Source organism: Mycobacterium sp. 852002-50816_SCH5313054-b (assembly GCF_001667185.1).
Taxonomy (GTDB): Bacteria; Actinomycetota; Actinomycetes; order Mycobacteriales; family Mycobacteriaceae; genus Mycobacterium.
The window spans coordinates 1-56,948 of record NZ_LZIC01000045.1 but is presented as its reverse complement, the minus strand read 5'-3'; the positions used below and the strand labels follow the sequence as shown (position 1 = coordinate 56,948).

Here is a 56,948-nt window from a genome sequence, read left to right as displayed (position 1 = left end):
CCCCCGGCGTCGGGGCGCGGGGGCCCGGACCGGCGCATCCCCCCCCGCGCCCGGCCCCAGTGGGGCCGGTGGGGCATGACCCAGATCCGCGGAACTCGATTGGGGATCGATCGGGAGTCAGACGGGACTCGACGCCCGCGCGCTCAGCGGGCGAACACCCCGAGCGTGCAACCATGGCGCCGAAACTGCGCCCAGATCGCGGAAACGACGCGACTACGCGCGCTCGCCGCAGTCTCGGGCATGAAAAACGGGGCAGCCGCGGCGGCTACCCCGGGCGGTTGCGGTTCCTACTCGTCGAAGCGCCGGCGGAACCGGTCCTCCATGCGGCTGGTGAACGAGCCACCGCCCTTGTTGCGGCGCTGACGGGCCGACCCGGACACCGGCCCGGAACGGTCCGCCCTGCCGGCCAGCCGCGGCCCGGTGATCGCATAGACCACGCCGGCGAACATCACGATGAACCCAAAAACGCTGAGGATCGGGAAAGTTCCGATCATCGTGGCTTTGAACGCCACCCCGGAAACCAGCATTGCCAGGCCGATGACGAACAACGCCGCGCCCTGCAGGCGCCGCCGCGCGGTCGGCGCGCGGAACCCTCCGCCACGGACGCTCGACGCGAATTTGGGGTCTTCCGCGTACAGTGCGCTCTCGATCTGATCGAGCATCCGCTGTTCATGATCGGAGAGTGGCATTCGTCCCTCCTTGCCGACAGTTTGGCACGTAACTATCGATAGCACGCGGATGCCCGTGGTAAAGGCAACTAACACAAATGATACGAGGTCAATCTGCGCTGTACCACAGGTTCGGCAGCGATTCTATCCCGGCCGCACCCCGGCACCGGCGCGCCCCACAACCCCGGTGGGCGGCGACCCGCATGCCACGGCGGCGAGTCCGCGGGCCCCTGCAGGCCCCTGTCGCGACCGCTCGGCGCGGCGAGTGCGACCGCGTCGGATAATGGCGACAGCGGCACGGGGCCGGACCAATACCTGAAGCCACCGGATGAGGAGGGCACCGCGAGTTGGCGATATTCCTCATCGATCTGCCGCCGAACGATATGGAGCGCCGCCTCAGTGACGCCCTCCGGGTCTATGTCGAAGCGATGCGATACCCGCGGGGCACCGAGAACCAGCGCGCCGCCATGTGGCTCGAGCACATCCGGCGCCGCGGGTGGCAGGGCGTCGCCGCCGTAGAAGCCGAGGCAGCCGGGGCGCCCGGCGGGCCACCACCGCCGGCCGCCGACCTGAGCAACGCCCCGCTGCTCGGCGTGGCTTACGGCTATCCCGGGGCGCCCGGGCAGTGGTGGCAGCAGCAGGTGGTGCTGGGGCTGCAACGCGGCGGCTCGCCGCCCGCGGAGATCGCCCGGTTGATGAACAGCTACTTCGAGCTGACGGAGTTGCACATTCACCCGCGCGCGCAGGGCCGCGGGCTCGGCGAGGCGCTGGCCCGCCGCTTGCTCGCCGCGCGCGAGGAGAAGAACGTGCTGCTCTCCACGCCGGAGACCAACGGCGAACCCAACCGCGCCTGGCGGCTGTACCGCCGACTGGGCTTCACCGACGTCATCCGCGGCTACCACTTCGCGGGGGACCCGCGCGCGTTCGCGATCCTGGGCCGCGCGTTGCCGCTTCAGTGACGCGGATCTGGCACGATGACCTCGTGCACGCCAGCCCTCCCCCGCTTCGAGCCCGCGGGTTCACGCCGCGCCGGCGCCGCCTGCTGGCCATCGCGATGCTGCTGCTCATCGTGCCCCTGGCCAGCGGCTGCCTGCGGGTCCGGGCGTCGCTGACGATCTCGCCCGACGATCTGGTCTCCGGTGAGGTCATCGCGGCGGCCAAGCCGAAGACCCCCAAGGACTCGGGTCCCCAGCTCGACACCAACAACCTGCCGTTCAGCCAGAAGGTGGCGGTGTCGAACTACGACAGCGACGGCTACGTGGGGTCGCAGGCGGTGTTCTCCGACCTGACCTTCGCCGAATTGCCGCAGCTGGCGAACATGAACTCCGACGCCCAGGGCGTGAACCTGTCGCTGCGCCGCAACGGCAACCTGGTGATCCTGGAGGGCCGCGCCGACCTGACGTCGGTGACCGACAACGAGGCCGACGTCGAGCTGACCGTCGCCTTTCCCGGCGTCGTGACCTCCACCAACGGCGACCGCGTCGAGCCCGACGTGGTGTCCTGGAAGCTCAAGCCGGGCGTGGTGACCGCCATGACGGCCAACGCCCGCTACACCGACCCCAACACCCGCAACTTCACCGGGGCGGGCGTGTGGCTGGGCATCGCGTCCTTCGCCGCGGCCGGCGTCGTGGCGCTGCTCGCCTGGATGAGCCGCGACCGCTCGCCGCGGTTCACCGCGCCGCGCGACCAGACGCCCAGCTAAGGCGACCAGTAGGAAAGCATCTCCGCGAAGGTGTGGAAGGCGGGCCCGGAAACCCCGTAGGTCGCCTCGAAATGGATGCTCAACGGGAAGCCGAGCTCGGCCACGCCGTCGATCACCCGTTTGTACAGGTCGACCATGAGCTGGCGCTTCTTGTCCGGTTCGCTGGCGGCCAGCCGTTTGACGAACTCCTGCTCGCCGGCCACCGCGGCGTTGCCGGGGTCCTGGATCAGCCAGTTGATCAGGCCGACGCGGCTCTCCACCTTCGGCACGAAGCCGAAGGACAACAGGATTTCGGGGCGGTGATCGGTGTTGCTGGCGAAGTCGGTCAAAAAGCCCACGATCGCGTCGGAATACAGCAGCTGCGTCATGCCGTACGTCGCGCCCTGGTTGCATTTGAAGTTCAGCCGGCCCTGTTCGCCCTCGCGGGTGGGGATCACGATCACGCCGCGGTTGCTCACCAGCTCGCGATAGATCGACAAGGCGTCGGTCGGCGCGACGCCCGAGCCTTCGCCGTCGTTCATCGTGCGCGGAACACCGACGAAGACGACGCCTTCCATCCCGGCGTCGCACAGGTCGCTGAGCCGCTGGCGCAGCGACGCCTCATCCATGAATGCGGTGACCTGCGTGCACAGCCCCTGGAACCCGGGCAGCTCCGGCTTGATGATCGACCAGAAGTCCAGCACATCCAGCTTCTGCTTCATCGGGACGGGCCGATCGTCGTCCTCGGCGATCATGCCCGGGATCATCACGTGCCGGATCCGGCCCTCGAGGCCGAATTCGGCCGAGTACCGCACCACTTTCGTCGCGTCCTCGAGCGCGCGCTCCTTGCCGTCTTCGACGTTGGGGGGCACCAACTCGAGCGCGATGGTGTTGAGGCTCACGCGGCTCCTCTCCTTGCCAGCCGGGCCGCGCTGCGTCACGCAGCGCCCGGGCACCCTCGCCAGCATAGGGGCGGGATAGTGAGGCAGTCGAAGCAACTGGGGGCGCGGAAGCCACCTAAACTGTCGGCCCTAGAGACATACCGAGCAGAAAGGGGCGCCGCGCTGAGCCCAAAAGCCGCACCCGCAGCGGCAACCGTCGAGTTGACCGGCGCCGTCACCGAGGAACTTCGGCGGTACCTGCACGACCGGCGCGCCCAGAGCGCCCACATCAGCTCTGAAGGCGCCGAATTCGACGTCCTGATCGCGGCGCTGGAAGATTTCGTGCTGGGCGGGGGCAAGCGGCTGCGTCCCGCGTTTGCCTACTGGGGCTGGCGGGCCGTGGCGACCGGGGAGCCCGATCCCGAAGCGTTGCTGCTGTTTTCCGCGCTGGAGCTGCTGCACGCCTGCGCGCTGCTGCACGACGACGTGATCGACGACTCGTCCACCCGGCGCGGCAGGCCGACGACCCACGTCCGCTTCGCGGCGCTGCACCGCGACCGGGGCTGGCGCGGCTCGTCCGAGCGGTTCGGGACCTCGGCGGCCATCCTGCTCGGCGACCTCGCGCTGGCCTGGGCCGACGACATCGTCTCGGGCCTCGAGTTGGCGCCCGACGCCCGGCGGCGCGTCCGCCGGGTGTGGGCCGACATCCGCACCGAGGTGCTCGGTGGGCAATACCTCGACATCGTCGCCGAGGCCAGCGCCGCGGAGTCGATCGCCTCGGCGATGAACGTCGACACCTACAAGACCGCCTGCTATACCGTGGCGCGGCCGCTGCAGCTCGGGGCGGCCGCCGCCGCGGACCGACCCGAGGTGCAGGCCGCCTTCGCCGAGTTCGGGACGGACCTCGGCGTGGCGTTCCAGCTGCGCGACGACGTGCTCGGCGTCTTCGGGGACCCGGAGGTCACCGGCAAGCCGTCCGGCGACGACCTGAGGTCCGGCAAGCGAACCGTGCTGCTGGCCGAGGCGCTGGAGCTGGCGGACAAGTCGGATCCCTTGGCGGCCAACCTGTTACGCACCGCCATCGGCGCAGTGTTGACCGACGCCCAGGTGGGCGAACTGCGCGGGGTCATCGAGTCGGTGGGCGCGCTGGCCGCCGCCGAGCGGCGCATCGCCGCGTTGACCGACCGGGCGCTGGCGACGCTCGCGGCCGCGCCCATCAACGCGGCCGCCAAGGCGGGGCTGGCCGAGCTGGCCACGCTGGCCACGAATCGGTCCGCCTGAGCCGATGAGCACCCCGTCGACCCCGACACCCACCCCGACCGACGATTCGTCGACCAAAAGATCTCTGGCTCAACATGTTTCACGGCTGACCGCGTTCTCAGCGACCCCGGAGGGGCGCCCGGCGAAGCTGGGCTTTTTGGGCTCGGTGCTGATCACGCTGGGGGGGCTGGGCGCAGGCAGCACCAAGCCGCACGACCCCCTGCTCGAGGCGCTGCACCTGTCCTGGCTGCGCTTCGGCCACGGGCTGGTGCTGTCGTCGATCGTGTTGTGGGCGGGCGTGGGCCTCATGCTGATCGCGTGGGTGCGCCTGGGCCGGCTCGCGCTGGCGGGCCACGCGACCGAGTTCACCATGCGGGCGACCACCGGCTTCTGGTTGGCGCCGCTGCTGTTGTCGGTGCCCGTCTTCAGCCGCGACACCTACTCGTACCTGGCGCAGGGGGCGCTGCTGCGCGACGGCTTCGACCCCTACGCGGTGGGTCCGGTAGCCAACCCAAACGCGTTGCTGGACAACGTGAGTCCCATCTGGACCATCACCACCGCCCCGTATGGGCCGGCGTTCATCCTGATCGCGAAGCTGGTCACGCTGGTGGTCGGCAACCACGTGATTGTCGGGACGATGCTGCTGCGCCTGTGCATGTTGCCCGGGTTGGCACTGCTGATCTGGGCCACCCCGCGACTGGCGCACCACCTGGGCACCAACGGCGCACTGGCGCTGTGGATCTGCGTGCTGAACCCGCTGGTGCTCATCCACCTGATGGGCGGGGTGCACAACGAGATGCTGATGGTGGGCCTGATGGCCGCCGGGATCGCGCTGACCTTCCAGGGGCGTCACGTCCTCGGCGTCGTGCTGATCACCGTGGCGATCGCGGTCAAGGCCACCGCCGGGATTTCGTTGCCGTTCCTGGTGTGGGTGTGGATGCGGCATCTGCGGGACCGCCGGGGATACCGCACCGCCCCCGCGTTCCTGGCGGCCACGGCGATATCGGTGCTGACCTTCGCCGTGGTGTTCGCCATCTTGTCGGCCGTGGCCGGCGTCGGGCTGGGGTGGCTGACCGCGCTGGCCGGGTCGGTGAAGATCATCAACTGGTTGACGGTGCCGACCGCGGTCGCCAACCTGATCCATGCCCTCGGCAGCGGGTTCTTCGCGGTCGACTTCTACGCCACGCTGCGAATCACCCGCCTCGTCGGCATCGCGGTCATCGCGGTGTCGTTGCCGTTGCTGTGGTGGCGGTTCCGGCGCGACGACCGCGCCGCACTGGCCGGCATCGCGTGGTCGATGCTGATCGTGGTGCTGTTCGTCCCGGCCGCGCTGCCCTGGTACTACTCCTGGCCGCTGGCGGTGGCCGCGCCGCTGGCCCAGTCCCGGCGGGCGGTCGCGGCCATCGCCGGCCTGTCCACCTGGGTCATGGTGATCTTCAAGCCCGACGGATCGCACGGCATGTATTCGTGGCTGCACTTTTCGCTCGCCACCGCGTGCGCGCTGGCCGCCTGGTACGCGCTGTACCGGACGCCCGAGACCGAATCGGTCAGTACGCCATAGCCTGCGCGCGCCGCACGACTTCCCGCGCCTGATGGGCGTGCAGCGCGTCGACGGGACGGGCGTTGCTGATGGCGTCCCGGGTGCCGTCGCGCGTGACCGTCAGCGAAGGGTCGGGGGTGAACAGCCAGCGCATGATCTCGGTCTCGTGGTAACCGCCGTCGTGCAGGATCGTCAGCAGCCCCGGCAGGCTCTTGACCACCTCGCCGGAATTCGTGAAAAACACCTGGGGTACCACCACACCGCCGCCGCGCTTCACCGCGGCCAGGTGCCCCTCCCGCAGCTGCTGCTGGACCTTGCTGACCGACACACCGAGCAACTCCGCGACCCGGGGCAGCTCGTAGATGGGTTCGTCGGGGTCTAGCACGTCGTCCCCGGCCGGAACACTGCTCATCGCGCCAGTGTAGGCCCAGCTTCGCGCGTCGGACGGGCGTTCTGAGCCCGATTCCCCGGCCGCACCTACTATGGCCCCGTGGCCGCAGCTGGGACGGGGGACCCGATGGAGGGCGCGTTGCTGGACGGCCGCTACCGCGTCGAGTCCAGAATCGCCAGCGGCGGCACCTCGACGGTGTATCGCGGCCTCGACGTGCGCCTCGACCGCCCGGTAGCGGTGAAGGTCATGGACGCCCGCTACGCCGGCGACGGCCAATTCCTCACCCGCTTCCAGATGGAGGCCCGCACCGTCGCCCGGCTGAAAAACCCTGGGCTGGTCGCGGTCTACGACCAGGGCCTGGACGGCCGGCACCCGTTTTTGGTGATGGAGCTCATCGAGGGCGGCACCCTGCGCGAGCTGCTGGCCGAGCGCGGCCCGATGCCGCCGCACGCCGTCGCCGCGGTGCTGCGCCCGGTGCTGGGTGGCCTGGCCGCCGCGCACCGAGCCGGTCTGGTGCACCGCGACGTCAAACCCGAGAACGTCCTCATCTCCGACGACGGCGACGTCAAGATCGCGGACTTCGGGTTGGTCCGCGCCGTCGCGGCCGCCGGAATCACCTCCACCAGCGTCATCCTGGGCACCGCCGCCTACCTGTCACCCGAGCAGGTGCGCGACGGCAACGCCGGCCCGCGCAGCGACGTCTACTCCGCCGGAATCCTCAGCTATGAGCTGCTGACCGGGCGCGCGCCGTTCACCGGCGACTCGGCGCTGTCGGTCGCCTACCGGCGGTTGGACGCCGACGTGCCGCCGCCCAGCGCCGCGATCGACGGCGTGCCACCGCAATTCGACGACTTCGTGCTCCGGGCGACGGCCCGCGAGCCCGGCGAGCGCTACGCCGACGCGGTCGAGATGGGCGCCGACCTGGAGGCCATCGCCGAAGAACTCGCCCTGCCCGCCTTCCGGGTGCCGGCGCCGCGCAACTCCGCCCAGCACCGGTCCGCCGCGCTGCACCACCTCCGGATGAGCGAGCGCCTGGCGGCCGCCCAACCCTCTCGCCCGCCCGCCGCCGCACCGGTTCGCCACCCGACCCGGCAGCTGACCCGCGGGCCCGAAGACTGGGCCGAGCCGGGGCACCCGGTCGACCGCCGGCCCGGACCCGACGACCAATACCAGCCGGTCTCAGGCGAATTCGCCGGCATCGCGATGAGCGAATTCGTGTGGGCGCGCCAGCGCGCCCGGCGGATGGTGCTGATCTGGGTGGCGATCGTGCTGGCGCTCACCGGGTTGGTCGCGACGGTGGCCTGGACGCTAGGAAGCAACCTCACCGGCCTGCTCTAGCCAATTCCTTTCCCCGCGAGGGCGCGCAAATGTACGCCCCATGCGGCGTGTCGCCGTACAAACACGCGCGCTCGCGGCAAAGGGGGCGTTAGTCGCGCAGCATCTCGGCGACCAGGAAGGCCAACTCCAGCGACTGCTGGGTGTTCAGCCGCGGGTCGCAGGCCGTCTCGTAGCGGCCGGCCAGGTCGGTGTCCGAAATGTCTTGCGCCCCACCCAAACACTCGGTGACGTTCTCACCGGTGATCTCGACATGGATGCCGCCGGGATGGGTCCCGAGCGCGCGATGCACCTCGAAGAATCCCTGCACCTCGTCGACGATGCGGTCGAAGTGGCGGGTCTTGTAGCCGTTCGACGACTCGTGGGTGTTGCCGTGCATCGGGTCGCACTGCCAGATCACCTGGTGCCCGGCGGCCTGCACCTTCTCGACGATCGGCGGCAGCAGGTCGCGCACCTTGTTGTTGCCCAGCCTGCTCACCAGCGTCAGCCGCCCGGGCTTGTTGTGCGGGTCGAGCCGCTCCACGTATTCAACGGCCAGCTCCGGGGTCATCGTCGGGCCGATCTTGACGCCGATCGGGTTGGCGATCACCTCCGCGAACGCGACGTGGGCACCGTCGAGCTGGCGGGTGCGCTCGCCGATCCACACGGTGTGCGCCGACAGGTCGTAGAGCTGCGGCTCCCCGCCCTCGACGTCGGACAGGCGCAGCATGGCCCGCTCGTAGTCGAGCACCAAAGCCTCGTGGCTGGCGTAGATTTCGGCGGTCTGCAGGTTGCGGTCGGCCACCCCGCAGGCGCTCATGAACCGCAAGCCCCGGTCGATCTCGCCGGCCAGCGCCTCGTACCGGGCGCCGGCCGGCGAGGTCCGGACGAATTCGCGGTTCCAGTCGTGCACCAGGTGCAGCGACGCCAGCCCCGAGGAGGTCAGCGCCCGCACCAGGTTCATCGCCGCGCTGGCGTTGGCGTAGGCGCGCACCAGCCGCGACGGGTCGTGCTCGCGCGCCGCAGCGTCCGGGGCGAAGCCGTTGATCATGTCGCCGCGGTAGGAGCGCAGGCCCAGCGCGTCGACGTCGGCCGAGCGGGGCTTGGCGTACTGGCCCGCGATGCGGGCCACCTTGACCACCGGCAGGCTCGAGCCGTAGGTCAGCACGACGGCCATCTGCAGCAGCGTGCGGATGTTGCCGCGGATGTGGGGTTCGGTGTTGTCGACGAACGTCTCCGCGCAGTCGCCCCCCTGCAGCAGGAACGCCTCGCCCCGGGCCACCTGGGCCAGCTGTTCCTGCAGCCGCACGATCTCCGACGGCACCGTCACCGGCGGCACGCTCTCGAGGACGGTGCGCATCGCGGCGGCCTGTTCGCCGTCCCAGCTGGGCTGCTGGGCGGCCGGCTTGGCCAGCGCGGCGTCCAGTCGCGCGCGCAGCTCGGTCGACAGCGGCGGCAGCGGCGGCAGCTGATCGATCGGGATGTCGACGGTCCAGTTCATCGGTCCATCGTAACCGGGGTTCTCCGAACGCTGATCAGGGCGAACACCCCCCGGCCGACGTGATCAGGCGGAACCGGCGCAGTTGATCGCGGGCGTCCACCAGGGCGTCGTGGGCGTCCCGCGGTCGCGGCGGCATCCGGGGGGACCCGCGCTCCTCCCACAGTTGCCGCAATTCCCTGGTGAAGCGCGGTATCGCCGGCGGCAGCGCCGGCATCGCCCCCCACAGCTGGCACAGGGCGACGTGGTCATAGGCGGCCACCCACGCCCACAGCTCGATCGGCTCGCCGCTGCCCACCGCGAAGAACTCCTCCAGGTCCAGCCGGATCTGCTTGCGCGAGCGCCACAACGGCGACGACGGCGGCGGCAGCTTGGGCAGCACGTTGGCGCGCACCCAGTTGCCGGCGCGCTCCGGATCGAATTCGGTGGACACGGCGTAGTACTCGCGGCCGTCCTCGGCGACGACCCCGATCGAGACCAGTTCGATGGTGCGGCCGTCCTCGATGAACTCGGTGTCGTAGAAATACCGCACTGGCGCAGCCTATCGGCTGATCAGGATGGGCCCCGTCGGCGCAGGTGCGGCGTGCACGTCGTGGTCGAGCTGCGCGTCGACCGTGCGCTCGTCGGGCAGGCGCGGGGTGCCGGCGATGGCGCACTGCACCCACAGCTTGGCGCGAACCACCGGGCGGCGCAGCCGCCGCTCCCGCTGCAGCGCGCGTCGCATCTTGTCGGGCTGGGCGCTATAGCGCCACCGGGCCCACGGGGCGTGCGGGCGCGACAAGCGGATCGCGCCGATGACCAGCAGCACGACGATGAACATGCCGAGCAAACCGGTCCACACCTTGCCCTTGAGCACCACCACCACGGCCAGCGGCAACGTGAACACCAGCTCGCCGGCCACCCCGGCGCGCAGCGCCATCGAGTCGGCGGCGTGCCAGAACGGCAGGAAGAACATCAGCGGATGCAGGCCCATGATCAGCAGCCCGGCCACCGCCGCCGCGGCGAACACCGCGTCCACCGACGTTCGGCCGTCTTCCTCCCAGTAGACGTCGGACAGGTGCAGGATCAACGCGTACTCGTCGAGCACCAGCGCGGCGCCCACCCCGAAAAGGGTTGCCGCCAGGGTAAATTCGGGTTCCTGCCCGCTGACCGAAAGCGTCACCAGCATCAGCCCGGAGAGCATCACCAGGACCACCCCGAACGCCACGTGGTGGATGTGCACCTCCCCGACGTGCACGTTGCGGGGGTGCCACCACCGGGTCGGGCGACCGGCGTCGGCGCGGTGCCGGATCAGCCGCACGAACGTCCGCGTCACGAAGAAGGTCAGGATGAAGGCGACCAGGCAGCACAGCAGCGGCAGCCGGCCGCGGTCGATGATGTCGTGCGCGAACCAGTGAGCCACCCCGAACACGAACCAGTGGAGCACGTTAGAAACCTACGCCTGCATTTCCCGACAGGGCGGGAGCCGCGCTGCGCACCGATTACGCTGTTCTGCGAGATGAGTAGATGGCGGGCCCCCGACGTGGGCAGTCGACCCGTGCGGGTGTTGCTGTGGGGTCTGCTTTGGCTGGTGGCGGCCGCGGCGATGTATTACGTGGCCGGGCGGCTGTTCGGGCACACGCCGTACCGCATCGACATTGACATCTATCAGCTGGGCGGTCAGGCCTGGCTGGACGGGCGTCCGCTGTACCGCGGGGATGTGTTGTTCCACACACCCATCGGGCTCAACCTGCCATTCACCTATCCCCCGCTGGCAGCCATTGTGTTCTGCCCGTTCTCCTGGCTGCACATGCCGGCGGCGAGCGTCGCGATCACGGTGTTGACGCTGGTGCTGCTGGTCGTCTCGACGACGATCCTGCTGACCGGCCTGGACGTGTGGCCCACCTCGGCCGTGGTGGGCGGCCCGGCGTGGCTGCGGCGGCTGTGGTTGGCCGTGCTGATCGCGGCCGGGGCGACGATCTGGCTGGAACCGATCACGTCGAACTTCGCCTTCGGCCAGATCAACGTCGTGCTGATGACCCTGGTGATCGCCGACTGCGTGCCGCGCCGCCTGCCGTGGCCGCGCGGGGTGCTGCTGGGCCTCGGCATGGCGCTCAAGCTCACCCCGGCGGTGTTCCTCCTGTACTTCCTGCTGCGTCGCGACAACCGCGCGGCGCTGACCTCGCTCGCGTCGTTCGCGGCGATGACCCTGCTGGGCTTCGCGCTGGCGTGGAGCGATTCGTGGGAGTACTGGACCCACACCGTCCACCACACCGACCGCATCGGTGAGGCCGCCCTGAACACCGACCAGAACATCGCGGGCACCCTGGCCCGGCTGGGTCTGGGCGAGCACGAACGCTTCCCGCTGTGGGTCATCGCCTGCCTGCTTGTGCTGGCGGCGACGATCTGGGCGATGCGGCGGGTGCTGCGCGCCGGTGAGCCCATCCTCGCGGTGATTTGCGTCGCGCTGTTCGGGCTGGTCGTCTCGCCGGTGTCGTGGTCCCACCACTGGGTCTGGGCGCTGCCGACGGTGCTGGTGACCGGGGTGCTGGCCTGGCAGCGCCGCAACGTCGCGCTGAGCGTGGTGAGCGTCGCCGGGGTGGCGCTGATGCGGTGGACGCCGATCGACCTGCTGCCCAAGCACCACGAGACCACCGCGAACTGGTGGCGCCAACTCGTCGGGGCGTCCTACGTGTGGTGGGCGCTGGCGGTCATCGTCGTGGCGGGATTGACAGTCACGGCCCGCGCGAGGCGCTCGGACCCGGCGACGACCGCGCCGACGCCGGTAGCGGTGAGAAGTTAACCGACGGCCGTTTCCGGAATCCGCGCAGCCTCGTCGGTCGAGTCCGCGCCCTCGGGTTCCCCGCCGCGTTCCTTGACGCTCGCGGCGTAGATGTCGACGTACTCCTGGCCGGAGAGGCGCATCAGCTCGTAGATCACCTCGTCGGTGACGGCCCGCTCGATGAAGCGGTTGCCGGCCATGCCCTCGAAGCGGGAGAAGTCCATCGGCTTGCCGAACCGGACGGAGACCCGCCCGAAGCGCAGCATCGTGGTGCCCGGCGGGTTGACCACGTTGGTGCCGATCATCGCCACCGGGATCACCGGAACCCCGGTTTCCAGCGCCAGGCGCGCCAGCCCGGTCTTGCCCTTGTACAGCCGGCCGTCGGGCGACCGGGTGCCCTCGGGATACATGCCCAGCAACTTGCCGCCGACCAGCACCTGCTCGGCGGTGTTGAGGGCGGCCTGGGCGGCGTCGGCGTCGGTGCGGTCGATCGGCACCTGCCCTACGGCGGTGAAAAACCACCGGCTGAGCCAACCCTTGAACCCGGTGCCGGTGAAATATTCGGACTTCGCGAGGAAGGTGATCCGGCGCCGAACGACCAGCGGCAGAAAAAAGCTGTCCATGACGGCCAGGTGGTTACTGGCCAGGATCGCCGGCCCGGAACTCGGAACGTATTGGAGCCCTTCGACTTTCGGCCGGCCAAGCAAGGAGAGCAACGGGCCGAGCAGGACGTACTTCAATAGCCAGTACCACATGGCCCTCCCTCTCGCCCGCACCCTCGGTGTTCTGCGCCAACTGTACCGACCCGCGGCGGCAGGGACCACCTTCGCCGCGGCCGGGTTACTCCTCGACGGTGACCGCGATGGGCTGGTACCGCGTCTTCACGGTCGCATCGTCCGCGGGCGCGCCGGAGCCGGGCTCGGCGCCGCCGCCCCCTGGCGGTCCATCGGGCGGCGGTTTGGCCGACCCGCTGATGTCACTGACGTCATTGACGATGCCGCGGACGACCTCCAGCAGCGCGACGCTGTGGTCGGCGACGATGGTGAGCAACGGATGCTGGTCGCCGGTCGCCAGGGCGGCCAGCGCGCACACCGGGCACCACACCTGTTGGCACTTGCCGGTCCCGACGCCCGCGCCCGCCGTCAGCGCGGCCGCCGCCCGCACCGCGGGGTCGATGCCGTCGAGGATCGCCTGCGCAAGCCGGCGCAGCTCGGGACCGAGATCGGGGTGAGCCCCACTCACTTTGGCCACACCTCCGGGTCCGGTTGAAAGCGAACTGTCAGCTCGCTGCCCCGCAGGTGCGCGTCGAGCACCGTGCAGCGCCGCAGCACGGACGCCAACCGCACCCGGCGCCGCAACCCTCCGGCGCTGATGATCAGGTCGTCGTCGACTCGGCCCAACGACAGTCCCGGGGGATCGAGCTGGGGCAACGTTAGCCGCATACGGTATATCGACCCAAGCCCCGACCCGGATTCGAGGTCCACCACGGGGCGCAGCGGGCCGGGCGGCGCCCCGCCGCCCCGCCGGCGGGCCCCGTCGAGCAGCGCGCCCAGCGCCTTGGGACCGATCGGCTCGCCGGACAGGTGCGGGGTCAGCACCAGCGCCACGTCGCCGATGGTGGCGTCGAGTTCTTCGAGCACGACGCGTTGCTCGGCGATGCGCTCGGCGTACCAGTAGAACGCCGGATGCTCGGGCAGGTTGTGGTACTCGTAGGACTCGTCCTCGGCCAGCACCTGGTTGACGATCAGCTCCTCGACCCGCACGCCCATCAGCGACAGGGAACCCAGCGTGCGCACCGCCTCGGCCGCCACCACCCGCTCGGGGGTCAGCACCAGGTGCGCGGTGACCAGCTCGCCGTCGGCTAGCAACGTGCTCAGCTTCTCGACGCTGCCGCTGATGCGCTCCAGCAGCTCCACCATCGCGGCCGAGCGCGCGTCGTCGCCGGCGACGGACAGCCGACGATGGCGCGGCCACGCGCGCTCCACGTAGAGCCCAAAGGTGGCCGGCAGGGTCAACATTCGCAACGCGTCCGCGGTCGAGGCGCAATCGACGACGATGCGATCCCAGCGCCCGGAGGCGGCGAGTTCGCCGACGGCGTGCAGCCCCAGCACCTCCTGAACACCAGGCAACGCCGAAAGTTCTTCGGGCGCAATGGTGCTCAGCTCGGAATCGGGAAACCGCCGATCCAGTGTGTCGACCACGCCGTGCCACCGGGCCTCGAGCAGGGCGAGGGTGTCCAGCGCCAGCGCGTCGAGGAAGCCGCCGCCGGCCTCCGCCCCCCCGGTTTCGAGGTCGGCGAGCACCCGCACCGGTTCTGCGTGGCCGCCCGGCGGGACCGGGACACCCAGCACGTCACCCAGCGAGTGCGCCTGGTCGGTGGACACGACCAGAACCCGCCGACCCGAGCCTGCGTCGCAGACCGCGGTGGCGCAGGCGAGGGTGGACTTTCCTACCCCGCCCTTCCCGACGAAAAGACTGATCCGGGCCGGGGTGGGTGCCCGGAATTCGCTGGACTCACTCAGCCTCGACTCGTTTCTTCAGATCCTTCAAAGCGGTGTCGGTCAACCTGCGCTCGGCCTTGCGCTTGAGCATTCCGATCATCGGGATGGCGAGATCGACCGAGAGTTCATAGGTGACATCGGTGCCAGATCCCTTGGGCGCCAAGCGATATGACCCTTCGAGCGAGCGCAGCAGTGAGCTGGAGACCAGGGTCCAGCTCAGCGACTGGCGGTCCTTGGGCCACTGGTAGGACATCACCATGGTGTCTTTGATGACGCCGGCGTCCATCACGAATCGCACGACCTTCGGGTACCCGTCGGCGCCCCTCTCCTGCACCTCGGCTTCCTTATATTCCGAGATCCATTCCGGGTAGGAATCGATATCGGCGATCACCTCCAGCACCGTGCCCGGATCGGCCTCGATGTGGATGGTCTGCGTCGTCTTTTCCGCCACCTGGCTGCTGCCCTCTCTCCCGCGAGCGGATAGGCCCCGCGATGCGCCGGCCTAGCCCGGTCTCCGGGCCGAAACGGTACTCCTACCGCCGCACCTTGATCCGGCTAAACTACCGGAGAAACGCCGACCGGACGTGACCGTTCCGCCGTCCTTTTGACCTCGAACGCCATTTTCTTACCCGCCACCCGACGGCGGTGCGTCATCTTCGCCAAGTTCAACTTTGCCAGCTGCCAGGCCGCCACGCCGGTGGGCTCGGCGTGCAGGAAGTAGTGCAGCACCACGCCGTCCAGCGACGGTTCCAGCCAGATCTCCATGGTGCCGGTCAGCGCGCCGGTGACCGTCCAGCGGATTCCCTTGTCGGCGCGGTCCTCGACGACCTGCAGCCGCAGGTCCGGCCACCACCGCCGCCAGGACGACGGATCGGCGACGGCGGCGCCGACCTGCGCGCCGTCGGCGGCGACGAACGTCTCGTCGGCGATCTGGATGCTGTTCACCACCCCAGCTTCACACACCGCGGCGGGGAGCCCGCAAGCGCGGTGGCGGCCAAGCCGACCTCGGCCGGGCTGCGCGAATACGCGGATTAGGCTGGGCGGCAGCAAGCCGACACCCCGGCAACATGACGAGCCAATCGAGGTCATCACAGTGCGTGAGTACAGTGTCCCCGCCCGCTTCACCGTCGGCGAGCACGAAAACGTTGCGGCCATGGTCTTCGAGCACGAGCGAGACGACCCCAGCTTCGTCATCTTCCAACGCCAGGTCGACGGCGTGTGGACCGACGTCACGTGCGCCGAGGCCGCCGACCACGTCCGCTCCGCGGCGCTGGGCCTGATCGCACTCGGGGTGCAGGCCGGCGACCGGGTGTCCATCTTCTCGGCCACCCGCTACGAGTGGGCGATCCTGGACCTGGCCATCCTGGCGGTGGGCGCGGTCACGGTGCCGATCTACGAGACGTCGTCGGCCGAGCAGGTGCGCTGGGTACTGCAGGACTCGGAGGCGGTGGTGGCCTTCGCCGAGACCGACGCTCACGCCGCGATGGTCACCGAACTCACCGCCGAGCTGCCCGCGCTGCGCCGGGTGCTGCACATCGACGGTTCGGGACCCAAGGCGCTCGACCAGCTCGCCGAGGAGGGCGTCTCGGTCGAGCCGGCCGAACTGACCGCCCGCATCGAGGCGCTGCGCGCCGACGACCCGGCGACGCTGATCTACACCTCGGGCACCACCGGCCGCCCCAAGGGCTGCCAACTCACCCATTCCAACCTGCTCTACGAGTGCCGGGGCGCCAAGGAGTGCCTGCCGACGCTGCTGAACGAGAGCCAGCGGCTGCTGGTCTTCCTGCCGCTGGCCCACGTGCTGGCCCGCTCGCTGACCCTGTCGGCGTGCGCGAACAAGGTGACGGTCGGGTTCACCAGCGACATCGCGAACCTGCTGCCGATGCTGGCGGTGTTCAAGCCGACGGTCGTGGTGTCGGTGCCGCGGGTGTTCGAGAAGGTCTACAACACCGCCGAGCAGAAGGCGGTCAACGAGGGCAACGGGCGCATCTTCGCGATGGCCGTGCAAACCGCCGTCGACTGGAGCCAGGCCCAGGACAACGGCGGGCCCGGGCTGCTGCTGCGCGCCAAGCACGCGCTGTTCGACCGGCTGGTCTACCACAAGCTGCGCACCGCGCTCGGTGGCGCCTGCCACGCGTCCCTCTCGGGCGGCGCGCCGCTGGGCGCGCGACTGGGCCACTTCTACCGCGGTGTGGGCCTGACCATCCACGAGGGCTACGGCCTGACCGAGACCAGCTCGGCCATCACGGTCAACCAGGTCGGGCGGGTCAAGATCGGGACGGTCGGGACGTTGCTGCCCGGCAACAGCATGCGCATCGCCGACGACGGCGAGCTGTTGGTGCGCGGCGGCGTCGTCTTCGGCGGCTACTGGCGCAACGAGCAGGCCACCAGCGACGCGTTCACCGACGGCTGGTTCAAGACCGGCGACCTGGGCGCGCTGGACGAGGACGGCTTCCTGAAGATCACCGGCCGCAAGAAGGAGATCATCGTCACCGCCGGCGGCAAGAACGTCGCCCCCGCGGTGCTCGAGGACCAGCTGCGGGCGCACCCGCTGATCAGCCAGGCCATGGTGGTCGGCGACGCCAAACCGTTCATCGGCGCGCTGATCACCATCGACCCCGAGGCGTTCGTCGGCTGGAAGGAGCGCAACCACAAGCCCGCCGACGCGTCGGTCGCGGACCTGGCCACCGACCCGGACCTGTTCGCCGAGGTGGACGCGGCCGTCAAGCACGCCAACCTGGCGGTGTCGCACGCCGAGTCGATCCGCAAGTTCCGCATCCTGCCGGTCGACTTCACCGAGGACACCGGTGAGCTGACGCCGACGATGAAGGTCAAGCGCAACGTGGTGGCCGAGAAGTTCGCCTCCGACATCGAATCGATCTACGAGAAGGACTAACCCAGCAGTTCGTCCAGCCGGGCGGCCAGCGTGTCCCAGCGCCACTGGGACGTCACCCACTCGCGCCCGGCCGCGCCCATTGCCGCGCCCCGTTCGCGATCTGCCAGCAGCCCGGTGACGGCCTCGGCGACCTCGTCCACCGACCGGCCGTCGACCACCAGCCCGGTCTTGTTGTGCTGCACCGTTTCCGGGGCCCCACCCGACAGGCCGGCGACGACCGGCACACCCGTCGCCGAGGCCTCCAGGAAGACGATGCCCAAGCCCTCGACGTCCATGCCGGCGCCGCGGGTGCGACACGGCATCGCGAACACGTCGGCCAGCGCGTGGTGGGCCGGCAATTCGGCGGCGCGCACGCCACCGGTGAAGGTGACGTGTTCGGCCACGCCGCAGTCGTGGGCGAGCTTGCGCAACGCGTCCAGGTAGGGACCGCCGCCGACGACGACCAGCGCCGCCCCGTCGACTTGGCGCCGGATCGACGGGAGCGCCTTGATCAGCATGTCCTGGCCCTTGCGCGGTACCAGCCGCGACACGCACACGACGACGGGCCGCTCACCCAGCCCGTAGCGCCCGCGCAGCTCGGCCCGGGCCGCCGGGTCGGGCCGGAACCGCTCGGTGTCCACCCCGGGTGGCAGGTGCTCGAGCCTCGCCGCGGGCCCGAAGGCCGAGGCGAAGCGCGAGCGCGTGTAGCGGCTCACGAAGGTCACGACGTCGGTGCCGTCGCCGACGCGGCGCAGCACCGACCGCGCGACCGGCAGCATCGACCAGCCCACCTCGTGGCCGTGCGTGCTGGCCAGCACCCTGGTCGCACCGGCCTGCCGGGCGCGCGGCGCCAGCAGCGCTAGCGGTGCGGCCGCACCGAACCAGACGGTGTCGATGCCCTGCTCACCGATCAGCCGGCGCATCCGCGCGTCCACCGCGGGGCCGGGCAGCATCAGCGTGCCCGGATGGCGTTCCACCCGATAGCCGGCCGCGGCGTCGTACGCGTCGGCCCCCTTCCATTGCGGCGCGTACACCGTCACCGAATGCGACCCGGCATCGACCAGCCGGCCGACGAACTCGCCGAGGTAGGACTGGATGCCGCCCGGGCGGGGCGGAAAGTCGTTGGTTACCAGCAGGACCCGGCTCACCTGCGTCAGGCTAGCGGGGCAGCCATTGGTGCCAATGCACCAGCAGCCCGGCCGTGTCGGTGCCCAGGACGTCGTGGACGGCCGTGGGCACGTCGGTGTGCCCGACACCGCAGGTCGCCACGTACAAGTCGTGCAACTTCGGCGTCCCGTAGGTGTCGGCGACGAAGCGGGCGAACCACCACGCGCGGTCGTAGGCCAGCGAGCGCTGCGGCCCGGGCGCGTCCAGATCGCTGTCGGCCGGCAGCGTCAGCGGCACCGGCAGCGCGTCGGCGGGCACCGGGGCCCGCGGCCGGGCGACGAAATCGGCGACCCCCTCGGTGAGCCAGTGCGGCGCGTCCGCGGCGGTGTTGGCGCGCGCGGCGTAGTGAAAAAGCTCGTGCGTCAACACAATTCGTAACGAACCGTCGTTCATGGTGGCGGCACCCGGCGCGAACACGATCCGTTGGCCGAACGCCGCCCGCTGCGCGGGATCGACGCGGTCGGCCACCGTCACGGCCGCGATGTCGGCCCACTGTGATGCCGGTCCCCCGCCGGCGGCGGCCCGAAACTGCTCGTCGGAGCCGGTGGCCAGGATCGAGATGTCGCGCGGCCAGTCGCCGCCCCAGAACGCCGTCACCGCGTTGATCGCGCCGCCGATGTCGGACGCCACCCGGGACAGCAAGCGGTCGCTGATGGCACCGCCCAGTCCCACCAGCCGGACGGTGCGGTCACCGACGACCAGCGTCCTCGTCACGACGGTGGCCTGGTTGCGGGCGGGCGTGACCACCTGGGCGTGCCGCGCCTTGGCGTCGGCGGCCTCGAAGGGCACCGCCGCCGCCACGATCAGCTCGAGGGCGAACACCCACGCCAGCAGGATCGGCAGGTGCCGAGGCCGCCGGCTGAGGTGGTCAGTAGCGACGGGCGTCGTGGATCGGGCCTGCGGCGCCCATGGGCACCACCCGCACCGGCACGCCGTAGGTGGAGGAATGGATCACCATGCCGTCGCCGACGTAGATGCCGCTGTGCGACGCGTCGTTGTAGAAAGTCACCACGTCACCGGGCTGCAGGTCCGACAGCGCCACCGGCTGACCGCCTTGCGCCTGCGCCTGGCTGGAGTGCGGCAGCGAGATGCCGGCCTGCTGGAACGCCCACATCACCAACCCGGAGCAGTCGAACGCGCCGGGTGAGGCGCCGCCCCACACATAGGACGAACCGACCTGGGTCAGCGCCGCCTGCACGACGGTCGCGCGGTCACCGCCGCCCACGCCGGGGGGTTGCATTCCGGGCATCCCGGGCATTCCCGGGATCATTCCGGCGGGCTGTGGAGCGTCGGCGGGCGCCGGTGCGCCCGGCGGCAAAGCGTCCGGGGCCGGTGCACCGGGTGCCGGGGCGGCCGCCGGGAGCTGCCCGGGGTCGGCGAGCGCGGTGCGCTGCTGCGGCGTGAGGGACACGTACTGGGATTTGACGACCGCGATCTGCACCTGCAGCTGGCTCTGCTTGGACTGCAGGCTGGCCCGGACCGCCGCGGCCTGCTCGGCCGCGCTCTTTGCGTCGGCCGCGGACTTGGCGGATTCCTGCTCGGCCTTGGCGGCCTGCGCACCGGCGATGCGGTAGTTCGACATCTGCGTGCGCATCTGCGTCGCCATCAGCCGCTGCACGGCCAGCTTGTCGATCAGGCCCTGCGGCGATCCGGCGGTGAGCATTGCCTCCATGCCGTCGACGCGGCCACCCATGTACTCGGCCGCGGCGAGCTTGTTGACCGCACCCTGGAACGCGGCCAGGCGCGCCTTCGCCGAATCCACCGCGGCCTGGTCGTCGGCGTGCTTCTTTTCCGCCGCCTGCTGGACCGCCAGCTTCTGGTTGAGGTCCAGCTGCGCGCTGTGCATCGCCTCGGTGGTCTGCTCCGCCTGGCGGGACAGCTGGTTCAGCTTGGCCAGCGCGTCCTCGGCCGGATCGGCCACGGAATTCGCGGCAAAAACCCCCGTGAAGACGACCAAGCCCGCTAACGTACCTAGGGCAGAACGTGCAATGACACGCGCACAGGGGTACATAGAGTCGAGCCTCAAAATTTGCTTCCTTAAACGGCCTGGACTGGCACTGCCGGAGCGCCGTCGGACAAGTTTAGGTCTCAAACAGGTTACGGAACGATATCGACGTTTGTCCAAACCGGATCGTTAAGAAATCGGGAAGATTTCTGTCATTACTTTGTGAATGATGGCAATCCTCTAAGATGATCGAGCGGTTTTGGCGCACAAGGCAATTAGGCTACACCGGCCCCACGGTCCCGGCGAATCGGCACCAGCCGCAGCCTCGGCGCCAGCCCGACGTCGGCGAGGACTTCCAGCGCGGCCCGCTCGTCGTACAGCAGGGTCTCCGGGACCCCGAGCAGCACGCTGACCACGCAGTCGCGGCATCCCGGGCCGCGTACCGCGCATTCGTCGCAGTCGATCACCACCGGTGCCTCCGCACCGGGCGCTGGTTCGCCCTTGCCGCTGCCGTGTGCCATCTGGGGCCGTCCTCTCGGTCATTCGAACGCCGAAGTTCGCGCGCTTATCCGCACGCTAACCGGGGCCACCGACAACAATCCGGCCCCGATCCGCCCGGCGTGGGAACCCCGCAGCTGTCGGTGCGGGTGCCTAACGTCTCGGCCATGAGTGGTGCGACTCAGCTGAGTTTCGCCGACTTGGGACCGAGCTGGGACCCGGCCGCCTCCCCGATCGACGAAACCCCGTTGCGCGAGACCACTTTCGTCGTGGTGGACCTGGAAACCACCGGCGGACGCGCCAGGAGCGCCGACGGCGCGCCGTGCGACGCCGTCACCGAGATCGGGGCGGTCAAGGTCCGCGGCGGCGTCGTGCTCGGCGAGTTTGCCACCCTCGTGGACCCGCAGCGCAGCATCCCGCCCCAGATCGTGCAGCTCACCGGCATCACCACGGCGATGGTGTGCGACGCCCCGACCATCGACGCCGTGCTGCCGATGTTTCTCGAGTTCGCCGGCTTGGACCACGGGACGGTGCTGGTCGCCCACAACGCCGGGTTCGACGTGGGGTTCCTGCGGGCCGCCGCGCAGCGATGCGACATCCCCTGGCCACGGCCCCAGGTCCTGTGCACGGTCCGCCTGGCCCGCCGGGTGCTCAGCCGCGAGGAGGCCCCCAGCGTGCGCCTCGCCGCCCTGGCGCGGCTGTTCGCGGCGGCCGCCCAGCCGACCCACCGCGCCCTCGACGACGCCCGCGCCACCGTCGACGTGTTGCACGCCCTCATCGAGCGAGTCGGCAACCAGGGCGTGCATACCTACGCCGACCTGCGCTCGTACCTGCCCGACGTGACGCCGGCCCAGCGCCGCAAACGAGTTCTCGCAGCAGGCCTTCCGCACCGGCCGGGGGTCTACCTGTTCCGCGGCCCCGCGGGCGAAACGCTCTACATCGGGACCGCCGTCGACCTGCGCCGCCGGGTGGGCCAGTACTTCACCGGCGCGGACCCCCGCGGCCGGATGAAGGAGATGGTCGCGCTGGCCGGCGCCGTCGACCACGTCGAGTGCGCGCATGCGCTGGAGGCCGGGGTGCGGGAGCTGCGCCTGCTGGCCGCGCACGCCCCGCCCTACAACCGGCGCTCGCGGTTCCCGCAGCGGTGGTGGTGGCTGGCGCTCACCGACGAGGCGTTTCCGCGGCTCGCGGCGATCCGCGCGCCGCGGCACGACCGCGCCGTCGGCCCGTTCCGGTCCCGCGCCGACGCCACCGACACCGCGGCGTTGCTGGCGCGGTTCACCGGCCTGCGCACCTGCACCGCGCGGCTCGGCCGGTCGGCCCTGCACGGGCCGGCCTGCCCGGAGGCCGAGGTGTCACCCTGCCCCGCCGCCCGAGGCGTCACCGCGACCCAGTACGCCGCGGCCGTGGCGCGGGTCGCGGCCCTGATCGACGGACTGGACAACGGCGCCCTGGCCGCCGCCGTGCGGCAGGTCGCCGCGCTTGCCGAGCAACGTCACTTTGAGAGCGCCGCGCGACTGCGCGACCGCACCGCCACCGCCATCGAGACGCTGTGGCGTGGCCAGCGGCTGCGAGCGCTGGCCTCGCTGCCCGAGCTGATCGCCGCCGCGCCGGACGGCCCCGGCGGCCGGGGCGGCTACCACCTCGCGGTGATCCGTTACGGCCAGCTCGCCGCGGCCGGCACCGCGACGCGCGGGGTCCCCCCGATGCCGGTGATCGACGCCATTCACGCTGGCGCACAGGCGATCCTGCGAACGGCGGCCCCGCTCGGCGGCGCGCTCGTCGAGGAGACCGCGCTCATCGCGCGGTGGCTGGCCACCCCCGGGGTGCGCGTCGTGCGGGTCAGAGCCGAGACCGACGAGGGATGGGCCTCGCCGCTGCGGTCGGCCGGCGCCTGGTCGGGGTGGGCGGCCTCGGCGCGTTCGGCGCGGCTGGCCTGGCAACAGGATCCGGCACAGGGCTGGGACTCAGAGCTGCTGGCCGAACCGCACCCATCGCGCGAGCAGCTGTTCGGCCGCCCCCGAGTCGATGGCAGCGCCGGCGCGCCGCAACCCGTCCTCCCAGGCGGGCAGCCATTCAGCGCGGCTGGATAGGCCGGCCTGCGCCACGAGGGCCCCGGCGGCGTTGAGCACGACGGCATCGCGGACCGGGCCCTTGGCGCCGGCCAGCACCGCGCGCGCCTCCGCCGCGTTGGCCTGCGCGTCGCCGCCCAACAACTCGTCCAGCTCGGCCCGGGCGAACCCGAATCCGGCCGGGTCGAACGTCAGCCGATCCACGGTGCCGGCCTGCACGCGCCAGATCGTGCTGGTGGTCGTGGTGGTCAGCTCGTCGAGCCCGTCGTCGCCGTGCACGACGAGCACGCTGGACCGGCGCGCCGCGAACACCCCGGCCATCACCTCGGCGAGGTCCGCGAACGCGCAGCCGATCAAACCCGCCCGCGGGCGCGCCGGATTGGTAAGCGGCCCAAGCAGGTTGAACACCGTTGGCACTCCGATCTCGCGGCGCATCGCGGACGCGTGCCGGTACGACGGGTGGAACAGCGGGGCGAAGCAGAACCCGATCCCGACCTCGTCGAGGCTTCGCGCGACCTGATCGGGCTCCAGGTCGATGCGCACCCCGAGCGCCTCCAGCGTGTCGGCTCCCCCGGACAGCGACGAGGCCGCCCGGTTGCCGTGCTTGACCACCGGCACCCCCGCCGCGGCCACCACGATCGAGGCCATGGTGGACAGGTTGACCGTGTTGGCGCCGTCGCCGCCGGTGCCGACGATGTCGACGGCGTCCTCGGGGATCGCGCCGGCGGGCATCGGGCGGGCGTGGCTCAGCATGACGTCGGCCAGCTCGCTCACCTCGGCCGCGGTGGGCACCTTCATCGTCATCGCCACCGCGAAGGCGGCGATTTGGGCCGGGCTCGCGGCGCCGGCCATGACCTCGTCCATGGCCCAGGCGGCCTGGCCCCGCGCCAGTTCGTGACCGCCGGTCAGGCGGCCGAGGACCTGCGGCCACGACGGCACCGACCCGGGGGCGCCCCGGGGCGGGATGGCTTCAGGTGACGCGGGCACGCGCCGATGGTCCCACGAGGATCAGCCGCCCCCCAACCGTTGCCACAAGCGCGCCCCTGCGGGCCCGGTCGCGGCGGGCAAAACGCGGATCACCGAAATTTCGGACCCGGGTAGAGTTCGACAACTACAAAGCGTCATACTTGCGGATGTGACCAGCGCTGTGGGGACCTCGGGTACTGCGATCACGTCGCGGGTGCATTCGCTGAACCGGCCGAACATGGTCGCTGTCGGCACCATCGTGTGGCTGTCCAGCGAACTCATGTTCTTTGCTGGCCTGTTCGCGATGTATTTCACCGCGCGGGCTCAGGCGGGCGGGAAGTGGCCGCCGCCGCCGACCGAGCTGAACCTGTACCAGGCCGTTCCGGTGACGCTGGTGCTGATCGCGTCGTCGTTCACCTGCCAGATGGGCGTGTTCGCTGCCGAGCGCGGCGACGTGTTCGGGCTGCGCCGCTGGTACGTGATCACGTTCCTAATGGGCCTGTTCTTCGTCCTCGGCCAGGCGTACGAGTACTACCACCTGATGTCGCACGGGACCACGATCCCGGGCAGCGCCTACGGCACGGTCTTCTACCTCGCGACGGGTTTCCACGGCCTGCACGTCACCGGCGGCCTGATCGCGTTCATATTCCTGCTGGCCCGCACCGCGATGAGCAAGTTCACGCCGGCGCAGGCGACGGCCAGCATCGTCGTCTCCTACTACTGGCATTTCGTCGACATCGTGTGGATCGCGCTATTCACCGTGATCTATTTCATCCGATGACCCGGCGCTAGACGGACAGGAGTGCTCGGTTGAAGAAACTGGGGTCTACCCGAATCGGTGCGCGGCGGCCCAAGCCGCGAAAAGGGCTGAGCGATCGCTCGCGACGGCGGCTGCGGCGCCGCCTGTCGGGAGGGCTGCTGCTACTGATCGCACTGACCTTGTCAGGGGGAGTGGCGGCGGTCCTTACCCCCACCCCGCAGGTGGCCGTCGCCGACGAGTCGGGGTCGGCGCTGCTGCGCAACGGCAAGCAGCTGTTCGACACGTCCTGCGTGTCCTGCCACGGCGCCAACCTGCAGGGCGTCCCCGACCGCGGACCGAGCCTGATCGGCGTCGGCGAGGCAGCCGTCTACTTCCAGGTGTCCACCGGTCGCATGCCGGTCATGTCCGGCGCCGCCCAGGCTCCCCGCAAGGAGCCGATCTTCGACGAGGCGCAGATCGACGCGATCGGCGCCTACGTGCAGACCAACGGCGGCGGCCCGACGGTGGTCCGCAACCCCGATGGCAGCCTCGCCATGCGGTCGCTGCGCGGCGACGACCCCGGCCGCGGCGGCGACCTGTTCCGACTCAACTGCTCCTCGTGCCACAACTTCACCGGGAAGGGCGGCGCCCTGTCGTCGGGTAAGTACGCGCCCGACCTGGGCGGGGCCAACGAACAGCAGATCCTGACCGCGATGCTGACCGGCCCGGAGAGCATGCCGAAGTTCTCCGACCGCCAGCTGTCCTTCGACGCCAAGAAGGACATCATCGCCTACGTGAAAACCGTCTCCGAAGAGCGGCAGCCCGGCGGCTACGGCCTCGGTGGCTTCGGACCCGCACCCGAGGGCATGGCCGCGTGGATCATCGGGATGGTGGCCGCGATCGGGCTGGCACTGTGGATTGGGGCGCGAGCATCATGAGCGACACCGACAAGGGCGGGCTGCAGACACCGCCCGAGCCGAGCGAAGCGGCGCTGGCCGAGATGTCGCAGCAGGAGCTGGTGGCCCTGGGCGGCAAAATCGACGGCGTCGAGACCGTCTTCAAGGAGCCGCGCTGGCCGATCGAGGGCACCAAAGCCGAGAAGCGCGCCGAGCGCTCGGTGGCCCGGTGGCTTTTGCTGGGCGGCTTCTTCGGGGTCGCGCTGCTGCTGATCTTCTTGTTCTGGCCCTGGGAGTACAAACCGAAGGACGCCCCGGGCAGCCTGCTCTACACGCTCGCCACCCCGCTCTACGGCCTGACGTTCGGAATGTCGATCCTGTGCATCGCGATCGGCGCGATCCTGTACCAGAAAAGGTTTATCCCCGAAGAGCTTTCGATCCAGGAACGCCATGACGGCGCCTCGCGCGAGCTCGACCGCAAGACGGTGGTGGCGAACCTGGCCGACGCGTATCAGGGTTCGACCGTCGGGCGGCGCAAGCTGGTCGGCCTGTCGCTGGGCGTGGGGCTCGGCGCGTTCGGGCTGTCCACCCTGGTGGCGTTTGCCGGCGGGCTGATCAAAAACCCGTGGAAGCCCGTCGTGCCCACCGCCGACGGCAAGAAGGCCGTGCTGTGGACCTCCGGGTGGACCCCGCGGTACAAGGGCGAGACCATCTTCCTGGCGCGCGCCACCGGCTCGGCCAGCGCATCACCGTTCATCAAGATGCGCCCCGAGGACCTCGACGCCGGCGGCATGGAGACCGTCTTTCCGTGGCGGGAGTCCGACGGCGACGGCACCACCCCGGAATCGCAGGAAAAGCTGCGCGCGATCAACCAGGGCGTCCGCAACCCCGTGATGCTCATCCGGGTCCGGCCGTCCGACATGCCGCGCATGGTCAAGCGCCAGGGCCAGGAGAGCTTCAACTGGGGCGAGTTCTTCGCCTACACGAAGGTGTGCTCGCACCTGGGTTGCCCCGCGTCGCTGTACGAACAGCAGACCTACCGGATCCTGTGCCCCTGCCACCAGTCGCAGTTCGACGCCCTGCACTTCGCCAAGCCGATCTTCGGTCCGGCGGCGCGCGCGCTGGCGCAACTGCCCATCACGATCGACTCCAACGGGTACCTGGTCGCCAACGGCGACTTCATCGAGCCCGTCGGACCGGCATTTTGGGAGAGGACGACGACATGAGCCCCAAACTGAGTCCCCCGAAGATCGGTGACGTCCTGGCCCGCCAGGGCGAGGACATCGACACGCGCTACCACCCGTCGGCGGCCGTGCGCAGGCAGCTCAACAAGGTGTTCCCGACGCACTGGTCGTTCCTGCTGGGCGAGATCGCGATGTACAGCTTCATCGTGCTGCTGCTCACCGGCGTGTATCTGACGCTGTTCTTCGACCCGTCCATGGCCGAGGTCACCTACAACGGCGCCTACCAACCGCTGCGCGGCGTCGACATGTCCAAGGCTTTCGCGTCGACCCTAGACATCTCGTTCGAGGTGCGCGGCGGGCTGTTCGTCCGTCAGGTCCACCACTGGGCCGCTTTGCTTTTCGCCGCGTCGATCATGGTGCACATGGCGCGCATCTTTTTCACCGGCGCGTTCCGGCGGCCTCGCGAGGCGAACTGGGTGATCGGCTCGCTGCTGCTGATCCTCGCCATGTTCGAGGGTTACTTCGGCTACTCGCTGCCCGACGACCTGCTGTCCGGCATCGGGCTGCGCGCCGCCCTGTCCTCGATCACGTTGGGGATGCCCGTGATTGGCACGTGGCTGCACTGGGCGCTGTTCGGCGGCGACTTCCCCTGCGGTGGCATCGGCAACGAATGCGCGGCGGTGGGCGCCATCATCCCGCGCATGTACGCCCTGCACATCCTGCTGTTGCCGGGGATCATCCTGGCGCTGATCGGGCTGCACCTGGCCATGGTGTGGTTCCAGAAGCACACCCAGTTCCCCGGTCCCGGCCGCACCGAGCAGAACGTGGTCGGCGTGCGGGTGATGCCGATCTTCGCCGTCAAGTCCGGCGCGTTCTTCGCGGCGATCGTCGGGGTGCTCGGCCTGATGGGCGGGCTGCTGCAGATCAACCCGATCTGGAATCTGGGCCCCTACAAGCCATCTCACGTCTCTGCGGGGTCGCAGCCGGACTTCTACATGATGTGGACCGAGGGTTTGGCCCGTATCTGGCCGCCGTGGGAGTTCTACTTCTGGCACCACACCATCCCGGCCGCGGTCTGGGTCGCGCTGCTGATGGGCCTGATCTTCATCCTGCTGATCATCTACCCGTTCCTGGAGAAGCGGTTCTCCGGCGACTACGCGCACCACAATCTGCTGCAGCGGCCGCGCGACGCGCCGGTGCGCACGTCGATCGGCGCGATGGCGATCTCCTTCTACATGGTGCTGACCCTGGCGGCGATGAACGACATCATCGCCTTCAAGTTCCACATCTCGCTGAACGCGACGACGTGGATCGGGCGCATCGGGATGGTGATCCTGCCGCCGTTCGTCTACTTCATCACCTACCGGTGGTGCATCGGGCTGCAGCGCAGCGACCGCGAGGTGCTCGAGCACGGCGTCGAGACGGGCATCATCAAGCGGCTGCCGCACGGCGCGTACATCGAGCTGCACCAGCCGCTCGGTCCCGTCGACGACCATGGGCACCCGTTACCGCTCGAGTACCAGGGCGCGGCGTTGCCCAAGCGGATGAACAAGCTGGGCTTGGCCGGCTCGCCGGGTAGCGGCAGCTTCTTGCGTGCCGACCCGGCGTCCGAGGATGCCGCGCTGCGCGAGGCGGCGCACTCCGCCGAGCAGCAGGCGCTCACCGCGCTCCGCGAGCACCAGGACAGCGTCGTCGGCTCCCCGAACGGCGAGCACGGTTCCCCGAACGGCGAGCACGGCGAGCACTAAACCGCACTGAGCCGGGACTGCGCCGCGAGACATCAACCCCCGCGGCGCATTTCCGCGTGCATCGCAGGTTTGTGTGGCGCGGGCCCGCAGGGCTAGCTGTTCTGAACGCCGCGCAGCTGGCGGATGTGCAGCCACTCCACCACCGGCATCGCCGCGGTCACGACCCCGGCCACCGCGTAGACCACCCACGACGGGCCGTCGTCACCGACGGCCATCAGGTACGTCGCCGTCGCGGCCGCAACCAGCGCGGCGCCCATCGTGCAGGCGAGAATGACCGTGCCGCGCAACCAAACCCGATCCACGGCGGTGCCGGACCACTGCGCCGCCGCCTCCCCCGCCTGCACCCTCGGCTGGCGCGCCCGCTCGGCCGCGGTGCGCGGCGCGGGGGCCATGAGGCGCACCGGGGGGCGCTGCACGGCGCGCGCCGGAGCCCCCGGCCGGGTTGCGGGCTCGATCAGGCCCATCCGACGGGCCCGCAGCAGCACCGGGATCGCCCCCGCGATGATCAGCGCCGAGACGATGATGACGGCGTACAACACCCACGGGGTGTGCGAGCCGCCGGCCGTCTTGTGGTAGCCCCGGCCCAGGTCGGCCAGGGCGACGGCGGCAGCCACGCTGACGCCCAGCAACACCAGCCAGACCGCGGCGCAGGCGCCGAGCAGGAGCCGGTCGATGACGTCGGGCGGGATGGTGTCGGAACCACGCCGGTAGGCCGAGTATCTGCTGACCATCAGCAGCTCGTCTGCGGTGAGTCGTTGTTGTTCGACGACAGCACCGTTCCGTCGCTGGTGGTGATCGAGCAATTGAGCCGGCTGACCCGGAAGAGGCTGGAGGCCTGGACCGATCCGACGTCGGAGGTGGAGATCGGCGTCACCGTCATCGACCACGGGATGTACACGTTGTGCTGGGTGCGGGACCGGCCGGACGCGTCGACGTAGGTCACCGAGATGATGTCACCCGGCGCCTTGGTGCCGGTCACCGAATAAGTCACCTGCCGCGGCCCGGTCGCCGTCGTCGTCGGCGGAGGCGGCGCGGCCGCCGTCGAGGTGGCAGGCGGCGGAGCCGGTGCCGGCGCGGGCGGCGGTTTGGTGGTCGTTATCTCGTCCTGCGGCGGCGGCGCCGACGGGGTGGTCGTGGTGGCGGGGTTGGCCAGCTTGTTGGTGTCGGTGCGCGTGACCAGCAGCGACACCGAGACCACCAGCGCGATCGCGGCCACGATGGCGGCGATGCCCACCACCCACGGCCAGCGCGGGGCGCGGTGTTCGTCGTCCGCGTCGGCGGACTCGTCGTAGCTGTCGTAGTCGTACAGCCGCAGATCGGCCGGCAGGTAGGGGCCGCTGAGGAAATGCTCGGATTCGGGGGCCGAATAGGCCCGCGAGTATGCGTCCGTCTGGCCGGTCTGGTCCGCCGCCGCGATCTCCGCGCTGTCGTCGACGGGTCCCAACTCGTCATGGGGTTCGACGGTCTCGTGTCCCAATTCTTCGCCGGAGTCCGGTTCGCCTGGTTCGGTTCCCGGGGGATTCGGCCCGCTCATAGTTGCCTGCCCTGTCCAACTGCATCACCAGCGCGCGGGGCTCCGCGAGTGCCTCGTTGCGCGCGCGCTGGGGAGTTTCTCATATGCCTGGGCAAACCCTACCGAACCGAACAGAGCGGGATGTCTTGGCAAACGGGCCACCGATCAACTGGTGGCCTGATTGTGACCTTCGAGTCGCAAATCAGTGCTTCTCGGGGCCCGTGTAGTACTCGAAGACCAATCCGCCCGAGGTAGCGAGGATGAACACCACCCCGGCAACGATCAGCCACGGCAGCCACAGCGCGATGCCGGTCGCGGCCACCGCGCCCGCCAGCGCGATCAGGATCGGCCACCAGCTGTGCGGGGCGTAGAACCCCAATTCCCCAGCGCCGTCGCTGATCTCGGCGCCCTCGTAGTCCTCGGGCCGGGTGTCCAGCCGGCGCGCGACGAACCGGAAGAAGGTCGCCGTGATCGACGCCAGGCCACCGGTCAGGGCCAGCGCGGTGGTACCCGCCCACTCCTCACCGCCGGTGGCGTACAGCGCGGTCAGCACGCCGTAGAGCACCGCCGCCAGCAGGAAGAAAACGGCGATGAATTCGAACAGCCTCGCTTCGATGTGCATTGAGCGTCCTCACCTACTGGCTAGTGGTCGATTCACCGCGGCGGGTATCGAACGGGTGGGTGGTTACCGCCACCGGCGATTGCGCGATCCCCTGCAGCGCCTCGGCGTTGGACTTCCCAGCGATCCGCTGCTGCAGGTAGGCCTTGAAGTCGTTGGGCGCCACCACCCGAACCTCGAAGTTCATCATCGAGTGGTAGGTGCCGCAGAACTCGGCGCAGTGACCGACGAACGCGCCGGTCTTGGTGATCTCTTCGACCTGGAACACGTTGACGGAGTTGTTGGCCTTGGGGTTGGGCATCACGTCGCGTTTGAACAGGAATTCCGGCACCCAGAAGGTGTGCACGACGTCCGCGGACGCCAGCTGGAATTCGATGCGCTTGCCGGCCGGCAGCACCAGCACCGGAATCTCGGTGGACGTTCCCAGGATCTCGACCTTGTCGAAGTTCAGGTAGGTCCGGTCCTGGGGATTGAGCCCCCGCACCGCCCCGAGACGCTCCTCGCCGTGGGCGTCCTTGCCTTCGGGCTTGGACACCATCGCGGCCTTGCGCGCGGGGTCGGCGCCGTCGTAGGTCAGCGTTCCGTCCTTGAAGTTGACGCTCTGATAGCCGAACTTCCAGTTCCACTGGAAGGAGGTGACGTCGATCACGACCTCGGGGTCCTTGGCCAGGTGCAGCATCTTCTCCTGCACCACCACGGTGAAGTAGAACAGCACCGAGATGATGAGGAACGGCGTCACGGTGAGCACCAGCTCAAGGGGCATGTTGTAGCCGAACTGCCGGGGCAGCTCGGTGTCGGTGGCCTTCTTGCGGTGGAACGCGGACGACCAGAAGATGAGCCCCCACACGATGACCCCGACGACCAGGGAGGCGATCACCGCTCCGACCCACAGCTCCCGGTTGACGTGGGCCTGCGGGGTGATGCCCTCCGGCCAACCCAGGCCGATCGCCTCCGACCAGCTGCATCCGCTCAGGGTGACCGCCAGCACGCCCAGCGTCGCGGCGAACGCCAGCGGCCGCAGACGACGGGACAGACCCCGGTGGGCTACCCCGGACCGGCGCTGGAACCTGGCCTGCGACAAGCGTTGCGAACGGACCTGCTCGCGAGGTGTCACGTTGGCGCCTCCATGCTCGGATATCGAATACTACGCAGCGTAGACCACGCCGGTGAGGCCGGCGACGAAACCCCGGCCGGTCCGGGGCGTGCGGCGCCACGGGCGGCGGTCAAGTGCGGCATACTGGGGCGCCGTGTGTGGTCTGCTGGCATTCGTCGCGGCCCCGGCCGATAGCCCGGGCGCCGACGGCGTGGCGGCCGCGGCCCAGGCCGACGGGGCCATCTCCCGCTCGCTGCGCCTCATGCGCCACCGCGGACCCGATGAGCCGGGGGGTCTGTTTGACCCAGACGCCGACGGAGCCGTCGTGTTCGGCTTCAACCGGCTGTCCTTCATCGACATCGCGCATTCGCATCAGCCGCTGCGCTGGGGGCCGCCGGAGGCGCCCGACCGCTACGTGCTGGTGTTCAACGGCGAGATCTACAACTACCTGGAGCTGCGCGACGAACTGGCCACCCGGCACGGCGCCGCGTTCGCCACCGACGGCGACGGCGAGGCCATCGTCGCCGGCTATCACCACTGGGGCACCGACGTGTTGGCCCGGCTGCGGGGCATGTTCGCGTTCGCGCTGTGGGACACCGTCACCCGCGAATTGTTCTGCGCGCGTGACCCGTTCGGCATCAAGCCGCTCTTCATGGCCACCGGCACCGGCGGCACCGCGGTGGCCAGCGAGAAGAAATGCCTGATGGACCTGGCCGACCTGGTCGGGTTCGACACCGGCCTCGACGAGCGGGCGGTGCAGCACTACACGGTGCTGCAGTACGTGCCGGAACCCGAAACGCTGCACCGCGGGGTGCGCCGGCTGGAGTCGGGCTGCTACGCCCGCATCCGGCCCGGGGCGGCGCCGGAGATCAGCCGCTACTTCGTGCCGCGATTCGCCGCCACGCCGATCGCCGGCGACACCGAACAGGCCCGCTACGACGAGATCACCGCGGTGCTCGAGGACTCGGTGGCCAAGCACATGCGCGCCGACGTCACCGTCGGGGCGTTCCTGTCCGGCGGCATCGACTCCACCGCGATCGCGGCGCTGGCCATCCGGCACAACCCCCGGCTGATCACGTTCACCACCGGCTTCGAGCGCGAGGGATTCTCCGAGATCGACGTGGCGGTGGCCTCGGCCGAGGCGATCGGTGCGCGCCACATCGCCAAAGTCGTCAGCCCGGATGAATTCGTCGCCGCCCTGCCCGAGATCGTCTGGTACCTCGACGAGCCGGTCGCCGACCCGGCGCTGGTGCCGCTGTTCTTCGTCGCCCGCGAGGCCCGCAAGCACGTCAAGGTGGTGCTGTCGGGCGAGGGCGCCGACGAGCTGTTCGGCGGCTACACGATCTATCGAGAACCGTTGTCGCTGAAGCCCTTCGACTATCTGCCGCGGCCGCTGCGCCGTTCGGTGGGCAAGATGAGCAAGCCGCTGCCGGAGGGCATGCGCGGCAAGAGCCTGCTGCACCGCGGATCGCTGACCCTCGAGGAGCGCTACTACGGCAACGCCCGCAGCTTCTCCGACGCGCAGTTGCGGGACGTGTTGCCCGGGTTCCGCGACGAGTGGACCCACACCGACGTGACCGCATCGGTGTACGCCGAGTCGGCCGGCTGGGACCCGGTGGCCCGCATGCAGCACGTCGACCTGTTCACCTGGTTACGCGGCGACATCCTGGTCAAGGCGGACAAGATGACGATGGCCAACTCGCTGGAGCTGCGGGTGCCGTTCCTGGATCCCGAGGTGTTCGCCGTCGCCTCGCGGCTGCCGGTCGAGGCCAAGATCACGCGCACCACCACCAAGTACGCCCTGCGGCGCGCGCTGGAGCCGATCGTTCCCGCGCATGTGCTGCACCGGCCCAAGCTCGGCTTCCCGGTGCCGATCCGGCACTGGCTGCGCGCGGGCGAACTGCTGGAGTGGGCCTACGCGCTGGTGGACTCGTCGCAGGCCGACCACCTGGTCGACCGCGGCGCGGTGCGCCGGATGCTCGACGAGCATCGAAGCGGCGCAAGCGATCACAGCCGCCGGCTGTGGACGGTGCTCATCTTCATGCTGTGGCACGCGATCTTCGTGGAGCACAGCGTGGTGCCCCAGATCAGCGAGCCCGTCTACCCGGTCCAGCTCTAGCCCAGGCTCGCTCGCGAAGACGAGCTAGGCCAGGACCGCGGCGATCTCGGCGGCCGCGTCCTCGCCGTAGGCACCCGCCAGCCGGGACTTCGCGACCTCATGGTCCCAGGCCCACTCCTGCGTCCCGGTGGACTCCAGCACCAGCACGGCCACCAGCGAGCCCAGCTGCGCCGAACGCTCGAGGCTCAGGCCCGCGCTGCGCCCGGTCAGGAAACCGGCCCGGAACGCGTCGCCGACGCCGGTCGGGTCGGTCTGACTGGTCTCGGGCACCACGCCGACGTGCGTGGTCGTGCCGTCGCGCTCCACGATGTCCACGCCCTTGGCGCCCAGCGTCGTCACCCGCAGGCCGACCTTGCCCTGCACATCGGCCTCCGACCAGCCGGTCTTGGACAGCAGCAGCTCCCACTCGTAGTCGTTGGTGAACAGGTAGGCCGCACCGTCGACGAGCTTGTCGATGTCTTCCCCGGACAGGCGGGGCAGCTGCTGGGACGGGTCGGCGGCAAACGGCAAGCCGAGCTTGCGGCACTCCTCGGTGTGCACCACCATCGCGTCGGGGTCGTTGGCCCCGATGATGACCAGGTCCGGCTTACCCACGGACGACACCACGTCGGCGAGCTTGATGTTGCGGGCCTCCGACATGGCGCCCGGGTAGAACGACGCGATCTGGGCCATGTCGACGTCGGTGGTGCAGGTGAAGCGCGCGGTGTGCGCCGTCTCGGAGATCAGGACGTTGTCGCAGTTGACGTTGTGCGACACGAGCCATTCGCGGTACTCGGCGAAGTCGTCGCCGGCCGCACCGACCAGCGCGACGTCGCCGCCCAGCACGCCGATGGCAAAGGCGATGTTGCCCGCCACGCCGCCGCGGTGAATGACCAGGTCATCGACCAGAAAGCTGAGCGACACCTTCTGCAGGTGCTCGGGGAGCAGCTGCTCGGAGAAGCGGCCGGGGAACCGCATCAGATTGTCGGTCGCAATCGAACCTGTCACCGCGATCGTCACGAAATCTCCATCCGTCGTTAGTAAGGTTATCTAGCTTACTCAGGCGCATCTGGCGTCGTCGCGTCATGGTCCGGGCAAACTCGTGCGCTAGCCTGCCTAGGAAATGAGACGTCGCCGGGACGCCGGCCTCGGGCCCGTCGGGCCCCGGCGCGTTCATGGTCCCGACCACCACCGTAGGAGAACCACATGGCAGGTCCGCACCCGCCGGACCCCACCGTCGGCGCCACCGGACCAACGCCCCACGCGGAGTCCCAGCCGCTCGAGTTCCCCAGCCAGCCTGTCGCCGGCGCCCCGCCGACCCACCACGCGGCCAATTACGGCGGCCAACCGCCCCCGGTCCCCTACCCGACGGGGCGGCCCAAGCGGCGGCTGCTCATCGGGGTGCTGATGGCCGTCGCGCTGGTCGCCGCGACGACGCTGGCGATCGCGTACGGGGTTCGCACCAACGGGGCCAATACCGGCACCTCGTTCTCCGAGGGCGCCGCCAAGACGGCGATTCAGGACTACCTGGACGCGCTCGAGCACCGGAACATCGACGTCATCGTTCGCAACGCGCTGTGCGGCATGTACGACGCGGTGCGCGACAAGCGGTCCGACGTGGCGCTGGCCAAAATGAGCAGCGACGCCCTGCGCAAGCAGTTCTCCGACGTCCAGCTCGTGTCGGTCGACAAGATCGTCTACCTGTCGCAATACCAGGCGCAGGCGCTGTTCACCATGCGGGTGTCGCCGGCGGACGGGAGCCCGGCGCGCAGCGACGTGCAGGGCATGGCCCAGCTGCTGTTTCAGCGCGGCCAGATCATGGTGTGTGCGTATGTGCTGCGCACCGGCGGCTCGTACTAGGGCCGGCCGATCAGTTGAACGAGTCCCCGCACGCGCACGAACCGGTCGCGTTGGGGTTGTCGATGGTGAAGCCCTGCTTCTCGATGGTGTCGACGAAGTCGATGGACGCGCCTTCGACGTAGGGCGCGCTCATCCGGTCCACCGTCAGCTTTACGCCACCGAACTCCCCGGTCAGGTCGCCGTCCAGCGTCCGGTCGTCGAAGAAGAGGTTGTAACGCAGGCCGGCGCATCCGCCCGGCTGGACCGCGATGCGCAGCGCCAGGTCGTCACGGCCCTCCTGGTCCAGCAGGGACTTCGCCTTGGTAGCGGCGGCTTCGGTCAGGATCACGCCATGCGTCTTGGCGGTCGTCGACTCGTTTTGCACCGTCATTGCTTCTCCTACTTAGCTCATGGTCGGGCGCGACCCGCACCGGGGACGACCCACTGCCTCAACGGTACATTGCGGGACCGCTATTCCCGAGTCGCGCCGCGACCTCGGAGGCCAAACCCATGAGCTGGTTGGCCGCGTCGGCCTGCGCCAGCCGCACCGAACCGGCGTAATCGGCGATGGACAGCGCGGACATGATGCCCGACGAGCGCACCGCGGAGTTTTCCAGCCCGACCTGGCCGGCGAGGACGATCACCGGGATTCCCAGCGGACCGGCCGATTCCGCGAGGCAGCCGACCACCTTGCCGTGCAGGGACTGCTCGTCGAAGCGGCCCTCACCTGTGACGATCATGTCCGCCGTCTCGAGATCGTCGGCCAGGTGGGTGTGCTCGGCGATGATTTCCGCGCCCAACTCGCACCGGCCGCCGAGCGCCAGCAGCCCGGCGCCCAGACCACCGGCGGCGCCCGCGCCCGGCTCCGAGCTCACGTCCCGCCCGGCCGCCGCTTCCAGTTCGATCGCCCACGCCTCCAGGCGCACCTCGAGGGCGGCGACGGTGGCCGTGTCCGCGCCTTTCTGCGGCCCGAACACCCTGGCCGCCCCCCACGGACCCAGCATCGGATATTCGGTGTCGGTGGCCGCGATCAGGTCCACGTTCGTCATCGCGCGCTGAGCCTCTTTCAGCCCGCCCAGCTGGGTGATCATTCCCTTGCCCCCGTCGGTGCAGGCGCTGCCGCCCAGCCCTACCACGATGCGGCGCGCCCCGACCCGCAGCGCCTCGGCGATGAGCTGCCCGACGCCGCTGCTGTCGGCCGCCAGCGCGGTTTCCGGGGTGGGCGGACCATCGAGCAGGGCGAGGCCGCACGCCTGCGCACACTCCAAGTAGGCGGTCGACGAGCGGCGGTCGAACACCCACTCGGCATCCACCGCGGTGTCCAGCGGTCCGTACACCGTCACCCGCCGCTTCTGCCCCAGCCGGCCGGCCAGCACCTCGATGAAGCCCGGGCCGCCGTCCGACTGCGGGGCGACGATGAAGCGGTCGCCGGGACGCGATCGGGTCCAGCCGGTCGCGATGGCGGCGGCGGCCTGCACGGCGGACAAGCTGTCCCCATAGCAATCCGGGGCGACCAGAACCTGCATGGCGGGCAGCCGCAGACGGCCGGGTGCGAGGCCATCATCCGAGGCCATCGTGCCGTCGTCCATCACAGGTAGCCATTCATCACAGTCAAGCGTAGGTGCAAGCGTCACGCTGGCGCATGGCTAACAACGACGCATTCCGGGGCCGTTACCAGGCGATCCCTGCGGGAAGTAACCTGGCCACTGTGAAGCTGATGGGCCGCAAGAAGGGCCAGGACGACGACCTCGAAGGGTCCGCCGGGGTGCCGGCGGACGTCGATGCTGCCGGCTCCGCGGACGCCGCGGCGCGCCGGACCGGCCCCAAGGGCCGGCCCACGCCCAAGCGCAGCGAGGCCCGGCGCAACCCGAGGAAGGGCCCCGTCGCGCCGGCGCCCATGACCGCGTCCGAGGCGCGGGCCCGCCGGAAATCGCTTTCCGGCCCCAAACTCAGCCGCGAGGAGCGCCGGGCCGAGCGGACCGCCGGCCGCGCGCGCATGACGGATCGCCGCGAACGCATGATGGCCGGCGACGAGGCGTACCTGTTGCCACGCGATCAGGGACCCATCAAGCGCTACGTGCGCGACGTGGTGGACTCCCGCCGCAACCTGCTCGGCCTGTTCATGCCGGCGACGATGCTGTTGCTGTTCGCCTCCTTCGGCGTCCAGCAGCTGCAGTTCTACGCCTCCCCGGCGATGCTGGTGCTGATGGTCGTGATGGGCGTCGACGGGGTGCTGCTGGCGCGCAAGGTCAGCAAGCTGGTGGACGCGAAGTTCCCAGACAACACCGAAAGCCGTTGGAGGCTAGGCATTTACGCCGCGGGCCGGGCCTCACAGCTGCGCCGGATGCGGGCGCCCCGGCCCCAGGTCGAGCGCGGCAGCAGTGTTGATTAAGCGGCGCCCGAAAGCCGCCTGATCCGGTGCGCACCCTGGTGCTCGGCGGAATCAGGTCCGGGAAGTCCCGCTGGGCCGAGGAGGCCATCGCCACGTCGCTGCCGCCCGGCGAGCCGGTCCGCTACCTGGCGCCCGGGCCGGCAGGCGGGGCCGACGCGGACTGGGCGGACCGGGTCGCGCGGCACCGCGACCGCCGGCCCGCCCATTGGTCCACGGTCGAAACCGACGATGTCGCAGGCCAATTGCGCCAGTCGCCGGGTGCCCCGACGCTCGTCGACGACCTCGGCGGCTGGCTGACCGGCGCGCTGGACCGCAACGACGCGTGGGCCGACGGGCCGGTGACGGCCCCCATCGAAGCGATGCTGGCCGCCGTGGGCGCGTTCGGTTCCACGCTGGTGCTGGTCAGCCCGGAGGTCGGGCTGACCGTGGTACCGGCCACCGCATCCGGTCGCCGATTCGCCGACGAGCTGGGCAGCCTCAACCAGCGCGTCGCAGAGCTGTGCGATCGGGTGGTGCTGGTGGTGGCCGGCCAGGCGGTGCAGATCAAGCCGTCGGGGACCTGATGGAATTCGCCCCGGTACCGCCGCCCGACGCGGGCGCCGCCGCGGCCGCCCGCGCCCGCCAGGAGACGCTGACCAAGCCGCGCGGCGCCCTGGGCCGCCTCGAGGACCTCTCGGTCTGGGTCGCATCGTGCCAAGGGCAGTGTCCGCCAAAGCAATTCGAGCGCGCCCGGGTGGTCGTCTTCGCCGGCGACCACGGGGTCGCGCGGGCGGGGGTGTCGGCGTACCCGCCGGAGGTCACCGCCCAGATGGTCGCCAACATCGACGGCGGCGGCGCGGCGATCAACGTGCTGGCCGGCGTCGCCGGCGCGACGGTACGGCTGGCGGACCTGGCCGTCGACGCCGAGGCGGCCTCCGAGCGGATCGGCGCCCACAAGGTGCGGCGCGGCAGCGGCGACATCAGGACCACCGACGCCCTGTCCGAGGGTGAGACGATCGCCGCGATCGCCGCGGGCCGGGTCATCGCCGACGAGGAGGTCGACGCCGGCGCCGACCTGCTGATCGCGGGCGACATGGGGATCGGAAACAGCACCGCGGCGGCGGTTTTGGTGGCGGCGCTCACCAACGCCGAGCCGGTCGCGGCGGTCGGCTTCGGGACCGGGATCGACGACGCGGGGTGGGCGCGCAAGACGGCCGCGGTGCGCGACGCCCTGTTCCGGGCGCGGCTGGTGCTACCCGACCCGGTCGGGCTGCTGCGCTGCTGCGGCGGCGCGGATCTGGCCGCGATGGCCGGGTTTTGCGCCCAGGCCGCGGTGCGGCGCACCCCGCTGCTGCTCGACGGCGTGGCGGTGACCGCCGCGGCGTTGGTCGCCGAGCGACTCGCGCCCGGCGCGCGGCAATGGTGGCAGGCCGGTCACCGATCGACGGAGCCGGCCCACGAGCTGGCCCTGGCGGCCCTCGAGTTGGACCCGATCCTGGACCTGCGGATGCGCCTCGGCGAGGGAACCGGCGCCGCGGTCGCGCTGCCAGTGCTACGCGCGGCGGTGGCCGCGCTGTGCTCCATGGCGACATTCTCGGAAGCCGGGGTGGCCGGGGCGGCCGGCCCCGGCGCGCCGCCACCGTCGTGATGCGCTCGGTGGCAACGGCTTTCGCGTTCGCAACGGTGCTACCCGTGCGGGGCAACGCCCCGATGGGCCGCGGCGCGATGACCGCGCTGCCCGTGGTCGGCGCCGCGCTGGGCGCGTTGGCTGCGGGCGTGACATGGTGTGGCGCTTTGGTTTTGGGTGCGTCCAGCCCGCTGCCCGGGGTGCTCGCCGTGGCGGCGCTGCTGCTCGCCACCCGCGGGCTGCACATCGACGGCGTCGCCGACACGGCCGACGGGCTGGGCTGTTACGGCCCGCCGCAGCGCGCGCTGGCGGTGATGCGCGACGGGTCGACCGGGCCGTTCGGTGTGGCGGCGGTCGTGTTGGTGATCCTGTTGCAGGGGCTGGCCTTTTCGGCGCTGCAACCGTCGGCCATCGTCCTGGCGGTGCTCGCCGGCCGGGTCGCGGCCGTGCTGGCCTGCCGACGGTCGGTGCCGGCGGCCGAGGGCAGCGCGCTGGGGGCCCGGGTGGCGGGGAGCCAGCCCGCGCCGGTGCTGGCCGCCTGGTTCGCCGCGCTGCTCGCCGTTTCGCCGCTGGCGGGTGCGCGGCCGTGGCAGGGACCGGTCGCGGTGCTGGTGGCCCTGGGCTGCGGCGCCGCGCTGGTGCGGCATTGCGTGCGCCGGTTCGGCGGCATCACCGGTGACGTGCTGGGCGCCGCGATCGAACTCACCACGACGGTCAGCGCCGTGGCGCTGGCGGCGCTCGTCCGCATTTAGCCGTCGACCGTCGAGTTGTTGCGCGAATTTGCCACATTTCGGCCCAACAAGTCGACGTTCGCGCGAAGACGCGCCTACCCCAGCCGGGCCATCCAGCCGTGCGTATCGGCGAAGGTGCCGCGCTGGATCCCGGTCAGCGTGTCGCGCAGCGCCATCGTCACCTCGCCCGGTTCGCCGTCGGCGATGGTGAACTCGGTGTCGCCGTACTTCACCCGCGAAACCGGGGTGATGACGGCGGCGGTGCCGCACGCGAACACCTCGGTGATCTCACCGGCGGCGGCCTTCTTCTGCCACTCGTCGATGTCGATCCTGCGCTCCTCGACGGAGAACCCGGCGTCAATGGCCAACTGCAGCAACGAGTCCCGGGTGATGCCGGGCAGCAGCGAGCCGGACAGCTCCGGGGTGACCAGGCGCGCCGATCCGCCGCTGCCGAACACGAAGAACAGGTTCATCCCGCCCATCTCTTCGACGAAGCGGCGCTCGACGGCGTCCAGCCAGACCACTTGGTCGCAATCGTTTTCGGCGGCCTCGGCCTGGGCCAGCAGCGAGGCGGCGTAGTTCCCGCCGAACTTGGCCGCCCCGGTGCCGCCGGGGCTGGCCCGCACGTATTCCGTCGACACCCACACGGTGACGGGGCTGATGCCGCCCTTGAAGTAGGCGCCGGCCGGCGAGGCGATCAGCAGGTAGCGGTACTGCTTGGCCGGCCGCACACCCAGTCCCGGCTCGGTCGCGAAGATGAACGGCCGCAGGTACAGCGCCTCCTCGCCGCCGGACCGCGGCACCCACGCCTTGTCGACGGCGACGAGCTGACAAAGGGATTCGACGAACAGGCTCTCGGGCAGCTCGGGGATCGCCAGGCGCCGCGCCGACGAACGCATCCTGGCCGCGTTGGCCTCCGCGCGAAACGACACGATCGAGTCGTCCGCCCAACGGTATGCCTTCAGCCCCTCGAAGACCTCCTGCGCGTAGTGCAGCACGATCGCCGACGGGTCCAATTCGATCGGCCCGTACGGGATGACGCGCGCGTTGTGCCAGCCCCGGCCCTCGTCGTAGTCGATCGACACCATGTGGTCGGTGAAGTATTTGCCGAAACCCGGCTCCGCCAGGATCGATTCACGTTCCGAGTCGCTCGCCGCATTAGACGCGCGTAGAACCGTGAACTCGAGTGAGCCGCTGGTCATGGGGCCGATTCTATATCCGCGCGCCAATCGGTTTTTCTCACGTGAACCCCTGGCGGCTAACGCGTTTTCACGGCGACGAACGGCGGGCGCACGACCTCGCACTCGACCGCGCGGCCGCGGACGTCGACGGTGATGTGCCCGCCGTCATCGATACCGGCGTCGGTGTCGATCAACGCCAACCCGATACCGGCCTGCAGCGTCGGAGAGAACGTGCCGGAGGTGGTGACCCCGACCGGGGCGTCCCCGGCCAGCACGGTCAGGCCCGGGCGCAACACCCCGCGGCCGAGCATTCGCAGCCCGCGCAGCAGCCGCCGCGGTCCGGCTTCTTTCTCGGCCAGCAGCGCGTCGCGGCCGAAGAACGCGTCCTTCTTCCAGCCGACCGCCCAGCCGCAGCGGGCCTGCAGCGGCGAGATGTCGAGCGAAAGTTCGTGCCCGTGCAGCGGATAGCCCATCTCGGTGCGCAGCGTGTCGCGGGCGCCGAGGCCGGCCGGCTCTCCCCCCGCGGCCCGCACCGCCGCGATCAGCGCGTCGAACACGACACCCGAGGAATCCCACGGCGGCAGCAGCTCGTAGCCGTGCTCGCCCGTGTACCCGGTGCGGCAGACGCGGACCGGCACCCCCGAGTAGGTGGCGTCGGCGTAGCCCATGTAGTCCATGCCGGCCGGCAGGCCCAGCTCGCCCAGCACGTCGGCCGATCGCGGGCCCTGCACGGCCAGCACCGCATACGAGCGATGCTCGTTGGTGATGGTGAGGTCGGCCCCCAAACCGGCCTGGGCGGCCGCCCGCAGCGCGTCGACCACCGCGGCGGTGTTGGCGGCGTTGGGCACCAGGAAAATCTCGTCGTCGGCGACGTAGTAGGCGATCAGGTCGTCGATGACGCCGCCGGATTCGGTGCAGCACAGGGTGTATTGCGCCTGGCCCGGGCCGATGCGGCCCAGGTCGTTGGTGAGCGCGGCGTTGACGAACTCGGCGGCGGCCGGCCCGCGCACCAACGCCTTGCCGAGGTGGCTGACGTCGAACAGGCCGACGGCGTTGCGGGTGGCGTTGTGTTCGCTGACCGTGCCGGCGTAGGACACCGGCATCGACCAGCCGCTGAACTCGGCGAAGTTTGCGCCCAGGGCGCGATGGCGGTCGTCCAGCGGTCCGTGCTGCAGCTCCGTCACGACGCCTTACCCTAATCGTCGCCGCGGCTGGCACACTTGGGCAGGTGTCCGATCCGCTGGACTTCGACGCGCTAGAGGCCGCGGGTATCGCGAACCCCCGCGCGCGGGCCGACTTGATCAAGTACCTGGACGGGCTCGGCTTCACCGTCGACGACATGGCGGAGGCCGAACGCCGCGGGCGGCTGTTCGGGCTGGCCGGTGACGTGCTGGCGTGGACGGGCCGCCCGATCCATACACTGCAGTCCGCCGCCGACCAACTCGGCCTGTCCGCCGACGACGTGGCGCAAGCGTGGGCTTCGCTCGGCCTGACCGTCGCCGGTCCCGATGTCCCCGCGCTGAGCCAGGCCGACGTCGACGCCCTGTCGACCTGGGTGGGACTCAAGGCGGTGGTGGGCGAGGACGGGGCGCTCGGCATGCTGCGGGTGCTGGGCGCCGCGATGGCCCGGCTGGCGGAGGCGGAGTCGTCGGTGATCCGGGCCGGGACGCCGGACATCCAGATGAACTACACGCACGACGAGCTCGCGACGGCGCAGGCCTACCGGTCGGTCGCCGAGTTCGTGCCCCGCATCGGGGCCCTGATCGACGTCGTCCATCGCCATCACCTGACCAGCGCGCGCACCTATTTCGAGGGCGTCCTGCGTGATACGTCGGCGAGCGTGGTGTGCGGCATCGGTTTCGCTGACCTGTCCAGCTTCACCGCGTTGACCCAGGCGCTGACGCCCGCGCAATTGTCGGACTTGCTCACCGAATTCGGGGCCACCGTCGCGGACGTGGTGCACGCTGACGGCGGCCGGGTGGTGAAGTTCATCGGCGACGCCGTGATGTGGGTGTGCTCGTCGCCCGAGCGGCTCGCTCAGGCGGCCGTCGATCTCGTCGGCCATCCGCGGGCGCGCGAGACGGGCCTGGGCGTGCGTGCCGGTCTGGCGTACGGCGAGGTGCTGGCTATCAACGGCGACTACTTCGGCATCCCGGTGAACCTGGCCGCCCGCTTGGTCGCTTCCGCGGCGCCCGGACAGATCCTCATCGCGTCCGAGCTTCATGGTGAGTTGCCCGACTGGCCCGCGGTCCCCCACGGCCCGTTGACCCTCAAGGGTTTTGACGAGCCGGTGGCCGCCTTCGAATTGCCCGGCCGGGACGGCCCAAGCGACGCCCGCCGCAGGTGACTAGGGTGGTTGGCCGTGAGCACCGAACCGGTCTACCAAGCACCCACCGTCAACGTCGCCACCTCGCTGCCCAAACGCAACGTGGGTTCGGCCGTATTGGTGGTGCCGGTCGTCTCGACCGGCGACGAGGACAAGCCGGGGGCGGTCGTCTCGGCGGCCGGGCCGTTCCTGTCCGCCGACGCGGTCGCCGAGATCGAGGCCGGCCTGCGCGCGCTCGAGGCCACCGGCGGCAGCGAGCAGGTGCACCGGCTGGTGGTGGCGTCGCTGCCGGTGGCCAGCGTGCTGACGGTCGGGCTGGGCAAGCCGCGCCCCGACTGGCCGGCCGACGTGATCCGTCGCGCCGCGGGTGTGGCGGCGCGTTCGCTGGGCGGGGCCGAGGCGGTGCTCACCACGCTGACCCAGTTGCCGGGCGACGACGTGTGCGCGGCCGCCGTGGAGGGGCTGATCCTGGGCAGCTACCGGTTCACCGAGTTCCGCAGCGACAAGACGGCACCGAAGGACAAGGGGCTGCGTAAGATCACCGTGCTGTCCACCGCCAAGGACGCCCCGAAGGACAGCGCGCACGGGGCGGCCGTCGCGACCGCGGTGGCCACCGCCCGCGACCTGGTCAACACCCCGCCGAGCCACCTTTTCCCCGCCGAATTCGCCAAGCGTGCAAAGGCTTTGGGTGAATCCGTGGGCCTCGAGGTGGAGGTGCTCGACGACAAGGCGCTGCAGAAGGCCGGCTACGGCGGGGTGATCGGTGTCGGTCAGGGCTCCTCGCGCCCGCCGCGGCTGGTGCGGCTTACCCATCGCGGGTCGAAGCTCGCCAAGAAACCCAAGCAGGCCAAGCGAGTGGCGCTGGTGGGCAAGGGCGTCACGTTCGACACCGGCGGCATCTCGATCAAGCCGGCGGCGTCGATGCACTACATGACCTCGGACATGGGTGGTGCGGCCGCGGTCATCGCGACCGTCGCGCTGGCCGCCCAGCGGCAACTGCCGATCGACGTGATCGCCACGGTGCCGATGGCCGAGAACATGCCGTCGGCGACGGCGCAGCGCCCGGGCGACGTGCTGACCCAGTACGGCGGAACCACCGTGGAGGTGCAGAACACCGACGCCGAGGGCCGGCTCATCCTGGCCGACGCCATCGTGCGGGCGTGCGAGGACGACCCGGACTACCTGATCGAGACGTCCACCTTGACCGGTGCGCAGACGGTGGCGCTGGGCGCGCGCATCCCGGGCGTGATGGGCAGCGACGAATTCCGCGACCGGGTGGCGGCCATTTCGCAGCGGGTGGGCGAGAACGGGTGGCCGATGCCGCTGCCCGACGAACTCAAGGACGACCTGAAGTCCACGGTGGCCGACCTGTCGAACATCAGTGGGCAGCGCTTCGCCGGCATGCTGGTGGCGGGGGTGTTCCTGCGCGAGTTCGTCGCCGACGGCGTGGGCTGGGCACATATCGACGTGGCCGGCCCGGCGTACAACACCAGCAGCCCGTGGGGGTACACGCCCAAGGGCGGCACCGGCGTGCCGACCCGCACCATGTTCGCCGTGCTGGAGGACATCGCCGAGAACGGCTGACCGCTTCAAGCTGGGCGCCAAGCGTCACGACGTTGCGCTGCAAAGGAAGCATCACGTTGCCGAGAAGTACTTTGCCCACCCTTTTGCCGTCGTGCGGGGGTGGCGACAGGTCCTTCCGCCGAGACGTATCAGCGTTGTCGTAGCGCTTGAGCAGAGCCGGCCGGATAGCATACGGCCGGATCTCCGGCCCGCACCACTTTGAGATCCTGGGCAAAACATGTATGTCGCCGCGATCACCACGTAGAGCCCCGACATCGGGAGCGCGAGGCGCGTAGACCCGAAACAGCCCGGCGCGTAAGGAATGCTCCGCACAACTTCGTTGCAGGTCAACATGGGGCACACGACGTATTTACTTGGCGCACTCGAATAGTTCCAGTCCACCCTGGCAGGCAGGCAGCGGCGGCAGCGCCGTGCAACCGCCGACTTTCTCACTTTGCACACACCATCCGCCCGTTCTCGCTTGTCTGGTGAACACCGGTACCTCGGCTTACCGTTTCCGACTATGGGGGATGCCATCCTGGAGGTGACGACATGGCTGTGGCGACCACGGACCCCATTCGGCTGCCGCCTGCGCCACGAATCCCGAAGCTCCTGCTAGGCCTCGGCTTCCTCGCCAGGGAGAGCGCGCTGCGTGCTCTCGCCCGACGGTATGGTTCGGCTTTCACCCTGCGCCTGCCGATCTTCGGTGATGTGGTCGTCATCAGCGATCCCGTCCTGATCAAGGAATTGTTAACCGCCAGCCCCGATCTCGCCGTTCGGGCTGGCGTTTTGGGTGAGATGTTCGGTCCCGGTTCAACTTTCAGTCTCCAGGGTGCCGCGCATCGCGAACGCCGTAAGCTTCTCGTCCCAGCCCTCCATGGCAAGAGTATGCAAGCTTACGAGGCGATAGTAGAGGAAGAAGTGTTGCGCGAGACCGCATCCTGGCCACAAGGCAGGGAGTTTGAAGCACTGCCGTCGATGCTACGCATCACCCTCAACTCGATCCTGCGAACGGTGTTCGGGGCAGAGGGGACCGCGCTGCACGAACTGCGGGAGCTGCTGCCACCGATGGTGTTGCTCGGCGCTCGGCTCGCAGCCTTGCCGCCTATCGCCCGTCGCGATATGGGTGCGTGGAGCCCGGGGGCGAAGCTGGCCCGCTACCGCTGTCACTACGATGCGATCATCCGGCGGCTGATCGCCGACATCCGCAACGGCCCAGGTCTAGAGCAGCGCACCGATGTGCTCACGCTGATGCTTCGGGCACGCCACGAAGATGGCTCGCCCCTCTCCGATGATCACATCGCCGATGAGCTGCTGACCCTTCTCGCCGCGGGCCACGAAACCACCGCGACCGCGCTTGCGTGGGTCATCGAGCGACTGCGGCGGCATCCGCGACTGCTTGCCCGGTTGACCGCAGAGGCTGACGCCGGAGGGTCCGAATTGCGGCAGGCCACGATCTGGGAGGTGCAACGCACCCGCCCGGTCATCGCCGACACCGCCCGCACCGTAAAGACGCGAATCAAGCTGGGCGAGTGGGTTATTCCCGAGCGTCATGTCGTTTTGGCGAGCATCACACTGGCGCACGCCTCCGAGCAGAGCTTCCCTCATGCGGCGTCCTTCAATCCCGACCGGTTCATCGGTAATCCTCCGGACATCCACACATGGATCGCCTACGGTGGCGGCGTCCGCCGTTGCATCGGCGCAGCGTACGCCAACATGGAGATAAATGTCGCGCTGCGAACGCTATTGAGGGAATTCGAATTCGGCACCACGTATGACAGGGGCGAGAGGCCGCACTTCCGGGGCGTCGCGACCGCGCCTGCGCGGGGCGGACGTGCTGTCGTGTTCCGACGGGTCACGCGGCCAGCGGTGACGACCCCTGCCTCACAACGAGTCTCGGTGCGGCCCGGGCGCGCTGGTGCCCGCTAGCGGGCCAGGGCCTGCTCGACGGCGTCGTGGACAGTCAAGCGTTGCGCGAACCGAATCCAAAGCATGTCAAAGTATTTGACAACAACGAGCCATTCCACAGTTGGACAGATGTTCCGAACTATCCTAACCGGCTGGCATACTCGCGGCATGCCTGCCACTCAAAAGAGCCCCGTCCGCCGCACCGGCGCAACGCGGCTCTACAGGATAGCGATCAGCAAATATTGGTATCCCTACATGACCCGTCGGCTCAATGGAGAGGACGTCGTGTTCCTCAACTACGGTTACGAGGAGGATCCGCCGATGGGCATAGCGCTGGCGGCTTGCGACGAGCCTAATCGGTTGGGGATCCAGCTGTACCACCGCACGGCGGCCCAGGCAGATCTCCGCGGGAAACGGGTGCTGGAGGTCAGCTGCGGGCACGGTGGCGGGGCCTCGTACCTGGTGCGTACGGTGCACCCTGCCTCCTACACGGGGCTGGACTTCAACGCCGAGGCCATCGCTTACTGCAGGAGCAGGCATGATTTGCCCGGGCTGGACTTTGTGCACGGCGATGCCGAGAATCTGCCCTTTCCCGACGAATCATTCGACGCGGTGATAAATATCGAGGCCTCGCATGCCTACCTTGAGTTTCGCCGCTTCATCGCCGAAGTGGCGCGCGTGCTGCGTCCAGGCGGAAACTTTCTGTACGCCGATATGCGCAGCAGACATGACTTTTCCGCATGGGACGCCGCCACCGCTGCTACCTCGATGCGGGTTCTCTCGGAGAGGGTCATCAATGCGGAGGTTTTGCGCGGGTTGAACGCCACCTCGCAGCGATCGCTCGACCTGATCACTCGCCATCTTCCCACATTCCTGCGCCCATTCGCCCGGCTGTTCGCCGGTGTGCCAGGCTCACGGATATACCGCGACCTGCAACGTGGAAAGATTTCGTATCGGATGTATTCCTTCGCAAAGGATTAAGGGTGTCCGGTGCACGCGGGATGTGAGCTGCGGCTGCCGGAGACGTTGAACACGAATAGGTTTCGCGATGTGAAGGGAGGACTGGTGTCGCGATGTTGAAAGAAATTACCGGGTTGCCTGCCGGCGTTCAGGGCTTGGAGGCGGTCGGAACCTTGACCCAATCCGACTACTACCATGTGTTTGCACCAATTATCGACGAGGTGCGCCGATCCGGCGGTCGGATGAGGCTGCTCTACCAATTCGGTTCGGATTTTCGGCGGCTCACGGCGGGGGCGTTGTGGGCGGATACCAAGTTCGGGTTGAGATATGTCTCGTTGCTCGATGGCTGCGCGGTCGTGAGCGACGAGGGGTGGATTCGTGCGCCCGCTGAAGCGATCGGGCGATGGATGCCCTGCCCCGTTCGCGTCTACGCCAACACGGACCGCGATGACGCCATCGCATGGTTGGCCTCGCTACCACGGGGCTGCGGGGGTTCCCCTTTCGAGGTGGCGAGAAGTTATGTAGGTGGTGTCGGTGCAGCGATAGGAAGTCTGATTGGATTGCTCGTTCATAGCACCGTCGAAACCCGTCGGCTGGGCCGCTGATCGCCGCCCTGGTTTCGACATCGCCTAGCTGCCTGCAGGCGCTGGAGCACAACCGGCCGCGGCGCGAAATATACGACGTTGAAAACGGATTCGCAGATCAGCTTGACAGCAGCATCCGGCGCCACCACCGTGACCATGTGGCCTACGGCTTTGTTGAATCAGTTGACCAACCGCGGATAGCTTTTCGGTGCGAGCGCCTTCGGCGATCGATGCAGCCGCTCTTCGGCATGTTCCTGGATGTCGGGTTACCGATGATCTCGTTCTATCTGCTGCGCCTCGTCGGCACCTCGCAATGGTCGGCCCTCCTGGCCGCCACGGCTATTGCCGGCGCGCGGGTCGGTTGGGTGGCGCTGCGATCGCGGCGGGTCAGCTGGTTCGCGGCTCTCATGATGAGCGTCTACGGGCTGGGTTTGGTGCTTGCAGTATTCACCGGTGACCCACGCCTGCTGCTGGCCAACAACTCCCTGAGCTCGGTAATCGTCGGCGTCGCATTTCTGATCAGCTTGCCCCTGGATCGGCCGCTGACACTGATTGCCTACCAGAGCTGGCGTCCCGGCGACGCCTACGCCTGGTCTGCCGCGTACTCGTCGAACCCTCTGGTAAAGCGGACGTTTCGGGTGGGAGCTTGGGCATGGGGTGCGGGGATGCTGGCGGCGGGCGCCCTCCGCCTGCCCTTGATCTACCTGTTGCCGCTCGATGTCGCGGTAGCCGCGTCAGCCGTCCCAGGCTTGGTCATCATGGGTGGCCTTTCTGCCTGGTCAATCGCCAGCATGCGACCGTTGACCGCTGCTGACGCGGCGTGACCTGAAGCGAACCGCGGAGCACCCGGTGAAACCTGGCGCCACGGGCACGAGCCCCTACCTCCACCGGGAACTCCGGGCTGGCCCTGCGCATGGCAAGCGTGCAACTGCGGTTCTTGGCGCAGTTGGCAGTGCGTTCTACCGTAAACAGGCGGTCGCAACTCGACCGGGCGGCAGCCGCCACCGCGAACTAATTCGAATGCCGTTGTCCAGACAGGATATTCGATCAACTTCGTGTCGGTGGGCACTGCGTCTTTGGGCGACGCCGAACCGATTGATGGTGGTACACGTCAAGATCTCGAACCGGACCTGACCCCCGGGCCCGGCAGGCAGGCAGGCAGGAAAGAGAGCGTGAACGAGATGGACGAAATCTTCAGCGTCCGTATCACGGTGCGCGACTACGAGATCGATGCCCAGGGACACGTTAGCGCCCTCGTGTACCAACAATGGGCGCATTTCGCGAGCATGGCATGCATTCGCGACGCCGGAGCCAGGATCGAAGAGCTGACGGCACAAGGGCTGGGACCCATCGACCTGGAGGTGACGACTCGTTTTCACCGAGAACTGCACCTGGGCGATGAGGTCGATGTCACCTGCTCGTTCGAGTGGAATCCGGGCAGAACCTACCGCACGATGCAGGAGATCCGAAAGCCCGACGGAACGCTGGTCGCCGAGGTCAACAGCCTTGGGGCCGTGCTCGATCTAGCCAGGCGACGCATGATCGCGAACCCTGCAGACCGCTTGCGATCCATCACCGATTTTCCGGAACGGCTCGGTCTTGGTGAACCGGTGAGCGTCGGTCAGGGTGTCTAACCGTTGATCGACGGCTGCACGGCAGTGGGTGCCGTGACTGAAAGGCGTACACACGCCCACTGCCAATGCGGTTCGGCGCCGATGCTGAGAACTACGTGGCGGGTGGCGCCGACTCCGAGCCGGCCACGAAACACGACGGGTATTTGCTGTGACTGTTCCTGATAGCGATTTGAGCCGTCGGCGGCGCGAATTGTACGAGTCCACCGCTGCGCTCTACACCGCCACCTTTCACATCATCTGGCGGGTCGGCTTTCCTCACGTCCACGCATGGCTCACCGATGCCTTGCACGACCGACCCGTAATCCTTGATGCGGGCGCAGGTTCGGGCTACTGGTCGCGCCACATCGCGCGCACCGAGCCGCGCCGCCTGGTCGTGGCGATGGATTTCTCGCATGCCTACGTCACCCGGACACAGGCGTTCATCCCCGAAGACCTTGGTGTCGCCGTTGTGCAGGGTGACGTTACTGCGGCACCGTTTCCGGCCGCCAGTTTCGATGCGATCTTATGCAGCGGCGTGTTGGACACGATGCCCGATCCGGTGCCGGCCTTAAGCGAACTCCGTCGGCTACTTCGCCGCGACGGCAGGCTGTTGTTGATTCTCCGAAGTCGAGGATCTCGGGCGTCGACACTGATCGAAAAGGTCTTCCGCAGCTCGATCTCGATGTTTCGATGGTTAACGCGCCGGGAGGGCGGCGATTTGGACCCGGAGCTGTGGAGCCGCACGGCGATCAGTCCGCGCTTGGCGGAATATGCGGACAGCGCCGGGCTGGTCGTAGACGTCGTGCACTACGGCCGTTTGCTTACCCGGGCGTCATTGAGCCCACGGGATGCCGCTGCCCACTCAAAAGAGCGCGGCAGCGACGAGGATAACAACGTTGACACAGGTGAAGGCCAGGATGGATCCGGTGTGTAGGAATTTGCCGTCTTTCTTCTGATACGCCTTATGAATTCGCCGAACAGCGCGAGCCGACAACGCGATCCACACCAATAGGATCACCGTCCCCGCCGACGCGGCGACGATCGGCATCGCCGTGTGTCGGACATGCCAGAACCACGGGACGACGGATGCGCTGAACGCTAGCCACGCCCACGCCGAGGTGGATCGGGCTCCAAAGCGCACCGGCGTGGTCACACGTCCGCCGATCCGGTCGTTGTCGAGGTCGCGGATGTCCTGACACAGCCCTTCGCCCAAACCCATGAACACGGCGACGAACGCGAGATACGGTATCCCCCTTTGCCATCCGGCGAAGTCGAGCCCGGCCGCGCAGTACACGTACATCAGCAGCCAGGTCACCGGCCAAAACACCTGGGTGGCCAGGGGCCGCCCGGAGAGGCCCACCGGCTTGAAGTTGTAGGCCAGTACAACCGGAAGCGACACGACGAACAAAAGCTGGTTGGGCCAAGGAAGGAACAGCGATACGACCCCGGCGCCGGCCACCAACACCGAGCCGGCGATCAGCAACTCGCTTCGGGACAAGCTTCCTCGAACCAGGGCCCGCTGTTGTCTCGAACGCTCGGTACTTGCCCGGTCGACGGCCACATCGGCGACATCGTTGAATAACGTCTGCCCGCCGTGAAAGAGCACCAACGCGGCGATCACCAGGCCGACGCGGTGCCATGGCAGCGAGTAGCCCCCCATCACGGCGAGCATGGCCAGCGGCACGAGCACGTCGTACCACAGCCGCGTTCGCATGCGTAGGGATCGAGTCAGTAACGCCGCGTGGTGCCACCACAGGTGGCGCGTCGACTGAATCGAGCTGGGAGCAGCGGAATCTTGCTTGGTCATAGTGACACCATCCCAAAGACAGCCAAAGCGACACCCATTCCCGTCGCGTTGGCACATGCGTTGACAACGTCGTTATCGATCCAGCGGTAACCGTTGGAAAGCTCGGTATGTACGCCGCAATGGCGCGGTTCCTCCAGCGCTTCGTGGCAGGATGGGCAGCGGAAGCGGCCTTGCACCGTGGCACCGAGCACCGAGTCCAGCAGCGAACCGGCCAAGCCCGCCGCGATGCCGACGACGATGAGGGTGGCACTGCCGACGAGCGCTCCGATGACACCGATTGCCAAGCCACCCAACCATGTCGCCGCAAGACCCAAGCCCGATACGGCGCCCGACGTGCCGCCCGGAACTCTGCGCCGGGTGCGCAGCGATATCGGTGGCCGAGACGAGAATCGGCCTATCTCGGAGGCCCAGGAATCCGCGGTCGAGGCTGCTATCCCCCCGATGTAGGCCACCATCCAAATCTGGTTTCGCGTCAGCGCGTAGCCGATGACGGGGATCATCACCGGCAGCACGCCGTTGACCATGACTTGGCTTAGCCCGCGCTGGCTACCGGCCCGCTTTGCGCGCCGGTAGGCGGTGATCGCGCTGGTCATCACGAAAAAGGTTGCGACGGGGGCAATCCAGGACCATCCGCCGAGACCTATCGCGCTCGCCGTCACGAGGGCGGCGCCGATGGCGCCGGGTAGGTCAAGCCAACGCAGCCGGACCATCACCGGTACCGCACTATAGGCCACGATCGCAGCGAGCAGCCACCGAAGCGCCCCTCCGGGTGACAGGTTGTGGCCCAGGTGCAAGAGCAGCGCCACCCATGGTGTGATCAGGAGGTTGTCGGCCGCAGGCAGTACAAGTAGCTCGATGGACGCTGTGGTCAACGCGAGGAACGTCGAAATCGCCAGTGCGGCGGCTATATTGAGTTTGTATTCGACAAGTGTAACGGTCAAGGCGATGCTGAACGCCACCACGACGAAACCGCCCGACCCTTCCAGCGACCGCACGGCGTTGGCCACGGCGACGCGATGACGGCCGAAGCGGCACCCGATGAGCGCTGCCGCGGCATCCGCCAGACCCAATACCAAGACACCGGCGGCGATGGCGGTGCGGTCTGACCAGAACAACAGGGCGGCCACGAGCACCCCGATCGCGAAGCCGACGAGGCCGTAATCGCGTTCCCGTGAGCCCTCGAGTATGTCAGGAAGAAGGCGTCGCTCCACAGCCACGCCTAGACAAATCGCGGTGAGGATCAAGACGCCGACGGCGACTGCGAGGCTCGACAGCTGGTACGCAGCGAGCGCGACGAAAACACCGCACAACGCATGGGGGACCTTACGTGCGGCAAGGCGGCCCGCCCCGACGCGGATGAGTATCCGCCCCACCAACATCAGCGCTACCGCGACAAGCATGGTGGCCGCGGCCCCCGCGATGATGTCTTGCCACAACGTTGAGTTCATGACAGATATCCCGCCATGAGCGCGACGCTTACCACGGCGAACGTCGCCGCCGAGCCCCGGTGCAGCCGGCGGGCTGTCCCCTTGCTGAACCGGACACGAAGTCGTTTGGCGCTCAGCAACGTAAACGCGATCCATGCCAGCAAGGCGCCGGTGCCGACGAGGAGCCAGCCGCCGACGATGCCCGGCGGCCGCTGGCCGATGAACCATACCCAGCACACGGTGGCGGCTGCGTACGCGACCGCGGCGGCCAGTGTCGCGGCCGCCGCCCCGTACTTCACCGATGTGGTGATCTTGCCGCCCTCGGCGTCGTTGTCGGAATCGCGCACATCCTTGACCAACATCTCCCCGACGCCCAGATAGATCACGACGTAGAGCAGGTAAGGAACCGTGCGCCACGGGGGCGCGGCGCCGACCGCGACGACGATCGACGCCACGATTCCGATGAGGCCGATCAGTCCGGCCACTTGTCCGATGACTGGGCGGCTTTGGGTGCGGATTGGCGGCAGCTCATGCTGAGCGATGACAACGGCCAGGATCACCGCGACCGCCGTTAATTGCCAGCGCACCAACGCGGTCAGGCCCAGGCCGACCACCACACAGACGATTGCCTCGGTCAGCGCCAGCCGCGGCCGTATCACACCGACCGCAATTGGCCGGGTTCGGCGCACGAACTCCTCGGAAAGCCGGTCGGTATCGCGGTCTCTGACGTCGTTGAGGAATGTGGCACCGATGTGAAGTAGGTTCATGGCGCCCACCGTCAGCGCTGCGACGCGCCACGGTATGTCGCCGTCGGTGAGAACCGTGATGAGCGCGAGCGGCATCAATGTGTCCAGCCACAGGCGCGTGGTGGGTCGTGTCGCGCGGATGTGCGCGAGCAGCGGCCTCGCCCACGCAGGACCCTGTAGGCCCCAGCGCGAATACCACCGCTCGATGGATGTTCCTACGCCAGCGAGGCCTACGGCCAGGTCCGTGCGATCGTCATCCACAGTCATAGCTCTGCCCTTTCCGCAAGCTGTTCAGCCAGCGGCGCTCTCGCGCCGGCCGGCGGCACGTCGGTCCGCACCGAGGCCCGCCGCAGTCGCAGCCCGACGAACACCAGCCACGGAATCGCCGCCAGCAGCCCGGCACCCACACCGACGTCCATCAATGACTCCAGCGAAAATGACCACCCGAGGACCAGCACCTCATTGGCAGCGGCCAACACGATGCCAAGGCTGGCCACCGAGACCGGGAGCTGCCGGTTCCGGATCATCGCGATGTTGACCGCCAGCACCCAGGCCCCGACGGCGCCGAAGGCGAACCAGCCGTAGTAGTCGAGGGTGAGCCGCGTCGCGCCGATCGCGGCGCGGGTAGACGCGTCACCGTGTACCCATGCCTCGGCACGCATCTTGTGCAGAGCCCCACCCTTGAGCGAGTCCACGCTGAGAATGGCGAAGCCGAACAGGGCCAGCGTCGAGGTGTACCGGATCCAGCCCTCCCCGTGATCTCGACGGCTGAAGTGTGAGACCGCCAGGACTACCGCGATACCGAAGAAGCCCAACATCCCCACCTGCCAGTCCAACAGCACGGCCGCGTGGGGGTGCTTCACCAGGGCCGGGTAGTAGACGGCTGGGTTGCCGGGGCCCACCACCTTGAGATCTTTGGGAAGAAATAAATAGGTCACAGCGATCGCGAAATACGAAGCGGCCATGAGGAATGCGAATAGCGAGCCCAGGCGCAATAGTCCGTGTGTGGGTGCTGTGGGCCTAATCATGCCAGCCTCCTTGGGGAGCCGATTTCAACAAGCGGACCCAAATAGCCGCTGTTTTCGAATGCCTCGAAATACACACTGAGCAACTCTGCTCCCAACGCCGGGCAGCGCAGCCCGGACGGAGACAGCGCCGCCATCGCGTTGCGACAGTCATGCACCGCCGTTGTCATGGTCCCGCTCGATGCATGTTTGAGGTGCGCGGTCAACGGATCCAACGCGTTATCCCCGAACGCGTTTCGAGACAGCAAGTGTTGCTGCCAGCGGGCAAATGGCACCGAAACCAACGGGTATCCGCGGCCGCGAATCCAATCGACGAACGCGCTGAAGGCCATCGGATGCGGGTTGTTTAGGTGATACACCTGTCCCGCCGAACTGCGTTGTGTCGCGATGTCAATGAGCGCGGCGGCGACGTAGTCGACAGGAGCCACATCGACCACACCATCGAGTTGGGGCGCCTCCCCGAGCTCGATGCAGCCTTTGATCATCCGCTCGAAGTAGGAATCGGCGTTGAAGACGCCGGTCCTGCTGTGCCCGGAGATCAGCGGCGGCCGATAAATTGTCACCGGCAGGCCACGCCTTGCCCCTTCCGCCATCAGGCGCTCGCCCACCCACTTCGCTTGGGCGTATCCACCCAGCAGACTCATGCCGTGATCGAGGCTGTGATGGTCCTCGGGTCTCGCCGTTCCATCGAAGGGAAACACGGCCAGGCTCGACACGTAATGCAGCGGCTTGCCGCCATTCAGGACCGCCAGCCGCAACATCTCTCGGGCACCTCCCACGACCGCAGGTTCGAGCGCCGCGTAGGACTTCACCCAGCTGACGGGCGCTGCGCAGTGGTAGATGCCCCCCACTGATGCGGCCAGACTTTCGAATTCTTTCTGCGACAACCCGAGTCGTGGCTTGGACGTGTCGCCGGACAGGGCCGCGACCGAGTCTGGCACGGGCCAAATGATGCCTAGCCGGTCCGCGGCGCCCTGCAGACGTGCCTCAGCGGCGTCCGAGTCGTTGGAACGCACCAGGCACACCACCTTCTGCCCGCGCGCCAGCAGTTCACGGAGAACGAATGCGCCGAGGAACCCGGTGGCCCCCGTCAACAGAACCGGTCGTCCGTCGTCGCCGCCGCTGGACGAGCCAGGCCGGATCGTGCTGTCGAGAATCGCCCTGCTGCGTAGCTGGCGGACGTTGACTGTGCTCGCCGGCTGCCGAAGCGCGTCGTCGAGGTCGCCGCCGTCCACCCGCCTCTCGCGTTCGGCTCCGTCGCGGTGGTGTTGGGCCGCGGGGCGGTTCCCCTCGATAGCACTCTGGAGGATCTGGGCGTCGGGTCGCTGGAGA

General features: G+C 69.0%; 55 protein-coding genes and 1 pseudogene. 26 read left to right on the top strand and 30 right to left on the bottom strand.

All coding sequences use genetic code 11. The features are described 5' to 3' along the window. Positions 1-287: 287 nt before the first annotated feature. Positions 288-689: a DUF3040 domain-containing protein gene (locus tag A5787_RS09490; protein WP_066965097.1), complete on the bottom strand. Its 402-nt coding sequence runs from the start codon at positions 687-689 to the stop codon at positions 288-290. 326 nt (positions 690-1,015) lie between these two features. Between A5787_RS09490 and A5787_RS09485 the strand changes: the two genes are divergently transcribed. Both A5787_RS09485 and A5787_RS09480 read left to right on the top strand, forming a co-directional pair. After that, positions 1,016-1,627 carry an N-acetyltransferase gene (locus A5787_RS09485; RefSeq protein ID WP_066965096.1) on the top strand — a complete coding sequence of 204 codons (612 nt, stop codon included), beginning with the start codon at positions 1,016-1,018 and terminating at the stop codon, positions 1,625-1,627. A gap of 95 nt (positions 1,628-1,722) precedes the next feature. After that, complete coding sequence (locus A5787_RS09480) at positions 1,723-2,370, top strand: DUF3153 domain-containing protein (protein WP_066965117.1); 648 nt, start codon at positions 1,723-1,725, stop codon at positions 2,368-2,370. On the opposite strand, the gene A5787_RS09475 is transcribed toward A5787_RS09480, so the two are convergent. After that, entirely contained in the window at positions 2,367-3,251 is an 885-nt protein-coding gene (locus tag A5787_RS09475; protein WP_066965115.1) for a mycobacterial-type methylenetetrahydrofolate reductase, read from the bottom strand. The two genes, A5787_RS09480 and A5787_RS09475, sit on opposite strands and share 4 nt — an antisense overlap. A 201-nt stretch (positions 3,252-3,452) precedes the next feature. Here A5787_RS09475 and idsA2 point away from each other — a divergent pair, with 201 nt between their 5' ends. Next, on the top strand, positions 3,453-4,511 hold the full coding sequence (gene idsA2, locus A5787_RS09470; RefSeq protein WP_066965095.1) for a bifunctional (2E,6E)-farnesyl/geranyl diphosphate synthase: 1,059 nt from the start codon (positions 3,453-3,455) through the stop codon (positions 4,509-4,511). 4 nt (positions 4,512-4,515) lie between these two features. Next, positions 4,516-6,051, top strand: coding sequence for an alpha-(1->6)-mannopyranosyltransferase A (locus A5787_RS09465; RefSeq protein ID WP_066965093.1), 1,536 nt, complete (start codon positions 4,516-4,518; stop codon positions 6,049-6,051). Here A5787_RS09465 and A5787_RS09460 read toward each other — a convergent pair. After that, on the bottom strand, positions 6,038-6,442 hold the full coding sequence (locus tag A5787_RS09460; protein ID WP_066965090.1) for an Rv2175c family DNA-binding protein: 405 nt from the start codon (positions 6,440-6,442) through the stop codon (positions 6,038-6,040). The genes A5787_RS09465 and A5787_RS09460 overlap by 14 nt on opposite strands. A 78-nt stretch (positions 6,443-6,520) precedes the next feature. Between A5787_RS09460 and A5787_RS09455 the strand changes: the two genes are divergently transcribed. Then, the gene (locus A5787_RS09455; RefSeq protein WP_197507027.1) at positions 6,521-7,759 is read left to right on the top strand and encodes a protein kinase; all 1,239 of its coding nucleotides are present in this window, start codon (positions 6,521-6,523) and stop codon (positions 7,757-7,759) included. 88 nt (positions 7,760-7,847) lie between these two features. Here A5787_RS09455 and A5787_RS09450 read toward each other — a convergent pair whose 3' ends face one another. Genes A5787_RS09450 through A5787_RS09440 form a run of 3 tightly spaced genes read right to left on the bottom strand, consistent with a single transcriptional unit; the run spans position 7,848 to position 10,659 of the window. Then, positions 7,848-9,236 carry a class II 3-deoxy-7-phosphoheptulonate synthase gene (locus A5787_RS09450; protein WP_066965084.1) on the bottom strand — a complete coding sequence of 463 codons (1,389 nt, stop codon included), beginning with the start codon at positions 9,234-9,236 and terminating at the stop codon, positions 7,848-7,850. A 34-nt stretch (positions 9,237-9,270) separates the two neighbouring features. Beyond that, complete coding sequence (locus A5787_RS09445) at positions 9,271-9,765, bottom strand: polyadenylate-specific 3'-exoribonuclease AS (RefSeq protein ID WP_066965081.1); 495 nt, start codon at positions 9,763-9,765, stop codon at positions 9,271-9,273. Positions 9,766-9,774: 9 nt separating this feature from the next. Then, the gene (locus A5787_RS09440) at positions 9,775-10,659 is read right to left on the bottom strand and encodes a hypothetical protein (RefSeq protein ID WP_066965078.1); all 885 of its coding nucleotides are present in this window, start codon (positions 10,657-10,659) and stop codon (positions 9,775-9,777) included. 72 nt (positions 10,660-10,731) lie between these two features. On the opposite strand from A5787_RS09440, the gene A5787_RS09435 reads away from it, so the two are divergent. Next, positions 10,732-12,015: a glycosyltransferase 87 family protein gene (locus tag A5787_RS09435; protein WP_066965075.1), complete on the top strand. Its 1,284-nt coding sequence runs from the start codon at positions 10,732-10,734 to the stop codon at positions 12,013-12,015. Here the strand turns inward: A5787_RS09435 and A5787_RS09430 are convergent. From A5787_RS09430 to A5787_RS09410, 5 genes are all read right to left on the bottom strand, one after another. Then, the gene (locus A5787_RS09430; protein ID WP_066965072.1) at positions 12,012-12,749 is read right to left on the bottom strand and encodes a 1-acyl-sn-glycerol-3-phosphate acyltransferase; all 738 of its coding nucleotides are present in this window, start codon (positions 12,747-12,749) and stop codon (positions 12,012-12,014) included. The two genes, A5787_RS09435 and A5787_RS09430, sit on opposite strands and share 4 nt — an antisense overlap. 85 nt (positions 12,750-12,834) lie before the next feature. After that, positions 12,835-13,236, bottom strand: coding sequence for a hypothetical protein (locus A5787_RS09425; RefSeq protein WP_066965069.1), 402 nt, complete (start codon positions 13,234-13,236; stop codon positions 12,835-12,837). Continuing rightward, positions 13,233-14,516 (bottom strand): ArsA family ATPase, encoded by a 1,284-nt coding sequence (locus A5787_RS09420; protein ID WP_156763855.1) that lies wholly within the window; start codon positions 14,514-14,516, stop codon positions 13,233-13,235. The genes A5787_RS09425 and A5787_RS09420 overlap by 4 nt, the downstream gene beginning before the upstream one ends. Next, positions 14,509-14,946 (bottom strand): SRPBCC family protein, encoded by a 438-nt coding sequence (locus tag A5787_RS09415; RefSeq protein WP_066965062.1) that lies wholly within the window; start codon positions 14,944-14,946, stop codon positions 14,509-14,511. Before A5787_RS09415 ends, A5787_RS09420 begins: the two co-directional genes overlap by 8 nt. Before the next feature lie 104 nt (positions 14,947-15,050). Further along, complete coding sequence (locus tag A5787_RS09410) at positions 15,051-15,440, bottom strand: polyketide cyclase / dehydrase and lipid transport (protein ID WP_066965112.1); 390 nt, start codon at positions 15,438-15,440, stop codon at positions 15,051-15,053. A 148-nt stretch (positions 15,441-15,588) separates the two neighbouring features. Here A5787_RS09410 and A5787_RS09405 point away from each other — a divergent pair, with 148 nt between their 5' ends. Continuing rightward, positions 15,589-17,391, top strand: a complete 1,803-nt coding sequence (locus A5787_RS09405; protein WP_066965059.1) for a long-chain fatty acid--CoA ligase — start codon at positions 15,589-15,591, stop codon at positions 17,389-17,391. Here the strand turns inward: A5787_RS09405 and pimB are convergent. The 4 genes from pimB to A5787_RS09385 all read right to left on the bottom strand — a co-directional run bounded on the left by pimB (position 17,388) and on the right by A5787_RS09385 (position 21,003). Next, positions 17,388-18,518, bottom strand: a complete 1,131-nt coding sequence (gene pimB / locus A5787_RS09400) for a GDP-mannose-dependent alpha-(1-6)-phosphatidylinositol monomannoside mannosyltransferase (RefSeq protein WP_066965056.1) — start codon at positions 18,516-18,518, stop codon at positions 17,388-17,390. The two genes, A5787_RS09405 and pimB, sit on opposite strands and share 4 nt — an antisense overlap. Before the next feature lie 10 nt (positions 18,519-18,528). Further along, positions 18,529-19,359: a hypothetical protein gene (locus A5787_RS09395; protein ID WP_197507019.1), complete on the bottom strand. Its 831-nt coding sequence runs from the start codon at positions 19,357-19,359 to the stop codon at positions 18,529-18,531. Positions 19,360-19,405: 46 nt separating this feature from the next. Beyond that, entirely contained in the window at positions 19,406-20,548 is a 1,143-nt protein-coding gene (gene ripC, locus A5787_RS09390; RefSeq protein ID WP_156763853.1) for a peptidoglycan hydrolase RipC, read from the bottom strand. A 209-nt stretch (positions 20,549-20,757) separates the two neighbouring features. Then, the gene (locus A5787_RS09385) at positions 20,758-21,003 is read right to left on the bottom strand and encodes a hypothetical protein (protein ID WP_066965050.1); all 246 of its coding nucleotides are present in this window, start codon (positions 21,001-21,003) and stop codon (positions 20,758-20,760) included. Positions 21,004-21,147: 144 nt separating this feature from the next. Between A5787_RS09385 and A5787_RS09380 the strand changes: the two are divergent. Further along, positions 21,148-23,010: pseudogene (locus tag A5787_RS09380) on the top strand (DEDD exonuclease domain-containing protein); the annotation flags it as partial. Here A5787_RS09380 and trpD read toward each other — a convergent pair. Next, positions 22,948-24,039, bottom strand: coding sequence for an anthranilate phosphoribosyltransferase (trpD, locus tag A5787_RS28085; protein ID WP_082977140.1), 1,092 nt, complete (start codon positions 24,037-24,039; stop codon positions 22,948-22,950). The pseudogene A5787_RS09380 and the gene trpD sit on opposite strands and share 63 nt — an antisense overlap. A 148-nt stretch (positions 24,040-24,187) precedes the next feature. Here trpD and A5787_RS09375 point away from each other — a divergent pair, with 148 nt between their 5' ends. From A5787_RS09375 to A5787_RS09360, 4 genes are read left to right on the top strand one after another with little or no spacing between them, the layout of a single operon-like run. Beyond that, complete coding sequence (locus A5787_RS09375) at positions 24,188-24,799, top strand: heme-copper oxidase subunit III (protein WP_066937831.1); 612 nt, start codon at positions 24,188-24,190, stop codon at positions 24,797-24,799. A gap of 29 nt (positions 24,800-24,828) precedes the next feature. After that, positions 24,829-25,695 (top strand): cytochrome c, encoded by an 867-nt coding sequence (locus tag A5787_RS09370; protein ID WP_082977139.1) that lies wholly within the window; start codon positions 24,829-24,831, stop codon positions 25,693-25,695. Continuing rightward, positions 25,692-26,879, top strand: a complete 1,188-nt coding sequence (locus A5787_RS09365) for a ubiquinol-cytochrome c reductase iron-sulfur subunit (protein WP_066965105.1) — start codon at positions 25,692-25,694, stop codon at positions 26,877-26,879. Before A5787_RS09370 ends, A5787_RS09365 begins: the two co-directional genes overlap by 4 nt. Further along, positions 26,876-28,585: a cytochrome bc complex cytochrome b subunit gene (locus A5787_RS09360; protein WP_066965103.1), complete on the top strand. Its 1,710-nt coding sequence runs from the start codon at positions 26,876-26,878 to the stop codon at positions 28,583-28,585. The genes A5787_RS09365 and A5787_RS09360 overlap by 4 nt, the downstream gene beginning before the upstream one ends. 92 nt (positions 28,586-28,677) lie before the next feature. Here the strand turns inward: A5787_RS09360 and A5787_RS09355 are convergent, their stop codons facing one another. From A5787_RS09355 to A5787_RS09340, 4 genes are all read right to left on the bottom strand, one after another. Then, complete coding sequence (locus A5787_RS09355; protein ID WP_066965047.1) at positions 28,678-29,316, bottom strand: DUF2561 family protein; 639 nt, start codon at positions 29,314-29,316, stop codon at positions 28,678-28,680. Further along, entirely contained in the window at positions 29,316-30,119 is an 804-nt protein-coding gene (locus A5787_RS09350) for an MmpS family transport accessory protein (protein ID WP_066965044.1), read from the bottom strand. The genes A5787_RS09355 and A5787_RS09350 overlap by 1 nt, the downstream gene beginning before the upstream one ends. A 181-nt stretch (positions 30,120-30,300) precedes the next feature. Beyond that, positions 30,301-30,720: a cytochrome c oxidase subunit 4 gene (locus A5787_RS09345; protein WP_066965042.1), complete on the bottom strand. Its 420-nt coding sequence runs from the start codon at positions 30,718-30,720 to the stop codon at positions 30,301-30,303. A gap of 13 nt (positions 30,721-30,733) precedes the next feature. Beyond that, positions 30,734-31,831: a cytochrome c oxidase subunit II gene (locus tag A5787_RS09340; protein WP_082977138.1), complete on the bottom strand. Its 1,098-nt coding sequence runs from the start codon at positions 31,829-31,831 to the stop codon at positions 30,734-30,736. Between the two features lie 133 nt (positions 31,832-31,964). On the opposite strand from A5787_RS09340, the gene asnB reads away from it, so the two are divergent. Beyond that, complete coding sequence (gene asnB / locus A5787_RS09335) at positions 31,965-33,929, top strand: asparagine synthase (glutamine-hydrolyzing) (RefSeq protein WP_066965039.1); 1,965 nt, start codon at positions 31,965-31,967, stop codon at positions 33,927-33,929. Positions 33,930-33,953: 24 nt separating this feature from the next. Here asnB and A5787_RS09330 read toward each other — a convergent pair whose 3' ends face one another. Further along, positions 33,954-34,928 carry a carbohydrate kinase family protein gene (locus A5787_RS09330; protein ID WP_066965036.1) on the bottom strand — a complete coding sequence of 325 codons (975 nt, stop codon included), beginning with the start codon at positions 34,926-34,928 and terminating at the stop codon, positions 33,954-33,956. A gap of 186 nt (positions 34,929-35,114) precedes the next feature. On the opposite strand from A5787_RS09330, the gene A5787_RS09325 reads away from it, so the two are divergent. Beyond that, on the top strand, positions 35,115-35,768 hold the full coding sequence (locus tag A5787_RS09325; RefSeq protein ID WP_066965033.1) for a hypothetical protein: 654 nt from the start codon (positions 35,115-35,117) through the stop codon (positions 35,766-35,768). A 10-nt stretch (positions 35,769-35,778) separates the two neighbouring features. Here the strand turns inward: A5787_RS09325 and A5787_RS09320 are convergent, their stop codons facing one another. Then, a complete protein-coding gene (locus tag A5787_RS09320; protein WP_066965030.1) occupies positions 35,779-36,138 on the bottom strand; it encodes an iron-sulfur cluster assembly accessory protein in 360 nt (119 codons plus the stop codon). 58 nt (positions 36,139-36,196) lie between these two features. Continuing rightward, entirely contained in the window at positions 36,197-37,273 is a 1,077-nt protein-coding gene (locus tag A5787_RS09315; RefSeq protein ID WP_066965100.1) for a glycerate kinase, read from the bottom strand. Between the two features lie 182 nt (positions 37,274-37,455). Between A5787_RS09315 and A5787_RS09310 the strand changes: the two genes are divergently transcribed. The 4 genes from A5787_RS09310 to A5787_RS09295 are packed head-to-tail and all read left to right on the top strand — an operon-like array spanning position 37,456 to position 40,497. Continuing rightward, on the top strand, positions 37,456-38,139 hold the full coding sequence (locus A5787_RS09310) for a DUF3043 domain-containing protein (protein WP_066965029.1): 684 nt from the start codon (positions 37,456-37,458) through the stop codon (positions 38,137-38,139). Between the two features lie 26 nt (positions 38,140-38,165). Next, positions 38,166-38,702, top strand: coding sequence for a bifunctional adenosylcobinamide kinase/adenosylcobinamide-phosphate guanylyltransferase (locus A5787_RS09305; protein ID WP_066965026.1), 537 nt, complete (start codon positions 38,166-38,168; stop codon positions 38,700-38,702). Next, on the top strand, positions 38,699-39,766 hold the full coding sequence (gene cobT / locus A5787_RS09300) for a nicotinate-nucleotide--dimethylbenzimidazole phosphoribosyltransferase (protein WP_197507029.1): 1,068 nt from the start codon (positions 38,699-38,701) through the stop codon (positions 39,764-39,766). The genes A5787_RS09305 and cobT overlap by 4 nt, the downstream gene beginning before the upstream one ends. Continuing rightward, on the top strand, positions 39,763-40,497 hold the full coding sequence (locus A5787_RS09295; protein WP_066965099.1) for an adenosylcobinamide-GDP ribazoletransferase: 735 nt from the start codon (positions 39,763-39,765) through the stop codon (positions 40,495-40,497). Before cobT ends, A5787_RS09295 begins: the two co-directional genes overlap by 4 nt. Before the next feature lie 74 nt (positions 40,498-40,571). Here A5787_RS09295 and A5787_RS09290 read toward each other — a convergent pair whose 3' ends face one another. Beyond that, positions 40,572-41,678 carry a branched-chain amino acid aminotransferase gene (locus A5787_RS09290; RefSeq protein ID WP_066965021.1) on the bottom strand — a complete coding sequence of 369 codons (1,107 nt, stop codon included), beginning with the start codon at positions 41,676-41,678 and terminating at the stop codon, positions 40,572-40,574. Between the two features lie 56 nt (positions 41,679-41,734). Beyond that, complete coding sequence (gene gcvT / locus A5787_RS09285) at positions 41,735-42,841, bottom strand: glycine cleavage system aminomethyltransferase GcvT (protein ID WP_066965018.1); 1,107 nt, start codon at positions 42,839-42,841, stop codon at positions 41,735-41,737. Between the two features lie 44 nt (positions 42,842-42,885). Here gcvT and A5787_RS09280 point away from each other — a divergent pair, with 44 nt between their 5' ends. From A5787_RS09280 to A5787_RS26515, 8 genes are all read left to right on the top strand, one after another. Further along, a complete protein-coding gene (locus A5787_RS09280; RefSeq protein WP_066965016.1) occupies positions 42,886-44,004 on the top strand; it encodes an adenylate/guanylate cyclase domain-containing protein in 1,119 nt (372 codons plus the stop codon). Between the two features lie 15 nt (positions 44,005-44,019). Continuing rightward, the gene (locus A5787_RS09275) at positions 44,020-45,567 is read left to right on the top strand and encodes a leucyl aminopeptidase (protein ID WP_066965013.1); all 1,548 of its coding nucleotides are present in this window, start codon (positions 44,020-44,022) and stop codon (positions 45,565-45,567) included. 531 nt (positions 45,568-46,098) lie between these two features. After that, positions 46,099-47,475, top strand: coding sequence for a cytochrome P450 (locus A5787_RS09270; RefSeq protein ID WP_066965010.1), 1,377 nt, complete (start codon positions 46,099-46,101; stop codon positions 47,473-47,475). Positions 47,476-47,622: 147 nt separating this feature from the next. Further along, a complete protein-coding gene (locus A5787_RS09265; RefSeq protein ID WP_066965098.1) occupies positions 47,623-48,435 on the top strand; it encodes a phthiotriol/phenolphthiotriol dimycocerosates methyltransferase in 813 nt (270 codons plus the stop codon). A 92-nt stretch (positions 48,436-48,527) separates the two neighbouring features. After that, positions 48,528-49,019 carry an STAS/SEC14 domain-containing protein gene (locus A5787_RS09260; protein WP_066965007.1) on the top strand — a complete coding sequence of 164 codons (492 nt, stop codon included), beginning with the start codon at positions 48,528-48,530 and terminating at the stop codon, positions 49,017-49,019. Positions 49,020-49,156: 137 nt separating this feature from the next. Next, on the top strand, positions 49,157-49,822 hold the full coding sequence (locus tag A5787_RS09255) for a VC0807 family protein (protein WP_156763852.1): 666 nt from the start codon (positions 49,157-49,159) through the stop codon (positions 49,820-49,822). A 231-nt stretch (positions 49,823-50,053) separates the two neighbouring features. Continuing rightward, positions 50,054-50,632 carry a thioesterase family protein gene (locus A5787_RS09250; protein WP_197507017.1) on the top strand — a complete coding sequence of 193 codons (579 nt, stop codon included), beginning with the start codon at positions 50,054-50,056 and terminating at the stop codon, positions 50,630-50,632. A 148-nt stretch (positions 50,633-50,780) separates the two neighbouring features. Next, the gene (locus A5787_RS26515) at positions 50,781-51,545 is read left to right on the top strand and encodes a class I SAM-dependent methyltransferase (RefSeq protein ID WP_082977137.1); all 765 of its coding nucleotides are present in this window, start codon (positions 50,781-50,783) and stop codon (positions 51,543-51,545) included. Here the strand turns inward: A5787_RS26515 and A5787_RS09245 are convergent. From A5787_RS09245 to A5787_RS09225, 5 genes are all read right to left on the bottom strand, one after another. Beyond that, positions 51,474-52,301, bottom strand: coding sequence for a prenyltransferase (locus tag A5787_RS09245; RefSeq protein ID WP_197507015.1), 828 nt, complete (start codon positions 52,299-52,301; stop codon positions 51,474-51,476). The two genes, A5787_RS26515 and A5787_RS09245, sit on opposite strands and share 72 nt — an antisense overlap. Positions 52,302-52,414: 113 nt before the next feature. After that, positions 52,415-53,866 (bottom strand): DUF92 domain-containing protein, encoded by a 1,452-nt coding sequence (locus A5787_RS09240; RefSeq protein WP_066964996.1) that lies wholly within the window; start codon positions 53,864-53,866, stop codon positions 52,415-52,417. Further along, complete coding sequence (locus A5787_RS09235) at positions 53,863-54,858, bottom strand: UbiA family prenyltransferase (RefSeq protein WP_082977135.1); 996 nt, start codon at positions 54,856-54,858, stop codon at positions 53,863-53,865. Before A5787_RS09235 ends, A5787_RS09240 begins: the two co-directional genes overlap by 4 nt. Further along, positions 54,855-55,619 carry a hypothetical protein gene (locus tag A5787_RS09230; protein WP_156763851.1) on the bottom strand — a complete coding sequence of 255 codons (765 nt, stop codon included), beginning with the start codon at positions 55,617-55,619 and terminating at the stop codon, positions 54,855-54,857. The genes A5787_RS09235 and A5787_RS09230 overlap by 4 nt, the downstream gene beginning before the upstream one ends. Further along, positions 55,616-56,948, bottom strand: a 1,333-nt coding sequence (locus A5787_RS09225; protein ID WP_066964987.1) for a thioester reductase domain-containing protein, incomplete at its 5' end; no start/stop codon positions are given. The genes A5787_RS09225 and A5787_RS09230, both read right to left, overlap by 4 nt.

Coding starts and splice junctions, on each gene's coding strand:
- A5787_RS09270 (WP_066965010.1), top strand. CDS start 46,099: ATGGCTGTGGCGACCACGGACCCCATTCGGCTGCCGCCTGCGCCACGA.
- A5787_RS09355 (WP_066965047.1), bottom strand. CDS start 29,316: ATGGTCAGCAGATACTCGGCCTACCGGCGTGGTTCCGACACCATCCCG.
- A5787_RS09385 (WP_066965050.1), bottom strand. CDS start 21,003: ATGGCACACGGCAGCGGCAAGGGCGAACCAGCGCCCGGTGCGGAGGCA.
- A5787_RS09235 (WP_082977135.1), bottom strand. CDS start 54,858: ATGACTGTGGATGACGATCGCACGGACCTGGCCGTAGGCCTCGCTGGC.
- A5787_RS09480 (WP_066965117.1), top strand. CDS start 1,723: ATGCTGCTGCTCATCGTGCCCCTGGCCAGCGGCTGCCTGCGGGTCCGG.
- A5787_RS09450 (WP_066965084.1), bottom strand. CDS start 9,236: ATGAACTGGACCGTCGACATCCCGATCGATCAGCTGCCGCCGCTGCCG.
- A5787_RS09315 (WP_066965100.1), bottom strand. CDS start 37,273: ATGCAGGTTCTGGTCGCCCCGGATTGCTATGGGGACAGCTTGTCCGCC.
- A5787_RS09465 (WP_066965093.1), top strand. CDS start 4,516: ATGAGCACCCCGTCGACCCCGACACCCACCCCGACCGACGATTCGTCG.
- A5787_RS09365 (WP_066965105.1), top strand. CDS start 25,692: ATGAGCGACACCGACAAGGGCGGGCTGCAGACACCGCCCGAGCCGAGC.
- A5787_RS09490 (WP_066965097.1), bottom strand. CDS start 689: ATGCCACTCTCCGATCATGAACAGCGGATGCTCGATCAGATCGAGAGC.
- A5787_RS09240 (WP_066964996.1), bottom strand. CDS start 53,866: ATGAACTCAACGTTGTGGCAAGACATCATCGCGGGGGCCGCGGCCACC.
- A5787_RS09435 (WP_066965075.1), top strand. CDS start 10,732: ATGAGTAGATGGCGGGCCCCCGACGTGGGCAGTCGACCCGTGCGGGTG.
- A5787_RS09290 (WP_066965021.1), bottom strand. CDS start 41,678: ATGACCAGCGGCTCACTCGAGTTCACGGTTCTACGCGCGTCTAATGCG.
- A5787_RS09320 (WP_066965030.1), bottom strand. CDS start 36,138: ATGACGGTGCAAAACGAGTCGACGACCGCCAAGACGCATGGCGTGATC.
- A5787_RS09230 (WP_156763851.1), bottom strand. CDS start 55,619: ATGATTAGGCCCACAGCACCCACACACGGACTATTGCGCCTGGGCTCG.
- A5787_RS09265 (WP_066965098.1), top strand. CDS start 47,623: ATGCCTGCCACTCAAAAGAGCCCCGTCCGCCGCACCGGCGCAACGCGG.
- A5787_RS09360 (WP_066965103.1), top strand. CDS start 26,876: ATGAGCCCCAAACTGAGTCCCCCGAAGATCGGTGACGTCCTGGCCCGC.
- A5787_RS09350 (WP_066965044.1), bottom strand. CDS start 30,119: ATGAGCGGGCCGAATCCCCCGGGAACCGAACCAGGCGAACCGGACTCC.
- A5787_RS09260 (WP_066965007.1), top strand. CDS start 48,528: ATGTTGAAAGAAATTACCGGGTTGCCTGCCGGCGTTCAGGGCTTGGAG.
- A5787_RS09460 (WP_066965090.1), bottom strand. CDS start 6,442: ATGAGCAGTGTTCCGGCCGGGGACGACGTGCTAGACCCCGACGAACCC.
- A5787_RS09325 (WP_066965033.1), top strand. CDS start 35,115: ATGGCAGGTCCGCACCCGCCGGACCCCACCGTCGGCGCCACCGGACCA.
- A5787_RS09430 (WP_066965072.1), bottom strand. CDS start 12,749: ATGTGGTACTGGCTATTGAAGTACGTCCTGCTCGGCCCGTTGCTCTCC.
- ripC (WP_156763853.1), bottom strand. CDS start 20,548: ATGTACCCCTGTGCGCGTGTCATTGCACGTTCTGCCCTAGGTACGTTA.
- A5787_RS09345 (WP_066965042.1), bottom strand. CDS start 30,720: ATGCACATCGAAGCGAGGCTGTTCGAATTCATCGCCGTTTTCTTCCTG.